Source organism: Burkholderia sp. MSh2, from assembly GCF_000731655.1.
Classification (GTDB): Bacteria; Pseudomonadota; Gammaproteobacteria; order Burkholderiales; family Burkholderiaceae; genus Burkholderia; species Burkholderia paludis.
Map to the genome: position 1 here is coordinate 56856 of NZ_JPGM01000009.1, position 56981 is coordinate 113836.

Here is a 56981-nt window from a genome sequence, read left to right on the forward strand (position 1 = left end):
ACGCCGCGTTTCGCCAACGAAGTCAGCTTCAATGCACTGCACGGCCAGTGCGAGGCGCTCGAGCGGCAGTGGGCCGCGTCGGTCGGCACGCGCTTCGCCGATCGCGCGAAGGAGCTGATGGCGCGCGACCTCGCGCGCTTCAAGTCGATGACGTCGCTCGCGGACGCGCTGCACCTGACGGAGCGCACGTTGCGCCGGCGGCTCGACAAGGACGGCCTCACGTTCCAGGCGCTGCTCGACGACGTGCGCCGCGACGAGGCGGCGCGGCTGCTCGACGATCCCGCGCTGACGGTCGCGGCGATCGCGGAACGTCTCGGCTACAGCGAACCGCGCAGCTTTCGCCACGCGTATCGGCGCTGGACCGGGCGCACGCCGCGCGCGGGCGCGGCCTCCGGCGCGTAACGCGCGATCGGCGCCCGTTCAGTCAGCAGGACGAACGGCGGCACGCCGGTTTCATGCGCGGCATCAGGGCTTCCGGCACAGGTAATTCATGACCATCTCCTGAATGGAATCGCGCTCGACATGGTTGTAGTCATCCGGATCGCCGCGAGAAACGTAGTGCTGGCCCGGCTGCGTTCCGGTCATGCGGGTCCTGCCCATCGCCCAGGTCTTGTCTTCGCAGAGGAACGACCAGTCGGAGACGATCTGCCGCACCGGAAACGGCGCCGAGTAACGATGCGGCTCCGCATAGACGATCCTGACCGTAATCCACGCATTGACCGGATGGCGCTCGACGGAAGCGGGATCGACGTAGAGCCGGATCGCCGGGCCGGCGCCGAGCGTGACCCAGCTCGCGGCCCATGCGCCGTGTGCGACGAGCGCGAGCGCCGCGCCCGCGATCCAGCCTTTCTTCATGTTCGTTCCTCGCATCCTGCCCGGTCCATTCCGGCGGCCCGATTCTACGTTCTCCGTTCATGCGCGGCACACGCCCCGATCCGGATCGCCGCCCGGCACCCGCCCGCGCCGGCCGACGACGCATCGGGAAATCCGCGCCCCGGAATGCATATCGAATGGAATCGACTCGCGTAGAATGCGCGCAATCATCAAGCCGGGCGGGGCCGAACGTCGATGCCACTCGCACCGGCACGGCACGAACAAGACCCGTGGCATCCGCCGACGCAGCCTCCATGAGCCAACCGATCCTGTACCTCCTCGCCGGCAACGGCAGCGCAGCCGACTGGTGGGACGATGCATTGCCCCACTTCCGCCACCACCGGCCCGTACCGCTGGAACTGCCGGGCTTCGGCGACAACCCCGCGCCACCCTGCGAGGACCTCGCCGCGTATGCGCAAGCGCTGCTGGACGCGACCGAGCCGGGCCACGCGATCATGGCGGTCGGCGTGAACGCGCTGCTGGTGCTGCATGCGTTGCAGCGCCGCCCCGGCCACTTCGGCCGCAGCGTGCTGCTCGCGCCGGTGGGCGCGTTTCTGTGGGAACGGCGGCTGCCGAAGCTGATGGCGCCGAAGCCGCTGCGCAAGACGATCCACTGGCTGCTCGGGCACTACCCGGCGCTGTTCGCGCGCAAGTTCTCGAACCTGACCTGGACGCGCGCGCAGTATCGGCGCATGGGCGCCGGCTATGCGCGCTGCCGCGCGTTCCTGCCGCACTGGGATCTCGTGCGCGCCGATACCGCGCTGCCGCTGCTCGAATGGATCACCGATCGCATCGAGCTCGTGTGGGGCGACCAGGACAACGTGCTCGGCGTGCGCCAGGCCGCCGCGTGGTCGGCGATCCTCGCGCGCGCCGACCTCACCGTCACGCTGCAGCCCGGCTGGGGACACTATCCGTGGATCGATACGCCCGCGGCCTTCGTGCAGTGGCTCGAAGCGGGCGACACGGGTTTCGTCGCGCACACGAAGGGCGGGCGCCTCGCGCTGGCTGCGATGGCCGGGCTGCCCGTGCCGCCCGCGCTGTCGCTGACCCGCGCCGACGATCCGCGCCTGCCCGGCTTTCTCGCGAGCCAGCCGGACGCGATGTGGGCGATCCGTTCGTCGAGCCATGGCGAGGACCAGGCCGATGCGGCCAACGCCGGCCTGCACACCACGTTCCTGCGCGAGCCCGCGTCGCAGGCCGCCGCGCGCGTGGCCGAGCTGCTCGACGGCGGCCTCGAGGAAGCGGTCGTGCAGCGCTTCGTCACGCCGGTGCTGTCCGGCATCGCGTTCGTGCGGCATCTCGCGGTCGAGGTCGAATGGGTGGAGGGCCACCTCGAGGCGCTCGCCGACGGGCAGACGAGCCCGTCGCGCGCGATCCTGTCGCGGCTCGGCGCGCCCTGGCAGCGCGGCGCGTTCCCGACCGCGCACGGCCTCACCGCGCGGCAGCTGTGGGCGTTCCTGCAACGCGTGCTGCGCGCGTTCCACTACGTGCCGGGCGACGTCGAATGGGCATGGGACGGCACGCGGCTGTGGCTGCTGCAGTACCGCCCGATCAGCAGCTACGGCTGGCATCGACACCTGACCGCCGCGAACATCGCCGAGATCCTGCCGCCGCAACCGAGCCGGCTGGTCGAGTATGCGCAACGGCGCGCCGCCGGCAGCATCCCGGCCGTCATGGCGCGCTGGGATGCGCGCGTCCTGTGCGACAACGAACCGTTCACCGCGCTCTATGACGGCGCGTCGTACATCAACAACGACCTGTTCCTCGCCCGCCTGGCCGACTGGGGCGTATCGGCCGCCAGCTACAGCGGCGAGATCGGCGGGGCGACGCCGCCGCTGCGCTGGCGTCCGCTGCGGCTGCTGCGCGCGCTGCCGGTGTTCTGGCGCATGCTGCGCGCCGCGCGCGGCCACCTGCCGACGCTCGAACGCGGCCTGCGGCGCTTCGACCGGGAACTCGCGACGCTTGTCGAGCAACGCGCCGACGGCCGGCAACTGGCCGACTGGTTCACGCGCTTCTACGTGTTCGTCGTGCAGGGCAACCTGTGCATCGCGTCATCGCTGGCGAGCAGCGGCGGCGCGCTGTGGGGGCGACCGCCGACCGCGTACGGGCAGCTCGACGACAGCCCGCACCGCCTGCCGTGGGAAACCGATCCGGGCACCGCACGGCCCGCGCCCGCCGACCTGCCGCTGCAGCCGTTTCCCGACTGGCCGCTGCCGGTCCGCGCGCTCCATGCGCTCGGCGCGCCCGGCATGCGCGGCTGGTATCTGCAGGTGCGCGAGTGGTATCGCGACAACCTGATGCGCGTGTTCTTCCGCCTGCACCATGCGATGCCGGCCGCCGACCGCGACGTGTGGTTCGCGCCTCATCCCGATCCGCGCGCGCGCAACGGCAGCTTCTGGCAGGACGGCGGCGAAGGCACCGACGAGGCGGCCGGCTTCATGATCTATCCGGGCCACACGCAGGGCGTGCTCGGCCGCGACATCCTGCTGGAAGATTCGCTCGACCCGGGCCGCCACGCGCAGTACCAGGCCGCGCGCGCCGTGATCGCGCGCATGGGCGGCCGGCTGTCGCACGGCGCGACGCTGCTGCGCGAGTTGCGCAAGCCATCGGCCGTGCTGCCGCGGGTCGATGCGGAATGGCTCGGACGCGAGGTGCGGCTCAGCGACGGCCGGCTGACGCTGGTCGAATGAGCATGGCGGCGGCGCCGCCGCCGCCGCCGCCGCGTGCCGGCGTCGATACTCAGCGCAACGGCGTGCGAACCTGGCCGTCGACCTTCAACGTGCGCCGGTCGTTCGTCGCCTCGTATTCGACCGTCTGCGCGGGCGTGACGGCGCCGTACGAACGGCCGTTCACATAAACCGCGCCGTCCCGCAATTCGACCCGGTCGCCGTTGACCGTCGCGGTGGCCCGTTCGCCCCGCAATACCGCCCCCGAGCACCCGGCCGTCGAAAAACTCCGGACCGACGTGCCCGGCATCGCGGCGACGCCGTCCTGATCCGCTACCTGCGCCGCACCGCAGGGCGGCGCCGCCATGCCGCCGGCGGCATGGAGCGATCCGGCACTGATGCCGCATCCGGCAAGCAACACGATCGTCATCGGCTTCAGAGGGGGCATGGCGAACTCCGTTGTCCGCGGCGGCGGATCGATGTCCGGCCGACACCCGCGCCTGGATCGCGGGCCGTCCGGATGCGCCCAGTATGCGTCCGTTGCGCGGCGCACCGCCATCCGCGCCAATACCACCCGCGCCCGTTGCCCGGGCGCCTCGTCCGACCCTTTTACCGGCCGCCGGCACTGCTCTCCCTCACGACCGGATCGCGTGGAAATTCGCCTTGAACAAGTTGCGATCCGCAACTACGATGGATTGCGACACGCAACCTTTCCGGACCCGACATGGATCTCATAGACGCTCCCGCCAAGCCTCGCGACGCGACCATCCTCGAGCTTCGCGACTTCTCCCGCAAGCTGGTTCGCGAGCTTGGCTTCATGCGCGCCACGCTGGCCGACAGCGACTGGGCGCCGTCGGCCGTTCACGCGATCCTCGAGATCGGCCTGGCGCCCGGCATCAACGCCCGTGATCTGGGCCACATCCTGCGGCTGGACAAATCGAACACGAGCCGGCAGCTCGCGCGGCTCGAGGCGGCCGGCGTCGTGGAGCGGCGCGTGTCGAGCGACGATGCGCGCGCGGCCGCGCTGTACCTGACTGCCGACGGGAAAAAACTCCAGAAGCGCATCGACCGGTTCGCGACGGACCAGGTGTCGAATGCGCTGCGCCGCATGGTACCCGCCGACCAGCAGGCACTGCTGCGTTCGCTGGCGCTGTATGCCGATGCGCTCGCGCAGGACAACGCCGCCCGGGCGCCTGCCGCGGCGCCCGACGCGCCGTCGATCCATGAGGGCTACCAACCGGGCTGCATCGGCGACATCGTGAGCCTCCACGCGCGCTTTTATTCGGAGAACTGGGGATTCGGCGCGTTCTTCGAAAAGCGCGTGGCCACCGAGCTGGCCGAGTTCGCGGGCGCGCTGCCGGCGGACGGCAAGGCGCTCTGGCTCTGCCGCGACGACGGGCGCACGCTCGCGTCGCTCGCGATCGACGGAGACAGCGCGACCGGCGTCGCGCACCTGCGCTGGTTCATCGTGAACGATGCGTTGCGCGGCTCGGGCGTCGGCCGGCGGCTCATGACGGAAGCCATGCGCTTCGTCGATGCGCTGCGGTTTCGCGAAACCTGCCTGTGGACGTTCAAGGGGCTCGATTCGGCGCGCCATCTGTACGAAGCGTTCGGCTTCACGCTGACCCGCGAATCCGCCGGCACGCAGTGGGGCACCGAGGTGGTCGAACAGCGCTTCAGCCGGCCGGGGCCGACAGGCGGCTGACGTGCGGCGAACCGTCCGCGCCGCCCCTGCCCCGAGGGTCCTTCGACCCGGCACGCCCACCCTGCCCGCCAGGATGCCCGGCATGTTCGAACGTCTCGCGACCCTCGCGCTCCGCGCGGCCGTCGTCGCATCGGCCGCTGCCGTCATGCCGGCGGACGCCGCGCCCGGCGCCGACCCGATCGACCGGAACATGACGCTGTGCCTGGACGCCCCGGAGCACGCGTCGACGGCGGGCCAGGACGCCTGCATCGACGACGCCGGCCGCGCATGGGATGCGCGGCTCAACGCCGGCTATCGCACGCTGCAGGCGTCGCTGCCCGCCGCCGATCGCCCGGCGCTGCTGCACGCGCAACGCGCGTGGCTCGCGCGCCGCGACGCCGACCTGAAGCTGATCGGCGCCGTCTACGCGACCACGCGCGGCACGATGTATGCGCCGATGAACGCGAACGACGTGATGCAACTGACGCGACAACGCGCGCTGACGTTGCAGCGCTTCGCGTCCGATCGCACCCTGCACGGCTTCGACCTGAACGGGCGACTGCCGCCGGCGGCCGACGCGAAACCCCAGCGCATCGCAGCCGTTCCGCAACGCGGCGCGCGTTTCGAGCGCACGCATTGCGCGGCGCTCGCCGACCTCGATGCGAGGGGCCGCTGTGCCGCGCAGGCCACGCCGCTGTACCGGCAGGATATCGACGACATGACCGGCATGATCGAGCGTCGCCTGCCGCGCGCGGCACGCGCGACCATGCAGGTGTCGTCGCAGGCGTGGCTGGCGTTCGCCGCCGCCCAGCCGCCGCTGATCGCCGCCCTCTACCCGGCTGCCGATCCCGCCCGCACGCAGCCGCAGGTCGCGATCGAAATGCGCGACGAAGCCGCCGCGCGCCTGCGGCAGCTCGTCTTCGCCGCGGACAGGATCGGCGCCGACTGAAACGGCGGCACGGCGCGCGCCGCTCACCCGCCCGGGATGCGATGCACGCGGCAGGCCGTCGAATATTCTCATCACTTCCAGCGAATTCCGGCCGATCAACCCGCGTCGGGCACACGGCCTGCCCGTCGCCGGCATTCACGACGGTCGCCTGCGCGGGCCCCCGACTTCCTAGGGAAAATCCGGAGACATCCTTACAGCGATTTACCTGATGATTCACGAAAGCGTCATGCCGCAACGATCCCGCCTCGCGCCATGCTTTCAATTCGCACCGCCGAACCGATGCCGCGACGCGGCCGGTGCAAGGAGCGCGAGGATCGAAACGCGAAGCGCGCAGTCGCCGGCACGACGTCAGGTGTTCAATACTTTCAACAACCCGGTCGAGAGTAATCGTGAGAATCCGTGGCCCGCTGGTGCGGTGGAGACGAGGCGATGCGCGACATCCGCGCGCCGCGGCCTCGTCCACCGTCGACCATGACGGCTGGCAAAGTCCTCGCCTGCATCTGTCGGTCTACACCATCCTGTCCCGCCGTTCCGTTCGCCGCCACAACGCGGTTGCCGCGCGCGCATCCGTCGCGATCCGCACCGACGACGTCGCCTCGCTGCTGCCTTAGCGCCGCGCCGTCGGTCCGTCCATCCGTTCGACCCGCCGATCGTGTCGCCCGACCGGCGACAGCGCCCGCTCGCGCTTCGTTGCCGTATGAGCCGGCCCGGGATCGAACGGACTCCTGATCGTCGTGCACACCCGCGCCCGCTACGGGCGCCGGTCGCGCACGCGTGTTTCCCGATGAACCGTCGCGCTCCGACCCGCGCATCGCGGATCGACGCGCACCGATATGGAAGACTCCGTCATGCGTATCCGAACGTTTCGCCGCACCCTTGCAACCGCCGCCCTGCTGACGGCCGCGGCCGCCGGCACGTCCGCCCGGGCGGCCGGCGAACTGAACATCTACAACTGGTCCGACTACATCGCGCCGGACACGATCCCGAACTTCCAGAAGCAGACGGGCCTGCACGTCCGCTACGACAACTACGACAGCGACGACACGCTGCAGGCGAAACTGCTGTCGGGGAATTCCGGCTACGACATCGTCGTGCCGACGTCGAACTACATGGCCAAGCAGATCCAGGCGAACGTCTACCAGCCGCTCGACAAGTCGAAGCTGCCGAACCTGTCGAATCTCGATCCGCTGCTGATGAAGCGGGTCGCCGACGCCGATCCGGACAACCGCTACGGCGTGCCCTGGGCGTACGGCACCGACGGCATCGGCTACAACGTGCAGGCCGTGAAGAAGGCGCTCGGCGACCAGGCGCCGGTCGACAGCTGGGCGCTGGTGTTCGATCCCGCCAACATGGCGAAGCTGAAGGGCTGCGGCGTGTCGTTCCTCGACCAGGCCGTCGACGTGTTCGCCGCGACGCTGCAGTACATGGGCAAGGACCCGAACAGCACGAACCCGGCCGACTACCGCGCCGCTTACGAGGTCCTGAAGAAGGTGCGCCCGTACATCACGCAGTTCAATTCGTCGGGCTACATCAACGATCTCGCGAACAACGACCTGTGCGTGTCGTTCGGCTATTCGGGCGACGTCGGCATCGCGCACCGCCGCGCCGCCGAGGCGAAACGCCCGTACGAGATCCGCTTCGCGAATCCGAAGGAAGGCGGCCTGCTGTGGTTCGACATGATGGTGATCCCGAAGGACGCGCCGAACCGCGACGCCGCGCTGAAGTGGATCAACTACCTGCAGGACCCGAAGGTCAACGCGGGCATCACCAACGCGGTGTTCTATCCGACCGCGAACAAGGCCGCGCGCCAGTACGTGAAACCCGCGATCGCGCGCGACCCGTCGGTGTATCCGTCTGACGAGGTGCTGAGCAGGATGACGCTGCTCAAGCCGATGCCGCCCGAGATCCGTCGCTTGCAGAACCGGCTGTGGGCGCAGTTGAAGACGGGGCGCTGAACGGGGCGCGGCGCAGCTGACACGTGCCGCCGGCGGCCGGTCCGCGCTGGCGGCGCGGCTGCCGCGGAACGTGCAGGAGTACGCGCCACGACGCCGACGACGGCACGCACACCCGCCTCGCGACGGCGCCGGCCGTATCGTCCGCGCGAACTATCGCGGCGCTTGTGCGAACGCGTCCGTCACGAACCGGATCACGTCGTCGAGCGACGACGTGCACACGGCGCCCGCTGCAAGCTCGCGAAACGCACCGTCCGGCCCGAAGCAGACGAGCGGCTTGCCCCAGCGCCGCGCGAGCGAAATCTCCTCGGCGGTGCCCGGCCCGCCCGGCAGCGCAACGATCAGGTCGCTGCTGAGCACGTTCACGTAATTGCGGTTGATCGTGTGCGGATCCGCGTCCGGCTCGCGGCGCGGCAGCGGCGTGAGGATCGGGATGTCGACGAACGGATGCGGATAACCGTCGAGCGGCACGAAGCCCGCGAGCGGATCGCCCCGCGTCGGCAGGATGCCGATCGAGCGGCCGGCCCGCCCGGGCACGCCGGCGAACGCGCGCGCGACCGCCAGCATCACGCCCTGGCCGCCGCCCGTCAGCAGGTTGAACCCGGCCTGCGCGAGCCAGGCGCCGAGCGGCCCGGAATACGCGAGCCACGGCTCCTTCCCCGAACCCATCACGCCGATCGTCCTGTTCTTCTGCTGCATCGTGGCTTCCAGTGAAGTCGTGGGTTGCGCGCGCTCGCCGCGCTCATTCGAGCTCGACGCCCTTGAGTTCCGGGATCAGGAACAGCGTCGCGACCATGTCGAGCACGTAGAGGCCGGCCAGCAGCGCAATGGCCGTCTGGAACGAGTAGTGCGCGGCGAGCGCGCCGACCGCGACCGGGCCGAAGCCGCCGACCGCGCGGCCGATATTCCACAGCACGTTCTGCGCGGTCGCCCGCGCGGCCGTCGGATAGCCTTCGGACATCAGCGTGCCGTAGCCGCCGACCATCCCGTTGACGAACATGCCCATCAACGCGCCGGCCCACAGCATCGCCGTCGGGTCCGACAGCCGCGCATACGCGATGACCGTCGCGACCGAGCCGAGCTGGTACAGCAGGAACGTCGGCTTGCGCCCGATGCGGTCCGCCAGTTGCCCGAACACCCAGACGCCGATCATCATCCCGACGACCGTCGCCGCCGTCCACAGCCCCGACTTCGTCAGCGAGAAGCCCATCTGTTTCGACAGGAAGGTCGGCAGCCAGATCATGATCCCGTAGTAGCCGAAGTTCTGGACCGAACACAGGATCACGATGCCGATGCTCATGCGCGCGGTGCGGCCGTCCGCGACGAGCAGGCGAAACGCGTTCGCCTCCGGCCGCGTCGCGCGCTGCACGAACGCTTCCGGCTCGTGCAGCCTGTTGCGCATGCCCCACGCGAGCAGCGCGGGCAGCACGCCGACCACGAACATGCCGCGCCAGCCGACGTGGAGCAGCAGGAACGGCGTCAGCAGCGCGGCCAGCAGCACGCCGGCCTGCCAGCCGAGCGCGACGTAGCACGACACGCGTGCGCGCTTGCTCGCCGGCCATGCTTCCGCCGCGAGCGCCATGCCGATCCCGAATTCGCCGCCCAGGCCGACGCCCGCGATGGTGCGATAGGCGAGCAGATCCCAGAAGCCGCGCGCGAACGCGCACAGCCCGGTGAAGATCGCGAACAGCAGGATCGTCCAGGTCAGCACGCGCACGCGCCCGTAACGATCGGCCAGCGCGCCGAACAGGATGCCGCCCGCGACGGCGCCGATCAGCGTCCAGGTGACCAGCGCGCCGCCCTGCCCGGGCGTCAGTTGCAGCGCCGCCGTGATCGCCGGCAGCATGAAGCCGAGGATCAGCAGGTCGAAGCCGTCCATCGCATAGCCGATCGCCGATCCGGCCAGCGCTTTCCACGCGTACGCGCCGACCTGTTCCACGCGCGGGGCCGACGGGCCGCCGAGCGTCGAAGATTTCATGTTTGCTGCCATGGTGTCCTGCCACGAAGGTCCGGCGACATTCTACGGCCTGCGCCCGCCGACGAAGGGCGGGCGGACCTGCCGGCGGCGGCGGCGCGCCGCGCGCGCGTCGCTCCCCTTGCGGAACGCGACGCGGGAATCCGGGAACAACGAGCGGGGGAAACGGCGAGCCGGTGTCGGCGGGGCAAAGCCGGCGATGTCGCGCTCAGGCCGGACACCGGATGAAAGACGGCTGTCCGGCCCGCGTGCGCGAACCGGACGGCGCCGGGCGGTCAGACGACCCGGCCGGCTTCAGCCCTGATCGTCGCCGGGCCACCAGGTCTTGGCCTCGCGGTCGACGACGAGCGTGTCGAGATCCTTGCCGTCGAGCCATTTCGGCCGCGGGCCGCGACCCGACCACGAGCGGCCGGTCGTCGGGTCGTAATACTTGGCGGGCGCCTTGCGCTTGCGCTGGACGATATAGCCGAGTGCGCTCAGCACTTCCTGCTGCGTGATTCCCAGAAGCTCGACCTGTTCCTTGAATGCCGCGAGCGCGGCCTGCTTCTCCTTCTGCTTCGCATCAGACAGCTTGATGTTCAGGTCCCGAAGTTGTGCTTCGAGTTCCCGCAGGGCCTGGGTCATGTATTCATCCTCTTTGGGCATGTTTCCGCAAAAAACCTCCGATGGCGGAACCTACCATGAAGTTCCGCCACTCGGCGCTGTCAGATCCATGATTCGTTGGTTCGGGCCGGCATGGCTTGCGCGACGCGCACGATACGACGTCGCGCGTCACTCGATGACCGGCTGCGCCTGGCCGGCAATGCGCAATTCGCCTCGCTCATAGGGACGGCGGGCGGCTGCGGCAAGCCGGCGCCGCACCATGGCACTGGTGCGGCACGGCGCGAATGATAGCAGTGCCGGGCGTCATGCCGAAAAAAGGGGCCGGCCGGCGGCGCGGCGGGCCCGCCCGCCTACCGGTCGAAATCGCGGGCATGCCACGCGATCCGGTCGAACAGCGCACGCAGCTTTGCGCCACGCGCCGCGTTCAGCGCGGCGGCTTGCGCGACGCGGCCGGCGAGATGCGCGCGGAAGTCCGGATGCGCGTCGCGGTTCTGCGACGCCGGGCCGCTCCGGATGCAGTTGGTCAGGATGGCCTTCAGGCGGTCGAACTCGTCGCGGGCCAGGTTCGGATGACGGTTGACGACCACGCCGGCCAGTTGCTGGCGCACGCCGCGCCGCATCACGCGGGTCTTGCGCAACTGCAGCGCGAAACCTTCCTCGAGCGCGATCGCGGCCACCCTGACCTGCAGACGCTCGACCTCGCGCGCCAGCGCGCCGCCGCCCGAGAAGGCGAGATCGTCGGCATAGCGCGTGTAGGTGGCGTCGAGCGAACGCGCGAGCGCGGCGAGCCGCATGTCGAAGCGGAAGGCGCTCAGGTTCGCCAACGCCGGCGAGGTCGGCGCCCCCTGCGGCAGATGCCGTTCGCGATAGCGCTGGCGGCCGATCCAGTCGAACCGGTCGCGCAGGTCGGGCGCGAGCAGACGCGCGGACGGCACGCGATTGGTACACAGCCCGGTGAGCGTGCGCGCGACTTCGGCCGGATACCCGAGCGTGACGAACAGCGCGTGAATGCGCGCGGCGCGTACCGATACGAAGAAATCCGCGAGATCGAAGCGGACGACGACATCGCGATCCGCGTGCGGCGCCGCGAACGACACGATCCCGCGCCCCCTGCGGAAACCATGCGCCGCATCGTGCGGCGCGATGCGATCGAGCAGGCCGTGCAGGACGCGACGCTGCGCTTCGCGCAGCCGCCCCTTCGGGATCTCGACCAGGCGGCACCCGCCGCTGCGCTTGTCGTGCGCCACGTACGTGTAGTGATGCAGCGGCGCGGCGGCGCCGCGCGCGTCGACGCGCCAGTGGTCGGACAGCCAGTCGAGTTCCGGCACGCTCACCCCGAGCCAGCCGGCAAGATCGCCGGGCGTCGCCCAGTGCGGCACGTCGCAGCCGGCGAGCGGCGCCGGCAATGGCCGCTGGACCGGCGGCCGCCGCACGATGCGGATCGCGGCGGGCCGATCGTGGCCGTACCACGCCAGCACGAATGCCGGCGCCTCGGCCAGGTCCGCCGCGAGCGCATCGATCTCGACGTCGGCCCACTGCGCGCCGAAGCGCACGAGCGCCGCATCCGCGAATTCATGGGCCCACGGCGGCGCGGCGCCGAGCACCGCCGCCATCCGCGACAGGATGCCGGCGCGCTCGGGGGCGCCCGCCAGCATCGCTTCGGCAATCGTGCGGGTGGTGTCGCGCAGGGTGGCGTACATGGAAAGGAATGGGCGGGACGATGAGCCAACGTGACCGGTACTGCGAGGGGTGACGTTGCGCGACGCGCAACGGGGCCCCTTGCGATGCATCGGGGTGTCGATCTCATCCACGGGGTAGCCCCGTAGTCCTGGAACATCGGCTGCCTGTTCCGGGCGTGTGCTTGACCCACCGGCCCGCGCTGCGACTTTACTGGCCGGACGCGCGGCGTGTCAAACCGGCGCGCGACCCGGCGCGGCCGGGTCGCGCGGCACGGCCTGCCCGCGCCGGGAAAACAGTTCGCGGTACGCGATCGGCGCGACGCCGACGCCGGCCATGTTGTTCAGCATCGTGGCCCAGGTCGCGTTGTCGACGCTCACCGGAAACGATCGCACGCGATTGGCGAGCAGCCAGTAGGTGCGCGTCATCCCGTCGCTCATCGCGACGGCGTACCCGCTGCCCTCGAGCCAGTAGCCGACCGGCGGCAGCGTCACGGGTTCCTGGCGGCCGGCCCGGAACGCGGCGGCGGCCGACGCGTACTTGCCGTCGAGCGGCATCGCGCGGCGCGGCACGCAGTCCTGCGAATTCAGTTGCGGGAAGCGCGGGCTCGTGCCGAGCCACAGGCCGTAGAACGTTTCCGCGTCGAGGTGCACGACGTAACGTTCCGTTTCGACGGGCGCCGCCGCCAGGTAGCAGTCGGCCTGGCCCGGAACGGCGACGCGCCATACCGCGCGCTTCGCGTCCAGGTCGACCAGATCGCTCGCCTGCGGACGCGGCCGGACGGGGGACGGTCGCCCTGCGTCGCGCAGGTCGCGCGCGCGATCGAGTCCGATACGAAGACGTGTCAGCATGGGCCCTCTCTTTCTCTCGTGATCTTGTTCGAATGAGTCGGGATGCGGGCCCCTGCCGTGCGGCGCACGGGCGGTCGAACGGCGCCGCCCCGGCACGGGGATCCGGTGTCCCGACACTCCCGATGCACTCGGGAACCCGCGCAGTGTAGCGCCTTTCCGAACCGGGACGGGCAACGCGCGCGGCCCGCGATCGCCGCGCCCGGGCAACAGGAGACCCGGGCCAGCGGGCGGGCGGCGCGACGCCCGCCGCGTTCAGCGATCCAGCAGCCGCCCCAGCCGCATCATCGTGACGTTCACGCCGAGATGGCGCATCGACGGTTGCACGATCACGCAGTTGTCGTACGGCGTGACGATCGTGTCGTCGCCGTCGCGCGCGATCTCGGTGCCGGCCTGCCCGATCACCTCCAGCCCCGTGAACGGTTGCGCGAACCGGAAATCCATCGACCGCGCGACGACCGGCTGCGTGATCTCGACGAACTTCTGCCGCACCGGCGCGGGTTGCGTGAGGAAGGCCGCGACGTCGTCGCGCGCGACGACACCGGCATGCAGCAGGAAGCGCGCGGCGCTGTCGAGCGCGACGTCGCGCGCGCTCGCGGCGAAGTGCTGGCCCGTCTCGATCAGCAGCGCGTTCTTCGCGCTCGCCGGATCGCCGAAGCCGCCGTAGTCGCGCAGCCGCGTGCCGTTTGCATGGCCGCGATCGATGATCACGTGCTCCGGCGTGCCGATCGCGGCGGCCAGCGCGATCGCCTTCTCGTGCGGCCCCGTCATCATCAGCGGGGCGGACGCCTCGTGCATCGAATGGATGTCGAGCAGCAGGTCGACCGTATCGAGCAGCGGACGCATCGCGCGCGCCCGCGCAAGCTCGCGGCTGTCGCGCGCGCCGTCGAGCGCGGCCGGCGTCCACACGCGATTCATGTCCTCGTCGAGATAGCGCGTCGCATCGGCGTTCGCCGCGCTGAAATGCTCGTACGCGCCGACGTTGCCGAACCCGAGCGACAGGCGGCCCGCGACCGGGCGCAGGCCGGCGGCCAGCAGCGTGTCCACGGCGATCGCGCCGCTGACTTCGTTGCCGTGCGTCAGCGCGAGGATCATCACGTGCTTGCCGGGCCGGCCGCTGTCGAACGAGTGCAGATAATCGACGCCGGTATTGCCCGCGCGCCAGCGCGCGATGTCGGGGAAGGCCACTTCGATCGGGTAGGCCGGCAATGCGGCGCGGATGGCTTCAAGCGTGGTCATGTCGGAATCGCTCAGCAGGGTTCGGGAAACGCGCAACCGGACAACGCCGGTCGCGCGACAATCGGGTGCGGGGCCGGCGCGTCACGCGCGGGTTGCCCGTGTCGACGGCGTGGCGTCGGCGGCCGCGCCGCGCATCCGGCGGCCGAGCGAGATCACCGACGTGATGCCCAGCACGGCCGTCGCCATCACGTAGAAACTCGGCGCGAGCTTGTTGTGCGTCGCGTCGATCAGCCAGGTCACGATCAGCGGCGCGAAGCCGCCGAACAGCGTCACCGAGAAGTTGTACGACAGCGCGAGGCCGGTGCCGCGCGTGCTCGTCGGGAAGATGTCGGCGAGCAGCGCCGGCAGCGGCGCGAGGCTCACCGCGATCAGCAGGCCGACCAGCGCCTGCACCGCAAGCAGCGTCCCGACCGTCGGGTAACGGTTCAGCAGGACGAACAGCGGCCAGGTCGTCACGCCCACCAGGATCAGCGCGATCAGCATCACGCGGATGCGGCCGAAGCGATCCGACAGGTGCCCGACGACGGGCGCCGCGACCATCAGCATCGCGCCCGTGACGACCGCGCCGAGATACGACGACGTGGCCGGGATATGCAGCTGCTTGACCGCGTAGGTCGGCATGTACAGCTTGTGCACGTAGTTGAAGGCGGTGGCCGTCGCGACGACGCCCGCGCCGAGCAGCAGGTTCGCGCGATCGCGGGCGAACACGTCGCGCAGCGGCGATTTCGCGCGGCCCTGCTCGCCGAGCCGGCGGAAATCGGCCGGTTCGTCGATGTTGCGGCGAATGTAGAGCCCGACCGGGCCGATCAGCAGCCCGACCGAGAATGCGACGCGCCAGCCCCACGCATGCAGCTGGTCGGTCGTCAGCAGCAGGCTCAGCAGCGCGGACACGCCGGCCGCGAGCACCGTCGCGAGCCCCTGCGTCGACATCTGCCAGCTCGCGAAGAAGCCGCGGCGCTTCGCATCGGCCTGCTCGACCATGAACGCGGTCGCCGCGCCGAATTCGCCGCCGGTCGAGAAGCCCTGCAGCATGCGCGCGACGATGATCAGGAGCGGCGACGCGAGGCCGATCTGCGCATAGGTCGGCGCGAACGCGATCATCGCGGTGCCGAGCATCATCAGCCCGATCGACATCGTCAGCGACGCCTTGCGGCCCGCGCGGTCCGCATAGCTGCCGAGCACGATCGAGCCGAGCGGGCGCGTCACGAACGAGATGCCGAACGTGCCGACCGACAGCAGCAGCGAGGTCGCCGCGTCGTGCGTGGGGAAAAACAGCTGGCCGATCTGGATCGCGAAATAGCCGTAGATCAGCAGATCGTAGAACTCCAGCGCGTTGCCGATGCTCGCGGCGCAGATCTCGCGCCACGGATTGTGCGGCGCCGGCGTCGCGGCGTGCGTATTGCGGGTCATCCCTTGTGCTCCTCCGGTGATGCTGGCCGTCAGGATTTTGAAAGACGGCGCGCGGCGTGGCCGGCGGCCGTTCGGGCCAGTCAAGCGCGGAGTGTAGGCAACGCGGGGCGGGCGTTCGTGCCGTTTCGGCACGCAATCGTGCCGATCGGCGCGCGGGCGCCACATGCGCCGCCCGGCCGGGTCAGCCGTCCTCGCCGTCGCGCGACGGCGCGTTGCGCCAGATCGCGTCCAGCACCGGGTGCGGGTCGTTCCGGCGGCGGTACAGCGCGATGTCGAAGCCGATCTGCCAGTCGGCGCCGCCGACGATCGCAAGCTCGCCCCGCCGCACGTCGTCGGCGACGAGCCGCTGCGGCAGCCACGCGAGGCCGAGCCCGCGACGCGCCATCGCCAGGATCGCCTCGTACGAGTCGGCCTGGTACACGGGCCGCAGCGTCGGACGGTTCGGCATTTCGGCAAGATGGCGCGCCAGCACCGCGCGCAGCGTCAGCGTGCGCGCGAATGCGAGCCACGGCACCGGCGCCTGCCCGGCCGGCAGCCGGTAGCGCACGCTGCCGCGCGCATCGAACGCGCTGACCGGCACCAGCACCTCGCGCGCGACGGACAGCCAGTCGAAGCGGTCGCGATCGATCAGCAGCCGCGTGTGCGGGCTCGAATAGACGATCAGCATGTCGGCGTCGCCGGCGGTGAGCTGCAGGATCGCCTCCTCCGCGCTGCCGGTCGACACGGTTGCCGTGAAGAAGCCCGCGCGGGCGACCGTCTCGTCATACCAGTCGGGGAAGAACGTGGCCGACAGCGTGCGGCCGGTCGCGATCCGGAGGTTGTTCTCCAGCACCGGCGCCGCTTCCTGAAGCTGGGTGCGCGCGCCGTGCAGGATGTCGAGCGCGTTCGACGCGGCATCGAGGAACACGGTGCCGGCCGCGGTCAGCTCAAGCGGCTTGGTGCGCGCGATCAGCCGCGTGCCGACCCACTCCTCGAGCGAACGGATGCGGCGGCCGAACGCCGGATGCGTGACGAAGCGGTTCTCCGCCGCGCGCGTGAAGCTGCGCGTGCGCGCGAGTTCGACGAAGTCTTCGAGCCATTTCAGTTGCATGGCTGGGCTCCTGGGTGGGCGATGAAGTGCGGTAAGGCGCGCGCGAACCGCCGCCGCGGCGCGGCGGCCGGCATGGACGGACGCGGTTCGTGCGGGACGGGCCGCGCGGGGCGCCCGATCCTACCGCACCTGCGGCGCGTCGCGCAGCACGATGCGCAGCGCGGTATCGAACGGCGTCGCGTAATCGATCCCGGCCGCCCGCACGCGCGATGCGTCCAGATGGCAATCGTACGGACGCGGCGTCGCATCGGCCGGCGTGTCGATCGGCGTGAGCGACGCCGCGATGCCGAGCGCGGCCGCGATCCGCCGCGCGATGTCGTATTTCGTCATCGGCTCCTCGCCGGACCAGTGCCGGATGCCGGTAACGGACGCCCCCGCGAGATGCCGCAGCGTCAGGTCGCGGATCACCTGCGCGACGTCCGGCGTGTAGGTCGGGTAGCGGATCGCCCATGCGTCCATGCCGACCGGGTCGGCGCCCGGGCGCGCGGAAGCGGCGATCGCCGGGACGAGGCTCGTGACGGCCGATTCGCTCCAGTCGACGACCGGGCCGTACAGCAATGGCAGGCGCAGCACGCACGACAGCGGCGACGCGGCGAGCAGCGCCGCCTCGCCTTCCAGCTTGGTGCGGCCGTAGATGTTCAGCGGATTCGGCGCGGCGTCCTCCCGGTACGGCGCCGCCTTGCCGTCGAAGACGTAGTCGGTGGAGATGCCGAGCGTCCACGCACCGTGGCGCGCGGCAAGCGCAGCGATGCGCGCGGGCGCGACGACGTTGATCGCGCGGGCGCCGGCGGGGTCGCGCTCGCAAACGTCCGGGCGGCGTTCGGCCGCGCAGACGATCACGGCGGCCGGGCGGCGGGTGGCGAACAGCTGCTCGAGGGCCGGCTGGTCGAGGACGTCGAGTACGGCGAGGTTGTCCGGCGGCAACGCAAGACGCCGTGCGCCCGCGCCTTGCGGGTTCCGGACGGTCGCGACGAGGGTCAGCGACGCCTCGCGGGCCAGGGACGCGGCAACCGCGCGGCCCAGCAGGCCGGAGGCGCCGATCAGCAGGATGTTCGGGTGCGACACGATAGCCAACCTTGAAAGGGAACGGGACTCTCCGGAGCCTATCGCATCTTTCCTGCGCGGCCCACCGTCGCGGGCCGCGCCGCGGCCGGCTACTTCCGCGCCGAAATGGCGTACATGCGGCCGGCGGCCCTGTCGTGATCCACGACGAAGCCGATCCGCTGCAACGCGGCGACCTGAGTCGCGGGCGACAGGCGCAGCTTCCGGTAGCTGCTCTTGTGAAGCACCCAGCCCGCGTCTTCGCGGACATGGATCAGGTCGGTGACCACGACGCCGTCGGGTTCGTAGTCGAGCACGCACGTCATGATGCGCGTGTCGTCGGCCCGAACGGGTATGAAACGCTCCAGCCCCGCCAGCTCCCGCGAGAGGTCGCGAAACGTCAGGACCAGGCGCCCGCCCGGCTTCAGCGCATCGTAGGCGTCGCGGTACAGCGCCAGGACATCCTCGTGCCGCTCCAGATGCGTCAGCGTATCGCCCATGCAGACGATCGCACCGGCCGAGCCGCGCTCGACCAGCGCGGGCAGGTCGCGCAGATCGGACAGGACGGGTTCGACGCGATCGCCCGGCGCGGCCGCGGCCAGTTCCGCGAGCAGATCCCGGCTGGTGTCGACGGCGATCACGCGCTCGTAGCCGAGCGTCAGGAGCGCGACCGACTGATATCCCGGCCCGCACCCCAGGTCGACGGCGATGCCCGCCGGTTCCGCGCCCAGGCCCAGCGCCGCCAGCAGCGCCGCCTGCTCGGCCGCCTTGTCGGCCAGGGTCGCCCCCTGCATCCACGAATAATGGGCGGCCAGCAGGCCGTCGTAGTGGCGCGTCACCGGGTTCACGGTACGGCCTTCGGCGTTGTCGTCAATTGAATGGTTCATCCTGAACTCGCGTTGTCCCCGGAAGGTACGTCGTGTATTCCTGCACGGGACGGTCGATGCCCCGTCCGCCGTTCGAAGCCTGCCCGCGCGCCACGCCGCGGGTCGACCGATGCCGGCCGACGGACGTCTCCCGTCGCGGCCCGCGATCGCCGATCAGGGAATGTAGCCCGGATCGGCATTGCAATGGCGCAAAGCCGCTTTGCGCCGTCCGGCATTTCGCCGGAACGCGTTGCTCGCGAGAATGCGGCGGTTGCCGGCCATTCGTCGCCGCGTCGGCGGCCCACGCCCATGACCTCTCTCCCCCCTCGACGGCCACGCGTCACGTCGCGTGGCTCGATCCCACGCTCGTCTTCCGGATGGCCGTATGCGCCGGCGGCGCCGTCGCCGACAACGACTACAACCGGCCGCTGCTGCCCGAGATCGCGCACGCCTTCGGCGCGCAGGCGCTGACGCTTGCGGTCGGCTTCGTCGCCAGCGCAACGCAGATCGGCGATGCGATCGGCCTGTTCTGCATCGCCCCGCTCGGCGACCGGTTCGAGCGCAAGCGCCTGACGCTCGCGCCTTACGTCGGCCTCGGCTTGCACGCGCTGTACTCCGGCGCGCATTCCCTATAATATCCAATCGACCGACCGACGGTCAATTCAATCCGCACCCGTCGCCCGCACCGCTCACGCCTGCCGACTTCCCGATGAATGCCTGCCCGTATCGCCCGACCCGCCGCCCGTCTCCGTCGAGGCGCGCATGAAGAACCGGCGGCGCTATCTGCTCGCCCTGCTGGTCGCGGGCTTCATGACGATCTTCGATCTCTTCGTGGTGAACGTCGCCATCGTCAATATCGAACGCACGCTGCATGCGAGCTACCTCCAGCTCACGCTGATCATCGTGGCCTACGAGTTGTCGTTCGGCATTTTCCTGATCCCGGGCGGACGGCTCGGCGACCTGTGGGGGCGCCGCGGCGCGTACCGGATCGGCATGCTGCTGTTCACGCTCGCATCGGTCGCCTGCGGGCTGGCGGTCGACGCCGGCATGCTGATCGCTGCCCGCTTCCTGCAGGGCATGTCCGCCGCGCTCCTGTTTCCGCAGGTCTACGCCAGCATCCGCGCGGATCTCGACGGCGCGGAAGCACGCAAGGCCTACGGCTACCTCGGCATGGCGCTCGGGCTCGCGGCCGTCGCGGGCCAGGTACTGGGCGGCCTGCTGATCTCGATCGACTTCCTCGACCTGCAATGGCGCACCATCTTCTTCGTCAACGTCCCGGTCGGCGTCGCGGCGCTGTGCCTGTCCGGCCCGCTGAACGCCGCCCGGGTCCGGCCGGCGCAATCGCTGGACTGGCTCGGCATTGCACTGTCGAGCGTCGGGATTTCCGTGTCGCTGCTCCCGCTGCTGATGATCTCGGCATGGGGCTGGGGGATCCGGAGCAGTGCGCTGCTGCTGGCGGGCGGGCTCGTCCTGTACTGCTTCGCCCGTCACGAGCGCCGCTACGCGCGCAGCGGCCGCGCGCCGCTGGTGGACATGGCGCTGCTGCGCGACCGGCCGTTCCTGAAGGGATCGCTGCTGGTGATGTGCCTCTATGCGACCGCGGGCTCGTTCACGCTCGTGTTCTCGATTCTGCTGCAGTCCGGCCTGCGCATGAGCCCGCTGCAGGCCGGCATGACCTACGTCGCCACCAGCATCGGCTTTTCGCTGTCCTCCGTGCTGATGCCGAAGCTGATCGGCCGCCACGGCGCCCGGCTCGTCTTTCTCGGCGCGGCGCTGTATGCGGCGAGCTTCGTCCTGTTGACGATCGTGGTGCTGCATGCGCCGATCCGCACGCGCCCGGGCCTGCTCGTGCCCGCCCTGTTCGCGCTGGGGCTCACGCAAGGCATGGTCATGACGCCGCTCCTGAACATCGTGATGGCCAACGTGCGCGACGCGTTCGCGGGCATGGCGGCCGGCGTGCTCGCCACGTTGCAGCAGGTGGGCGCCGCGTTCGGCGTGACCGCGGTGAGCACGATCATGCAGGTCGCGCTCGGGACGCTGTCGGGCCACGGGCCGTTTCTCCCGCTTCGGAACGCGTTCGCCTGCAGCATGCTGTTCAATGTCGCGGCGGCCGCGCTCGCCGGCGTCCTGCTGCGCTCGCTGCCGGCGCAGGCGCAGCGCGCCTGAGGCAGCGGCCCGGCGAGGCCGGGCGGGTGCGCCGCAGCGGCGCGCGGGCGGCCGGCGGCGCGGGTTTTCATGCACAATGCGTCACCGGCGCGACGGCGACGCCATGGGCGCGAACCGGCTCATGACCTAGACTGCTACCTTTTTCAGGCACGCTTCCGAACTGCAAGATGAGAAACAAGACCCCCCCGCGCCAGCACGGACCGCACAAGACGCCGCGTACCAAGCCAGCCGAGGTCCGCCTGGACGAACTGATGGCGGCTGCGGAGAAGCTGTTCCTGGAGCAAGGCGTCGAGGCCACGACGATCAACGAGATCGTCGAGCTGGCCCAGGTCGCCAAGGGCACGTTCTACCACTACTTCACGTCCAAGAACGAGCTGCTGGAAGCCATGGGGCAGCGCTACACCGCGCAGTTCCTCGCGCGTCTGAAGCTTGCCGTCGACGCGTGCGCCGACGACGACTGGCTGGACAAGCTGCGCACCTGGATCCGCACCAGCATCGAGGCCTACGTCGACACGTATCGCACGCACGACATCGTCTATACCAACCATCATCATCACGACCGCAACAATCCCGAGAAGAACGCGATCCTCGACCAGTTGCAGGCCATTCTCGAAGGCGGCACGCACGCGCAGACATGGACGCTCGCGCAGCCGCGCATCACCGCGCTGCTGATCTATGCGGGCGTGCACGGCGCCACCGACGAAGCGATCGTGGGCCGGACGACCGATCGCGCCGGATTCGCCCGCGACGTCATCGCGGTCTGCCTGCGCATGGTCGGCGTGACGGACGACAGCCCGCCGCCCGCACCGCGCCGCCGCGCGCGCCAGCCGGCCGGCCGCGCCTGAGCGCCCGCGCCGTTCGTTGACGCGCCCCCGGGCGCGGGCGGCCCCGCAGCCGCCCCGTCGCCCGCGACCGGCCGTTACCGGCCCGCCGGCACACGCGCCGCTGCCCGCCGTGCGACGGGAAAGTACAGCAACACGCACGCGATCGACACGCACACCGCGCCCGCGCACGCCATGGCCAGCCCGAAGCCGCCGGCCATCGCCGACCGGTAGAGCCCGGCGAGCCCCGCCTGCGGCGCGGACAACACGTGGTCCAGCACCGCGCGCCGCGCGAGCCCCGCGGGATCGGGCGCGCCCGCCGCCGCCGCCGACGCGGTCAGTTCGCGCACCGCGCGCACGCTCATCACGCTGCCCAGCAGCGCGATCCCCAGCGTCATGCCGGTCTGCCGCAGCGCGTTCATCGTGGCCGACGCCATGCCCGAGGACTCCGCGGGCGCCAGCCCCATGACCGTCATGCCGGTCGCGGGCACCGCGAGCCCCATCCCGAGGCCCAGGACGGCCAGCACCATCCCGATCGCGGCGGCGGGCGTCCAGGGCGTGAAGGACGCCATCGCGCACATCGCCATCCCGACCAGCCCGTAGCCCGCCGCCATCAGCCACTTCAGCGACACGCGGGCGGCCAGCCGTCCGAACGACAGCGACGTCGCGGCCATCACGACGAACTGCGGCATGAGCTGCCATCCGGCAAGCGCCGGCGTGCTGCCGCGCGCCTGCTGGAGATAGAGCGACAGGAAGAACAGGCTGCCGTACGCCGAGAAGCCGAGCGCGAACGACGCCACGTTCGCCAGCGCGAGCGCGCGATCGCGAAACAGATGCACCGGAAACAGCGGGCGGCGCACCCGCGTTTCGACCCAGACGAACGCGACGAAGCCGGCCAGCGCGATGCTCAGCGGCACCATCACCTTGCCGGGCGACGCGCCGTGTTCGCCGATCTCGATCAGGCCGTAGCTGAGCATGCCCAGCCACACCATGCTGAGCGCCTGCCCCGCCGGATCGAACGCCGCATGGTCCGGGTGCTTGCGCTCCGGGATCCCCCACGCGCCGAGCAAGGCCGCGACGATCCCGAGGGGGACGTTCACGAGAAACACGCACTCCCAGCCGACGTGCTCGACCAGCAGCCCGCCGAGCAGCGGCCCCGCAATCAGCGCGAGCGCATTGAACGCCGACCATCCGCCGATGGCGCGGGCGCGCCGGCGCGGGTCCGGAAACGCGTGCGTGAGGATCGGCATCGCGCCCGGGATCAGCAGCGCGCCGGCAACACCCTGGATCGCACGCCCCCACAGCAGCGTGTCGAGGCCGCTTGCCGCCGCGCAGGCGATCGATCCGGCCACGAACAGCAGCACGCTGCCGAGCCATACCCGCTTGTGTCCGTAGCGATCGCCGAGCGGGCCCGCCGACAGCATCACGGCCGACAGCGCGATCGCATAGACGTTGACGACCCATTGCAGCCCCGCCAGATCGGCATGCAACGCCGACTGCAGGGTCGGCAGCGCGACGTTCACGATGCTGATGTCGAGAGAGGCGAGAAACGTTCCCAGATAGGCCGCGGCCACCAGGGCATGAAGACGATATCGGTACATGTCGGTCCCGGTCGGAAAAGGTGCTGCGTTCAACCTTCGTTCATCACATGCCGCGCCACCGACCGACCATCGGTCAATGACGCGGCACAAAAAAAGCGGCGCGTCATTCGCCGCAGGCCATCGCGCGCACCAGCGCATCGACGCTCGGCGCATGCGCCAGCACGTCGACCGCTGCCGCGATCTCCCTCTGCCCCTTCCGGAACCCGGCGCACGCCGATTGCGTGCAGCAGGTCCGGAACTTGTCGAGCAACTCCGCGGCTTCCAGCGGATGCTCCGGCCAGCCCTTCCCGTACGCGGCGTCGACGGTGAAGGGCGCGCCGTGCGGCCCCGCGACGATCACGCGGCATTGGTCGAAGCGCTCGAAATCCGGCCGCTCCACCAGCTCGATGCGCTGCGCGAGCGCGACGACCGCCGCGTCGCGCGCGGCATCCGCATCGAATTCGCGGGGCGTCGCCCGCCCGCGCAGCAGCGCGTTGGCGGCGACGTAGCGTGCGCTGAACTGCGCGTCGATCTGCGCCGTGGCCGACGGCGCGTAAGGCGCGCCGCACACCATGCGCATCGTGGGCGAAGCCTCGATGCGGATCGTGCAGGCGTCGAGCGGCAGCCGCAGCACGGCCTCCCTCGCGGCCAGCAGCGTCTCGGTCAACGCGAGCAGGATGCTGCAGTGGGGGTAGGCCTTGAAGCAGGTTTCGCCGCGCCCGAGGAAGCGGATTCCCAGGTCCGCGTCGAGCAACGACAGATCGGGCTCGCCCGGCGCATAGAGGTTGAAGAAACCGTTTTCGCCGGCGAGTATCCGGCGCGGCCCGGTCACGCCGGCCTGCGCCAGCATGACCGCCTCGATCGCGTGGCGCGCGACGAACCCCTGCCCGAAGCGCACGGCCAGCACCTTGTCCTGGTAATGCTGGAACGTGCCGATGCCGAAATCGAACGCGAGCCCCAGCGCGTCGACGTAGCGTTCGGCCGGCAGCCGCAGCAGCCGCGCCGCGATGACCGCGCCCGAGAACAGGCCGAGCACGTTGGAGTCGAACCCGCGATAGAAGAAGCCGTTGGCCTGCGCGGCGCGATTGATGCGCAGGCCGATATCCTGGCCCACCGCCAGCGCCGCCAGCATCTCCCGCCCGCTGGCGCCGGTCAGCTCCGCCATGGCGAACGCCACCGGCAGGTCGGACGAACCCGGGTGCCAGCCCGGCGACACGACGTCGCAATAATCCAGCGCGCGCGCACGCACCGCGTTGACGAAGGCGGCCTGGCCGGCGGCCAGCCGCAGGTCGGAGCCGAGCACGCTCGCCTCCCGGCAGCCGCTGTAGCGCTGCGCGAACGTAATGGCCTGCGGCACGCCGGCCGCATCGTAGCCGGCGGCCACGCAGGCCAGATGATCCAGAAGGCGCAGGCGCTGGAACGCGATCGCGTCCGGCGGGACATCCGCGGCCGCGATCGACGAAGCGGCGCTCGCGAGCGCGTGGACAGGGTCGGCATGAATCATGTCGGAATCCTCTCTATGACAGGTGAATGGATGGCGGGGCAGCGTCGCCGTACGGGCCGTCGACGACGACATGCAGTTGCCCCTCGGAGCAAGGTTCGATGCGGGCCCGCACGCCGTAGACCTGCGCCAGCAGCGCGGGCGTGATGACGTCCCGCGGCGCACCGGACGCCAGGACGCGCCCCGCGTGCAGCACGGCGACGTGGTCGGCGAATCGCAGCGTGTGGTTCAGGTCGTGACTGGCCATCAGCACGCACAGCCCGTGCTCGTGTGCGAGCGAGCGCAGCAGCGCCAGCAGCTCGAACTGGCGCTGCAGATCGAGCGCGCTGGTGGGTTCGTCCAGCAGCAGGATGCGCGGCGCGCGAATCAGCGCCTGGGCGATCGACACCAGTTGGCGCTGCCCGCCGCTGAGCGTGCGCAGCTCGCAGCCCGCCAGCGCGTCGATCCGCAGCCGGCGCAGCAGCGCGGCCACCGCGTCCAGCTCGTCCGCGGCGATGCGCCAGCCGCCCTGCTGCCGGCACGCGACCAGCATGACCTCGAGCACCCGCAACGCGGCGCCGGCGAAGATGTCCTGCGGAACGAACGCCGGGCGGTTCGGATGCCGGGGCGGCCAGCTCGCCACCGGGCGGCCGTCGACTTCGATCGCGCCGCGACCGTCGAGCGCGCCCGCGATGCGCCTCAGCAGCGTGGATTTGCCCGCGGCGTTGGCGCCGAGCAGCACGGTCAGGCTGCCGGCGGGCAACGGGCCGAGGTCGACCTGCTCGAGCACGGTGCGCCCGTCAAGCGTCGCGTCGACCTTCTCGATGCGCAGCAACGCCATCACCGCCTCCCGTTGCGCACGATCAGCGCGAAGAACAGCGGCACGCCCACCAGCGACGTGACGATGCCGATCGGCACCGTCTGCCCGGCCAGCACCACCTTGCTGGCCACCGACGCCGCCGACAGCAGCGCGGCCCCGCACAGTGCGGCGGCCGGCAGCAGGAAGCGCTGGTCCTCGCCCACCAGCATGCGCGCGACGTGCGGCCCGATCAGGCCGACGAAGCCGATGGCGCCGACGAACGCGACGCAGACGGACGCCAGGAAACTGCTCAGTACGATGGTCCGCAAGCGCAGCCGCGCGACCGGAATGCCCAGCGCGCCGGCGCGGGCGTCGCCGAGGCGCAGCGCCGTCAGCGCCCAGGCGTTGCGCATGAAGGCGACGAAGGTCAGCAGCAGCGCGCCGGCCATGATGGCGACCCGGATGCCGTCGGTACGGGCGAGGCTGCCCATGCTCCAGAACACGACGGCCGCGAGCGCCTGGTCCGGCGCCACGTACTGCAGCCCCTGGAGCAGCGCCGTGAACGCAAACACCAGCGTGGTCCCCAGCAGGACGATCAGCTCGCTGCTCATGCCGCGCCAGCGCGTCACGCGATCGATCAGCAAGACCGCGCCCATGGCCACCGCGAACGCATTGACCGGGATTGCATACGGGACCCACGCGGCCGGCAGCACGCTGACGCCCAGCACCAGCCCGAGCGCCGCGCCGAAGCTGGCCGCCGCCGACACCCCGAGCGTAAACGGGCTCGCCAGCGGATTGTTCAGCACGGTCTGCATCTGCACGCCGGCGACGGACAGGCTCGCGCCGACCACCAGCGCCGTCAGCGCCGCCGGCATGCGGATGTCGCGCACCACCACCCGCACGGCGTCACCGGCATCCGCGCGCCAGAGCGACGCAAGCACGTCGAGCGCCGGGTAATGCGCCGGCCCCACCGCCAGATCGGCGGCGCAGCACAGCAGCGCCAGCAGGGCCAGCAGCACGAGCCGCAGCAGGCGGCGGCGCACCAGGCCCGCGTACAGCTGCCGCACACCGGGCGCGGGCCGGGCCGCGTCCGGGTCGCTTGCCGGCCGGCTGCCGTCGGGATTCGCGGGAACCGCTTGCGTGTGCGCCATGTCACCACCGGTACGAAAGCGTTGCGTTGACGACCCGGTCCTGTCCGATGAAGCAGTACATTTCCGACGTGCAACTCGCCACGTAGGAGCGGTTGGCCAGATTGCTCACGTTGAGCGAGAGCGTCGCGTCGCGCCCGATCAGGCGGCCGAGATCGTAGCTGGCGGCCAGGTCGAACAGCGTGGCCGACGGGACGCTGAACGTATTGCGCGGATTGCCCCAGGTCGCGCCGAGATGGCGCACGCCGCCGCCGATGCGCAGCCCGGCGAGCGTGCCGCGGAAACCGTAGTCAAGCCACGCGCTGGCGGAATGGCGCGGGGTCCCCGCGGGCGTCTTGCCTTGATAGAGCGAATCCCTGACCAGGCTGCTGTCGAGATAGGTATAGCCGGCGATCAGGTTCAGGTCGCGCGTCAGCCGGGTGACCGCCTGCAGGTCCACCCCGCGCGCCCGCAGTTCGCCCGCCTGCGTCCAGTAGCCGAGGTGCAGCGTGTCGCTCGACCTGACGTTCGTCTGGTTGATCTGGAACAGCGCGACGGTCAGCAGCGTCGCGCTGCCCGGCGGGTGGTACTTCACGCCCACTTCCACCTGCTTCGCCTCCACCGGCACGAAGGCGTTGCCCTTGTAGTCGACGCCCAGTTGCGGATCGAACGACGTCGCGTAACTCGCGTAGGGCGCCACGCCGTTCCCGAACACGTAGCCGAGCCCGACGCGCCCCGTCCACCGGCTGTTTTCCTGCCTGCCCGACTTCCAGACCGGCGAGTAGCTGCGCGACGTATCGTCGGTGCGCGAGCGGTCGTACCGGCCGCCGAGCGTCAGCCGCCAGCCGCCGTATGCGATCTGGTCCTGCGCGTAGACGCCGATGCGCTGGAAATCCTGCCGCACGTTGTACGGCCAGTTGAGCTGGCTGTCGCTGAAATCCGGCGTCGCGTGCGGCCGATAGTGGACCGGATCGTACGGATCGAACGGTACCGGCGCCATCCGGTAGGAATCGCTGGTCAACCGCCCCTTCGCGTAATCGACGCCCATCAGCAACCGATGGGCGAGCGCGCCCGTGCGCACCGTGCCCGCCACGTTGTTGTCGAACTGGAACGTATGCGAGCTGGCCGGCGCGAGGCCGTAGGTGCCCTCCAGCCACAGATGCCCGCCCCGGTCCCGATACCCGTAGATCGACGTGCGCCGGATGTCCGAGTTGACGTACATGTAGCGCAGGTTGCTGTTGAACTGCCAGCCGTCGCCCAGCCGGTACGTCAGCAGCGAGCTGACCGAGTCCTGCTTGCGCGACGACCCCTCGAAATCCATGTCGGTGTAGTTCCGGTTGCGCGGCACCTGCGGGTAGCGGCTGCCGTTCAACCCGAGCGCGGTCGCGGGCAGGCTGTTGTAGTCCGGCATCTCCGGCTCGCGCACGTGCGTCGCCAGCACGGTCCACGACAACCGGTCGTTCGGGCGCCAGGTCAGCGCGGGCGCGAGATAGACACGCTTGTGGCGCACGTCCTCCACCTGCCCGCCGTCGCTCAGGCCGGTGCCGGTGAAGCGGTACAGGAGCGTGCGCCCGGCGTTCAGCGGGCCCGTGCTGTCGACGCCGATCTGCCGGTGCCCGTAGCTGCCCGCCTGCAGCACGATCTCGTGCTCGGCGTCGCGCTGCGGCCGGCGGCTGACCTGATCGATCACGCCGCCGCCGGTACCCTGCCCGTACAGCGCGGAGGCCGGCCCGCGCAGCACTTCGATGCGCTCCAGCGTGTAGGGGTCGATCTGCGGCGTCCAGGTCGACGTGTTGCTGATGACACGCAGCCCGTCCAGGTAGTAGTCCGCATCGATTCCGCGGATGCGCGTGAGGTCGAGGTGCGTTCCGAAGCCGCCGTAGCTTTCGCTGTTGACGCCGGCGGCGTAACGCAGCGCCTGGCTTGCGCTGCCCGGCTGCTGCTCGTCCATCAGCCGGCGCGTCACCACGGACACCGATTGCGGCGTGTCCAGCACGGACGTCGGCGCCTTGCCGCCGATGCTGGACGTTTCCGCCACGTAGCCCCGCTCGGGCCCGCTGCCGTCCGTCACGCGCTGCCCCGTCACGGCGACGGCCGGCAGGGTGGCGGCCTCCTCCTTGTCCCGGATCGGCGCGGCCGCCGCGCCGGTTCCCGCCTCCGCGTCGGCCTGCGCCCAGGCGCCGGTCACGCCGGTGCAGGAAGCCAGCGCCAGCGACAGCGCGAAACCGTGGTGCGAGAGGGCCCGGCGGCCGGGCCGGGCGCGTCCGCCCGGCGGACAGGATCGGATTCGGAAATGACGTTGCATGGGTTCGGGTGTGGTGTCGAATCAAAGGATCGTTCGTGACGGACGGCGACGCAGCCGGGCATCGATGCCGCCTGCCGGCGCGCCGCCTCAACGGGACGCGCCGGGCTGCGCCCCCCTTCGCACGACCGCGGAAGCGAAGGAGACGGCCGGAATTTTCATCGACCGACCGCCGGTCGATGTGAATGATAACCATTTTTATTTACGGCGCAAGAGGCAACCGTGCATTTTTCGGAACGAGAGAAAGTCATTTGACCGACCGACGGTCAATGTGTGATGATTCGCCCCGCTTCACGCGCACCCATGCGCGGCGAGGCCGGGCCGGCGCATCGACCGGCCGCGTCCCGCATGCGATGCGCGTCCACCGGAGGCTGCCGGACGACCGTGGCATCGCGCGCCGGCCCATTGTCGGGAGACGAGAACTTGACTCACCCTTCCCCGCCGCGCCGCACGCTGCTGCACGGCCTGCTTGCGTCGGCGCTGCTGGTGTCCGTTCCCGCGGCACACGCCGCCGCCGGACGTACCGTCATCGAGGACATCGCCGTGCGCACCATCGCCATGCGGCGCCCGGTGCGCCGCCTGCTGCTGGGCGACGGCGCACTGGCGTACGTGTTGCCGTTGCTGCGTCCGAACGCGCCGTTCCAGGATGTCGTCGGCTGGGGCGAAAACTTCCGCAACGCCGATCTCGACGGCTACCGTGCGTATCTGCGGCGCTTTCCGGAAATAGGCAGCATTCCTGCATTTCCGGGCGGCACGCCGGAGACGCTGAGTGCGGAGCAGGCGATCGCACTCGCGCCCGATGCGGTGCTGCTGAACCTGAGCTCGCGCGCGGCCGCCGCATCGTCGGGGCTGGAAACGCACCTGGCGCGCGCAGGGATTCCCGTCATCTACCTGGATTTCCGCACGCCGCTGTCGGCCAGCACGGCGCGCAGCGTCGAAATCGTCGGCGAACTGCTGGGATGCGAGGCGCGCGCACACGAATTCCTCGCGTTTCGCGACACGCAGATACGGCGGGTGACGGAGCCGGTTCGAACGATCGCATCCCGGCCGCTCGTCATGCTCGAGCGAGCGGCCGGCCTGTACGGCGATTGCTGCCTCAGCTACGGCCACGGCAACTTCGGCGCACTCGTCGACGCCGCCGGCGGCGAGAACCTCGGCGACCGGTTCCTGCAACGGCGCTTCGGCGCGCTGCATCCGGAACAGGTCGTCGCGTCCGGGCCGGACGTCGTGATCGTCACCGGGGCCAACTGGTCGCGCTATTCGCCCGCGGGAGACTGGGTCAAGCTCGGGCCGGGCGCGAACCTCGCCGAGAGCCGCAACCGTCTCCGGCGGCTCATGACACGCCCCGGCTACCGCACCTTGCGCGCGGTCGCCGCCGGGCGCGTGTACGCGATCTGGCATGCGTTCTACGACAACCCGTACGACTTCGTCGCGCTGCAATGCCTGGCCCGCTGGCTGCATCCGGAACGGTTCGCGGATCTCGACCCCGACGCCACGTTTCGCGAGCTGCACGAGCGGTTTCTGCCGGTGCCCTATCAACCCGGCTACTGGGTCGGCCTGGGCGCGGCGTAGTGCGCCATGCCCGCCGATACGAAAAAGGCCCGGCGCACTTTCATGCGCCGGGCCCCCGAGGCCGGACGGAAACGTCGCCGGCGTTACTTGCGGTCGAGCGAATACCGTCCCGGCCCCGTCAGCGCGAGCAACAGCAGTCCGCCGATGATGCTCACGTTCTTGTAGAAGTTGATCATCGCCATGTACTGCTCCATCCCTTGCAGCGCCCAGTAGCGATGGCCGATCAGCGCGGTCGCGAGCGTATAGGCGGCGAACACCACGGCGAGCGGGCGCGTGTAGAAGCCGACCGCGATCAGCAGGCCGCCGGCCAGCTCGACCGCCACCGCGATCACGGCGGCCAGCTCGGGCGCCGGGTTCCCCGTCGACGCCATGTACGCGACCGTGCCCGAGAAGCCGTTCAGCTTCTGCCAGCCGAACAGCACGAACAGGATCATCATCAGCACGCGAGCGGCCAGCAGCAGCTCGTCCTTCTTCGATTCCAGCGAAATGTAACGCATCGCAATCACCCTTGAATTGACGGTTTGGTGCATTCGCGGCCGATGCGCGCCGCATCGGCGCGCCAGGTCGGCAGCGAATCACGCGTCGCGCAATCGGACAGCAGGCCACATGGCCCGCCGCCGAAGAATCCATCCGTTCGCGCCTTCCCCTGCGCGCTCCGGATCGGTTCTGGCGAAGCACGGGTGCAGTCTACTGTCTCACCAGAAATCATCAATCCGTCAAAACATGATTGGCTGTCTCGCCAAAGTGGACAATTGGAGGCGACGAGTCCGGCAGGCAACGGCCGGCGGACCCTGCAAATTCCCCGGTTCCGTGTTTCAAGAAAATGAAATGCGCCGATTCTTTCGCGTAACCCGATTGAATCGGATTTACGATCGCCAATTGACGCAAATCGGCCGAGACATTGCATCGCTGCCGCCATTGCACAACCGGTTCGATATGCGAGTCGCGCAAGACCCGCTTCATTTCCGCAATTCGACCGGTATTGCAATGCGCGGCGTAATTGACTTCAGGTGAAGACACCCGGCCCGGATTCTGGCCCGAAAACAGGTATTGGAAAACGAAAGCGCTCGACGGGCAGGCACATGATGTCGAACGCAGCGGATATCGCCAGGCGCACAAGGGTTCCGGCGCAATGCCAGCCTGCCGGTGCGCGCTGCGCGCATTCACCGGCCGTCGCGGTCCCGAACGCTATCGAGCAGTACGGGCGGGAGATTCCCCCCATTTCCGCCCCCGGAAAATCTCCGATAGCGGCGGCGATCCCTGAATGGATTCAAAGGGGGCAGCGTGTTTACGGCAAAAAATCGCAAATCTTTAGCGTGTGTTGATTCACCGCGCTTCCGGCTACATTTTTCATAATAGCCATTACAAAAAATTACCAATTAATACCGGATTGATTATACGATAGCGCACGTTCTTACGTTTTCCCGACATTCCCGTGTACCCGGAACAAGTCGCAGCGGAGGCGGCACGCAGGCGAATCGCCGCGAGGCCGCCCGGATCGCCTCGACGGCCGCGCGCCACGGGATCGCATTTCAACCGGAGATCACCCATGGCAACGAATTCGGCTGTGAACACCAGCGCGACCGCAAACAGCCTGATGCAACAGGCGGCGCAATCGATCATCAACGGCTCGACCGGCAATTCGTCGATGGACGTCGGCACGCTCGTCAAGACGCTGGTGAACGCGAAGACGGCCGGCCGGGTCGCGGCGCTTGCGTCGTCGCAGGCCACCAGCTCGACGCAGATTTCCGCGTTCGGCGCACTGTCGTCGGCGCTGGGCGCGCTCGAGGCGAGCCTCACGTCGCTGAAGAACGGCGGCCTGCAGTCGACGTTCAACGCGACCGCAAGCGGCAAGGGCCTGACCGCCACGGCCGGCGTGGGCGCGGTCGCCGGCACCTACACGGTCGGCGTCACGCAGATCGCGACCTCGCAGGCCCTGGCTTCGTCGGGCTTCGACGGGAGCAAGGCGCTCGGCACCGGCACGCTGACGCTGTCGCTCGGCAACCAGTCCTTCAAGGTCGAGATCGGCAGCAACAACAACACGCTGTCGGGCATCGCGGCCGCGATCAACAACGCGTCGGACAACGCCGGGATCAGCGCGACGGTCATCAACGGCACCGACGGCGCCCACCTCGTGCTCGCCTCGACGAAGACGGGCTCGGCGAACGCGATCAACGTCGCGGTGGGCAACCTGTCCGGCGACAACGGGCTGTCGAGCCTCGGCGTCACGTCCAAGGCCGACACGTCCGGCGGCGCGTCGACGATCGAATCGGCCAACAGCGCGGCCGCATGGCGGCAGAGCACCGCCGCCCAGGACGCGAAGTTCACGCTCAACGGCATCGCATCGACCAGCGCGAGCAACGCGGTGTCGGGCGTGCTGAACGGCGTCACGCTGAACCTGTCGGCGGCCGCGGTCAGCGCCACCGATACGCAGACGCTGACGGTCAGCACCGATGCGAAGGCGCAGGCGTCGACCATCACGAATTTCGTGAACCTGTACAACACCGTCGTGAAGACGATGAGCACGCTGACGAGCTACACCGAAGGGGCCAGCTCGCAGGGCGCGCTGATCGGCGATTCGACGCTGAACACGATCCGCAACGCGCTCGCATCGACCGTCTCGGTCGGCGTCGCCAACGACGGCGGCAACGGTCACACGAACCTGATGTCGATCGGCATCTCGCTCGAGAAGGACGGCACGCTGAAGATCGACACCGCGAAGCTCGACAACGCGCTGGCCACCAACCAGTCGGGGGTCGCGCGCCTGTTCAACACGACGAACGGGATCGGCACGCGCATGGCCGAGCAGATCGCGCCGTTCACGAAGAAGGACGGGATGATCGATGTGCGCACGAAGGCGCTGAACGCCGACCTGAAGCGCGTCACGCAGCAGCAGGCGGATCTGGCCGACTACTCGTCGCAGCTGACCAAGCAATACCAGGCGCAATTCACGGCGCTCAATACGCTGATGGCCAAGATGAACTCGAACACGCAGTACCTGACGCGTCTGTTCGGCGGCGCCAACAGCAGCGGCACGCTGGCGAACAAGTAACACGAACGGGCCGCGCGATCCACGCATCGGCGGCCCCGCTCGGCGAATCGGCCGCCGCGCGCGGCATCCCGTCCGGCGCCGCCGGTCATGCCCGGCGGCACGCAGGCGCCCGCCGGGTTCGCAGCCCCCGTTCGCGCCAGCGCGGCAGGCTCTCCGCCTGCGGTTCGCCCGCCCTCGGGCGTGCCGTCCCGTCAGCCGAGCCCTTCCACACGATCGGCGAACAAATCGATCGCACGCGACACCTGACGCCCGAAATAGCTTGGCCGCTCGCGCTCGTAGGCGCGCAGCAGCGACGTGCATTCGCGCTCGGCCCAGCGCCACACGGGGCCCTGCTTCGCGAAGGCCGGATGGTCGTGCAATTCGGCCGGCACCGCGTGCTCGTCGTCCCAGCCCCAGAAGTACGCCCGGTACGCGCGGGCGAACGGCACCCCCAGATTGCTCGCGACGGTCTCGTCGTGACGCAGCGTAAAATCCACGATCTCCTTGCGCGTGAGGCCGCCAACCTCGTGACGCGCCTCGATCCAGCAGTGGTATCGCGCCAGGTGCGACAGATGGCGCGCCGTGCGACGCCGCTCGCGCGTCGTGCACAGCGCGTACAGGTTGCCCTCGCCGAAATCCAGCACTTCGCCCCCCGCGTACGGCCGGTAAGGCTTGCCGGTCAGCAGCGTCAGCACCTGCGCGCCGACGATCGCGTAGTCGGCGCACCGCATGTAGCCGCTGCGCGTCGTCGCGTCCGACACGCTCCGGTGAACGGCCTCGTCGATCACGGCGTGCAGCATGGCATCAACCGGCGTCGCCAGGATCGGCTGCGGGCTTGTCGTCGTCACTTGTTGCATGGGAAGCGGATGCGGAGTCAACGGTTCGTCGGTAAAAAACGCTGGGCGGCATAATATTACGAATCGTTACAAGAAACGACGGGGGGGATTGATCAGATTTGTGTGCTTTTGTCGTGCTGCGTACACATGCGCCGAATGGCCGGCAGCGGCGAATCGGAAGGGCATCGCACGACGGCCTTGCACGCACGGATCACGAGCGGCAGGCGGGGATGGGGAGCGTGGAGGGAAGGTGCTGCGTGTCGGCGGAGCGCCGGGTGTGCCGGGTGTGCCGGGTGTGCCGGGTGTACCGGGTGTACCGGGTGTACCGGGTGTACCGGGTGTACCGGGTGTACCGGGTGTACCGGGTGTACCGGGTGTACCGGGTGTACCGGGTGTACCGGGTGTACCGGGTGTACCGGGTGTACCGGGTGTACCGGGTGTACCGGGTGTACCGGGTGTACCGGGTGTGCCGGATGTGCCGGATGTGCCGGATGTGCCGGATGTGCCGGATGTGCCGGATGTGCCGGATGTGCCGGATGTGCCGGAACCGGCCTCCCGGCTGACCGCCCGTCAGGCCGTCAGCCGGACCCGACAGCGCGGTTGAAACAGGCAGCCGGCCGCCGCGCGCCGCGAGATCCCCGCGGCACGCGGCGAGCGTGACTTACCGTGCGGCAATGCGCCGGCGGAAATGCTCGGTGCCGGCCACGATCTTGTCGAGCACCGCATCGAGCGCCCAGAAGCGCTCGCGCACGTCGTAGTCGATCGCGCGGCAACGGATCGATGCGAAGGTGCCGATCCGCTGGTGATAGAGCTTCGCGAGCGCCGGGTACCCGAGCGCCTCCGACACCGCCGAAACGACCAGGAACGTCGAGAGTTCCTCGGCCAGCGCCGGATTCGTATGTGCGTGCGTGCGCAACCACCGGTAAAGATCCGGATGGAAGTTCGTGAACACGCCGTTGAAGCCGGCGGAACCCGCCTTCATCGCATCCCACGCAATCGCGGCGTTCGCGTTCAGGATCTTCAGCGGCGAGCCGTCGGCCAGCGCGACCCGCCGCTTCACCGTTTCCAGGTCGCAGCTCACGTCCTTGAGCATCACGAACCGGCCCGTGTCGATGCACGCACGCAGTTCGTCGTCTGACAGGAGCCGCCGGTACGGCGCCGGGCACTCGTACAGCCCGAGCGGCAGATCCGACGGCAGGCGCGCGAGCAGCCGGTGCAGATGGTCGAGCAACGCCGCACTGCCCCGCCGCTGCGGATCGAGGCGATTGGTCACGAGCACGACGGCCTGCGCGCCGGATTCGGCCGCCGCGCACAGCTCCGCGACCTGCGCATCGAGATCGTCGCTGACGTGCCCGGACGCAACGACGGGCACGCGTCCGGCCACCCGCCCGACCACGAAACGCGCGAGCGCCGCGCGCTCGGCCAGGCTCAGGAACTGCATCTCGCTCGATTGCGCGACCGCGAACAGCGCATCCGCGCCGTGCGCCAGATACCATTCGACGAGGCGTTCGAGCCCTGCGTAGTCGATCGCGCCGGCGTCGTCGAACGGCGTCAGCATGACCGGGACGATCCCCTCGATGGTCACGTCCGATTGCTGCGGGTGTTGCATCTGTTTCTCCTTCCTTCAGTGAATGCGGGGGGCGGGCCAGGCGCTCAGGCCGGCAATGGCCCGGGCGCGCCGTTCGCGGCCTGCTCGGGAATCGGCTTGCGCACCAGCAGCAGGTAGGCCATCGCGCCCGCGAACGCGATCGCCGCGGCCGTCAGCAGCGCCGGCACGAACGACCACGTCTGCGCAATGAGGCCCGTCAGGATCGGCGCGAGCGCGCCGCCGATGAAGCCGCCGAAATTCTGGATCGCGCCGAGCGACGCGACACGGCTCGGCGGCGCGGCCGCCGTCGCGAGCGCCCACGAGCAGGCCGATGCCGCGTTGGCAAGAAAGATCACGACCGAAATGCATGCGAGCGCAACCGTGTTGCTCTGCACGAGCGCGGCCGGGATCGTGAACGCAACCATGCCGAGCATCGCGACCACCACCGCATTGCGCCGGCTCACGACCGGCGAACGGCTGCGGCGCGTGACCAGATCCGACAGCCAGCCCGCCACCAGCGAGCCGACGAACCCGCACAGGAACGGCACCGACGCGGCAAAGCCGGTGCGGATCAGGCTCATGTGCCGCTCCATCGTCAGGTAGCCCGGCAGCCAGGTCAGGTACACCCAGTTCAGGTACACCGAGCCGAAATAGCCGATCAGCATCCCCCAGGTCGACCCGTGCGAGAACAGGCTGCGCCATTCGCCGAAGGTCAGCTTCGGCGCCGCGACCGCGGCGGGTGCGTCGGCGTCGAGATAGCTGCGCTCGGCCGCGGTCAGTTGCGCGCGCACCGGGTCGCGATACAGCGCAAACCAGACGAGCGCGACGACGAGCCCGGCCGCGCCGGTGACGATGAACGCCCAGCGCCAGTCGAACGACGCGACGAGGATCGACAGCAGCAACGGCGCGAGCGCGGTGCCGAGCGGCGATGCGGCATTGAAGATGCCGGTCGGCGTGCCGCGTGCGCGCAGCGGAAACCAGTTGCTCACCACGCGCGCGGCCGACGGGAACTGCGGCGCCTCGCCGATGCCGAGCACGATGCGCGCGACGATGAACCAGCCGAACGTCGACACGATGCCGCCCGCCGCCTGCGCGAACGACCACACGATCAGCCCGGCCCCGAGCAGCCGGCGCGGGCCGACCCGGTCGACCAGCCCGCCGACCGGGAACTGGCACAGCGCATAGCTCCACGAAAACGCCGACAGCAGCAGCCCCGTCTGCGCGAGCGACAGGCCGAGATCGCCCCGGATCGCCGCGCTTGCCACGGCCAGCGTGCCGCGATCGAGATAGTTGACGATGCCGCTCGCCATCAGCAGCGCGAGCGCGATGCGTTGCCCGCGCCGGATGCGCGGCGGTGCGTGCGGAACGGTTGCGTTGTCGTTCATTGCGTATGTCTCCATGTCACTGGTGTCGGCCGGTTCCGGCCAGTCCGTCTCGTGCGGAATTCAGGCATTCAGGCATTCAGGCGCGCCACGTCCTCGCGCGTCGGGATCGAGGTCTGCGCGCCGTGGCGCGTCACGCTGATCGCGGCCGCGCGCTGGCCGAAGCCGATCGCGTCGTCCATCGACGCGCCGCCCGCGCGCGCCGCCGCGAACCCGCCGACGAACGTGTCGCCGGCCGCGGTCGTATCGACGGCAACCACCGCCATCGCATGCAGCCGGCCGTTGCCCGCGCTGCCGCGCCAGCAGACGCCGCGCGCGCCAAGCGTGACCAGCACGTTGCCGACGCCCCGCGCGCGCAGCGCATCGGCGGCGCGCACGGCCGACGCGTCGTCGCCGACGGCGACGCCGGTCAGCGATTCGGCTTCGGTTTCGTTGACGACGAGGTAGTCGACCCGCGCCAGCAACGCATCGTGCAGCGGCTGCGCGGGCGCGGGATTCAGCAGCACCGGCGTGCGGTGCGCGCACGCACGGGCGACGGCGTGCGCCACGGCGGCGACCGGCACCTCGAGCTGGCATACGAGCAGCGCGGCGCCGGCGATCGCTTCGCGGGCCGCATCGATCCGGCCGGTATCGACGCACGCGTTCGCGCCGGGCACGACGACGATGCTGTTCGCCCCGCCGCCGTCGACCGTGATCGCGGCGACCCCGGTCGCCGTGCCGGCGACGCGATGCAGGTGCGTCACGTCGATGCGCTCGGCCGCCAGCGCGTCGTGCAGGCGCGCGCCGAACGCGTCGTCGCCGACGCAGCCGATCATCGCGACCGACGCACCCAGGCGCGCGGCCGCGACCGCCTGGTTCGCCCCCTTGCCGCCGTGAACGGTCTGGAAATCCGTGCCGAGCAACGTCTCGCCCGGCACCGGCAGGCGCGGCGCGCGTGTGACGAGGTCGATGTTCACGCTGCCGACGACAGCGATTCGCGGTGGATGAAAGTGCGTCATGAACGAATGTAACCGCTTACATCAACGACGAACAAAATAGCCGAACCGGCCTTCAACGCTGAAAATTTCACGATATGGATAGAATGGATGTCCGGCATCATGTGGAACGACGTCAAGATAGCGCTTACATTCTCACAAGGGCGAACGGGAATGCAAGTGTCGCCACCACGAATCGAGGGTAAACAATGACGCAATTGATCACGCGCGGCGGCGCCGCCGCCCCGCCGGGAGACGGCCGATGAGCACGCCTCCGTCCCGCGGCGGCGCGACCCGGACGCGCCGCGGCAGCGGCCGCTCGGTGCTCGGCGACGTCGCCAGGCTCGCCGGCGTGTCGACCGCGACCGTCTCGCGCGTCTACAACGATCCCGGCAAGGTGTCGGCCGACGTGCAGCAGCGCGTGCGCGACGCGGCGCGCGCACTGAACTGGATTCCGAATGCGGCCGGCCGCGCGCTCGCATCCACCCGCACCCACATCACGGGCGCGATCATCCCGACGCTCGACGACCAGGTGTTCGCGTCGCAGGTCGCGGGCATGCAGGCGGTCATGGCCGGGCACGGCGTCACGCTGTTCCTCGGCTGCTCGAACTACGATCCCGCGCAGGCGCTGGCGCAGGTGCGCGCGATGCTGTCGCGCGGCGTGGAAGCCGTGTCGCTGGTCGGCGAGGCGTATCCGCCGGAACTGTTCGAACTGCTCGCGCTGCATCGCGTGCCGTATGTCGTCACCTACGCGTATCGCGACGACAGCCCGCACTGCTGCGTCGGCTTCGACAACCGCGCGGCGTTCGCGCAGCTCACCACCCATCTGCTGGACCTCGGCCACCGCGATTTCGCGATCGTCATGCAGCCGTCGGCCGACAACGACCGCGTGCAGGCCCGCCTGCGCGGCATCCACGACACGCTTGCCGCGCGCGGGCTCGCGGTGCGCCCCGTGCATCAGCACGAGGGCCCGGCCACCATCGCCTTCGGGCGGGCCAGCCTGCGCGCGATCGCCGGCAGCGACGCGGCGACGCGGCCGACGGCCGTGATCTGCGGCAACGACACGCTCGCGCTCGGCGTGTTGCTCGAGGCGCAGGCGCTCGGCATCGACGTGCCCGCGCAACTGTCGGTCACCGGGTTCGACGACATCGCGCTCGCGCGCGAGATCCAGCCGCCGCTAACGACGATGTGGGTCGACACCGACGCGATCGGGCGCCAGGCCGCGCACGCGCTGCTCGATGCGCTCGAGCACGGCGCCACTGGGGCCGGCCATGCCGTCCTGCCCGAATTGCGGACGCGGGCATCGGCCGCAGCGCCCGCGCGGCCGCTGCCGAAGACACGCGCGGTCGCCAGGAAATGACGGCGCGCGGCGCCCCGCCCGCTCACGGCATCAGGTCGACCGGCAGCGTCTTGTCGAGCGTGTCGTGCCACGCACGGATCGTCTTCGGCACGGTCCGCTTCCACGCGGGCACGTTCGAGTAATAGCGCATCCGTACGTTGCTCTGCGCATCGAACACGAGCAGCCCGATCCACAGCCCGGTGCCGCGGCGCATCACGATCGCCGCATTCGTGGTCGCGATGCCGCGCACCCAGTACGACGTCACGCGTGCGCCGAGCCCGTCGAGATCCTTCTCGTCGGCGCCGTAATTGACCGTATCGACGAGCGCCTGGTAATCGGCGCCCAGCAGCCGGTGCGCGGCCGCATTCTGCTGCGCGTCGGCGAGCACGTCCAGGCTCACGAGATCCGCGGGCGGCTTCGCCTGCGCCTGCGACGCCGTCACGTAGTCGCCCAGGTAGACGACGCCCGCGCCCGCGCCGCAATCGGCGTCGTCGCCCTGCTGCACGACCTGCACGCGGGCGCCCGTGCGGCTGAAATCGAGCCGGCATCGATCGTGCCGGAACGTGCCGTGGTTGCCGTGCAGTTCGATATCGCCGCCCAGCTCGCCGACATTCGCGCCGTTGTTGGCGCTCAGTTCGAAATGAAGATGCGGCGCCGTACCGGTCAACGTCAGCACGCCGCCGAACGACGGATTGCCGCTGTCGCGGTACCACGTCTGCTGCCAGCGGTCGGCGGCCAGCGGCGTGCCGTTCAGGCTCGCGAGCCGTTCGCGGTAGCGGTCGTCCAGGCACAGCGCATCGTCGCCGCAGCGGTCGCGCTGCTTGAGCCACTTCAGCTGCGCGGCCTTCGACGCGGCCGTGTCGCCGCCTTTCGCGAGCGCCTGCCGCCACGCCGCCGCCAGTTCGCCGTCGAGCTTCGACAGCCCGGCATCCGCGCAGATCGCCTTCTCCGCCGGCGAAGCCGCCTTCGCGCAGTCGAAGCCGGCCGCATGCGCGGCGAGCGGCAACAACGTCAGCATCAGCAGCGCGGATGCCGCGACGGATCGCCGTGGCGGGCGGCGCACATCGCATGCAGGCATCGCGGCTTGCCCGCCGGGATTCGATCGGTTCGGAAGAGTCATGTCTGGATCGTCGCTGGGTGGCGCGCCCGTCAACGCAGCCTGCGGCCGCATTCCACGGGGCAACGCCCGGCCCGGCACGGGGCCCGTGCCGGGGCTCGCCGAAGCCTAACCCGAATGCGCGACGCCGATCAATCGATCGGTGGATGCCGGCGCGGCCGTGGCGTCGGTCGCGCGGCATTGCGCGATGCCGTCGCGCAGCGCGGCCTCCGTCGCCGCATCGAGGATCCCGATGAACACCATGACGCCGCCGCCGTCGTGCGCGCCCGGCCCTTCGTCCTCCGGCGACGAGAAGCGGATGCGCCGCGCGGCGACCTGGCACACGCGCGTGGCCGGCGTGCCGTGCGCATCGGCCACGCGCACGATGCCCTTCGCACGCAGGATCGTGCGCGGCAGCGCCTTCAGCCACGCGCGCAACCGCACCTTGTCGAGCACGTCCGGCGCGGCGACGGTCACGCTCGCGAAGGCCGGCATCGCATCGTGCCCGATCGGCCGGTGCGGACGCGCGATGGCCGGCACGCGGCGGCCCTCCGGCACGGCCGCGTCGAACAACAGCGCCAGCGGGATCTCGCCATGCCGCGCCGCGACCACGATATCGGTCGGCGCACCCGCGCGCACCGCGTCGAGCGCCGCATCGCGCCGCGCCGGCGCCAGCAGGTCGAGCTTGGTCACGACGATCGCGCCCGCGCCGTCGAGCTGGCGCTGCGCCATTGCGCCGACGAGCGGATCGGCGAGCGTGTCGCGCCACGCGAGCGCATCGGCGACGACGAGCACCGACGTCAGCCGGAACGCGCCGTTCAGCAATCCGATCTGCGCGATCTTCGCCGGGTCGGCCACGCCGCTCGCTTCGACGAGCAGCAGCTCGGGCCTGATTTCGCGCGTCGCGATGCGCGTCAGTGCATCGACGAGCGCGCCGCCGATCGTGCAGCAGATGCAGCCGTTGTCGAGTTCGATCACGTCGTCGCCGCGCGCGCGCACGAGGCGTGCGTCGATGTTCACCGCGCCGAAATCGTTGACCAGCACCGCGATGCGCCGGCCATGCGGCGCCTGCAGGATCGCGTTGACGACGGTCGTCTTGCCCGCGCCGAGATAGCCGCCGACCACCGCGAGGTCGATCGGCGCGCGCGCGGCCGCGGCGGGCTCGACGATGCCGGCGGTCGCGCTCATCGCGGCGACCGGAACACGCGCCCGCCGAGCACGGTGCCCCACACGGCCAGTTCCTTCAGGCGTGCCGGCGCGCACCGCGACGGATCGTCGTCGAGCACCGCGAAATCCGCGAACTTGCCGACCTCGATGCTGCCGACGAGATGATCCATCCGCAACGTGTACGCCGCGCCCAGCGTGATCGCGTGCAGCGCGTCGTCCACGCCGAGCCGCTCGCCCTCGCCGAGCACGCGCCCGGACGCCGTCTCGCGCTGCACCGCGCACCACGCGGTAAACAGCGGGTTCAGCGGCGTGATCGGCGCATCCGAATGCAGCGCGAACGGAATGCCGAGCCGCCGCGCGGAGCCGGCCGCGTCCATCCGGTTCGCGCGATCGGGGCCGATGGTCTGGCTGTAGTGCGCATCGCCCCAGTAGTACAGGTGATTCGCGAAGAAGTTCACGCACATCCCGAGCGCGCGAATGCGTGCGAGCTGTGCGGCGTCCGCCATCTGGCAATGCTGCAGCGTATGGCGATGATCGGGGCGCGGATGGCGCGCGAGCAGCGTCGTCATCGCGTCGAGCACGACGTCGGTCGCTTCGTCGCCGTTGGTATGCACGTGCAGTTGCAGCCCCGCGCGATGAAACGGCTCGAACACGTCGACGAGCTGCGCGGGCGGAATCAGCCACAGCCCGTTCGGCTGCCCGCCCGCGTAGCCGGGCCAGCGCACGCGCGCGGTAAAACCCTGGATCGAGCCGTCGACGATGAACTTCACGGGCCCGAAATGCAGCTTGTCGGTATTGCGCCCGATCTCCGCGAGCACGCTGTCGGCCGAGCGCGCCGGGTTACGCTGCGGCGCGAACGCCGGCACGATCCGCACCGGGTAATCCGGATCGGCGGTCACTTCGTGCAGCGTCCGGTTGCCGTCGGCCGACAGGTCGTTGACGAGATCGGTAGCCGTCGTCACGCCCGCGAGCTGCGCGACGCGCCCGAAGTTCCGGATCGCATGCGGCTTCTCGCTGGCCGAAATCGCCAGCTTGCCGCCGATCGCCTGATAGACCGGCAACATCGCCGCGAACTCCTGCAGCTCGCCGGTCGGGCGGCCGTCCGCATCGCGCGACACGCCGTCGACGTCGGTGTCCTCGTCGATGCCCGCCCGCGCGAGCATCGCGCCGTTCACGTTCATCAGGTGCACGCTCGCATGCAGGATCGCGATCGGCCGGCGCGCCGACACGCGGTCGAGCTCGCGCACGCTCAGCCGCGCCGTACCGAAGAAGATCGGATCGAAGCCCCATGCGAGCAGCGGCCCGTCGTCGGTCATCGCGCGCTCGGCGCCGGCGAGCCGCTCGAGCACCGCATCGAGCGAGCGCAGGCCCGGCCACAGCGTGCCGTCGGGGCCGCGCCGGTCGTAGTAGCCGACGTACACGGCGTCCCACATCGCGCCTTCCATCAGGTGGCAGTGCCCTTCGACGAGCCCCGGCATCAGCACCTTGTCGCGCAGCGTCGTATCGGTCGTGCAGGCGCCGAACCGCGCGGGCCACGCGGCCGCGTCGGCGGCCTCGCCGACCGCGAGGATGCGGCCGTCGCGCACGGCCACGTGCGTGGCCGACGGCTGCGCGGGATTCATCGTCAGGATGCGGCGCGCCGTGAAAACCGTCACGGGGGCGCCCGGGGAAGCGGATGCTGGCATGGGAAGCTGCTCTCCTTGCGGCGGATCGCCGATGCGTCAGGATACGGCGTATTGCTTCACGGGACGACCGTGCAGCATGGCATGCACGGCCGCGACGACGAGCACGTTGACGACCAGGCACACGAGGCCGAGGTTGACGCCGCCGAAGCCCACATGGAACACGTAGAAGACCATCGCGAGCGCCTGGCCGCAGATCATCCCGGCGCCCACCGCGACGGGCCGCACCCGGCGTCCCGCGAGCAGGATCAGCACGCCCGGCAGGAACTGCGTGACGCCGTAGTACGTGGTGTTGATCAGCGTGAGCATCAGGTTCGGCGTGAGCAGCGTGGTCGCGATCGACAGCAGCAGGTAGCCGACGATCACGTATTTCGCCGCGCGCTTCTGGCGCGACTCGGGCAGGTTCGGCATCAGGTTGCGCGTGACGATGGGTCCGATCGCGAGGCAGATGCCGGCCAGCACGAGCAGCCCCGACAGCGCGGCGCCCGCCGCGACGAGGCCGATCAGCCAGCCGGGCAGCAGATGCATGACGGCGGCGAAGAACGCGTCGTTCGGCGACGCGAGCGTGAGGTGCGCGGTGATCGCGTAGTACGACGCGATCACGAGGAACGGATACATCAGCATGTAGAGCGGCATCGCCACCTGCGTACGCCGGATCGCGTCGGGCCCGCGCGCGGTGAAGAAATTCTGCGCGGCGAACGGCATCAGGTAGAAGCCGAGCGACTGGAACAGCATCGTGCTCATCGAGAAGCGCAGTTGCGCGCCGCTCATCGTGTTGCTGACCTGGCGGCTCGCGGCGTCGAACACCGGGTGCACGCCGCCCGCCTGCCACGCGACGGCCACGCCGGTCACGACGATCGCGAGCACCATCAGGATGTCCTTCAGGATGGCGATATACGCCGACGCGCGCACGCCGGAGATCGCGATATAGGTGAACGCGAGCGCCGCGCACACGAGGATCAGGTACAGCGGCTGGACCTGCCAGCCGAGCCCCTTGAGCGCCGCGACGAGCCCGGTGAACTGCAGTTGCCCCCACGGGATCAGGAACAGGATCGACGCGCACGCCACGGCAAGCTCGAGCCCGCGGCTGCGGTAGTGGCCCTTGAACAGGTCGGGCAGCGTGATCGCGTTGTGCCGCTTGCCGGCCTCCCAGATCTTCGGGCCGACGAAATAGCCGATCGGGTAGGCGAGCAGGATGTAGCCGAGAAACCAGACGCCGTAGGTCGGCCCTTTCGCGTAGATGCCGCCGGGAAAGCCGACCATCGTGCCGATGCTGTAGATCTCGCCCGCGGTCAGGAAGAACACGAGCGCCGTGCCGAACTGGCGCGACGCGACGAAGAAGTCGTGCACGCTCTGCTTGCCGCGGCCGCGGCCGGACCGGACGGCGAGATAGAGCGACAGCGCGATCAGCGCGACGAAGACGATCGTTGACATGCGCACCTCGGCCAAAGGACGGAAAGCGTGGGGTTCGCCGGAAAGCCCGTGCGGCCGGCGCGCCGCGGGACAGCGGATGCGCGCGCTATGCGGCGCCGCCCGCGCGGCGATCGAACAGCATCCAGCATGCGAACAGGCAGCCGGAGGTCAGCACGAACCACGCGAAGATCCACATGAAGACGAACGGCACGCCCAGCACGTAGCGATCCTGCGCGGCGACCCAGGGCAGCACGCCCATCACGCCGAGATACGGAATACCGATGCCGATCAGGTACCTGAGCATGCGTGTCTCCTCGAAAGCCGGTTCGTGCGGAAGGGCGGTACGCGGGGGCGGCGGATATCGCCTGAACGGCATCCGGCGTCGAATCCAGTATTCGAAGACAAAAAGGCGCGGGATAGTGCCAGACGCGGGCAATCGCTTGGGCCAGTGGTCTGCCGCCCGGTCGGTGCGGAAACGATCGAAGAGGCGCGCCTTGACCCGATGGCGCGAGCGCCGTGTGCGCGTGATCGACAGCCCTGCCGGGCGCGGTCGGGAACCACGCGGGCCATTCCGTGACGTCAGGCGCGCCGCGCTGCGTACGCTCCGGCACGTCGTTCGCAATTCGCATTGCGCTCGCGCCGGATTCGCGCCGACAGGCTGGGGAAGCGCTGCGGACTGCGGGCGGCACGCGCCAGGCCCCGATCCCCGAGCGCGCGCAATGCGGCCGTTGCCGTCGTCGAACCGATGGAACGGCAATCTCCGCGCACGATGCGGAGACCCCCCCGCCGATTCACCGCACGACTCGTCATTCTCCACACATCCTGCGGAGAATGACGCCCTGTTCACCGCGCCCCCGCCCGCTACCGCGCCCGACCCGCCCTGCCCTTCGCCGCCGGCGCGGCGTTCCCGAGCCGCTCGGCGAGAAACCCGATGAACGTGCGCAGCGTGACGAACCCTTCCCGATGCTGCGGAAACACCGCATTGAGGGTGATCGGCGACGGCGCATACGCGTCGAGCACCGGCACGAGCGCGCCGCTGTCGAGCGCCGCGCCGACGATGAAGTGCGGCAGCAGCGCGATGCCGAGCCCCGCGATCGCCGCGTCGCGCACGACTTCGCCGTTGTTCGCGACGAGCGGCCCCTGCACGTCGAACGTGCGCGCGGCGCCATCGACGCGGAACTCCCAGCCGACGCGCCGCTCGCGCCCGTACAGCACGCACGTGTGGCCGGCCAGATCGGCCGGCGTCGCCGGCGTGCCGTGCCGCTTCAGGTACGCGGGGCTCGCGCACGCGATCATCTGCCACGCACCCAGCGGGCGCGCGATCAGCGTCGAATCCTCCAGCGAGCCGATCCGCAGCACGAGATCGAAACCCTCGCCGATCAGGTCGACGCGCCGGTCGGTCAGGTCGAGGTTCAGCCGCACGGCCGGATGCGCGACCAGGAATTCGGCGATCAGCGGCGACACATGGGTGATCCCGAACGACAACGGCGCGCTGATCTTCAGCGACCCGTGCAGCTCGGTGCTGCGCACCGACATCGCCTGCTCGGCGTCGGCGATCTCCGCGAGGATCCGCTGGGCCCGCACATAAAACTCCTGCCCCGATTCGGTCACCGCGAGATTGCGCGTATTGCGGTGCAGAAGCCGCACGCCGAGCGACGCCTCCAGCGCCATCGTGCGCCGGCTGACGAACTGCTTGGACAGCATCAGCTGATCGGCCGCCGCCGTGAAGCTGCCCGCGTCGACGGTCGCAACGAAGATCCGCAAGTCGTTGAGTTCCATATTGTCCACTCCATAGCGACAGTCATTATCTCTACGGCGATTTATTTGTCAAATCGATTGACCTAAGATTCATCTCAACGAACGGCCGGGCCCACTTCCGAGGTCCGGCGACTTCAAGGACAGAAATCATGATCGAAATCCGTGCAGCAAACCAACGTGGCCGTGCGGAGCATGGCTGGCTCAGCTCCCGTCATACGTTTTCGTTCGCGAATTACTACGATCCGAAGCAGGTCGGCTTCTCCGACCTGCTCGTGATCAACGACGACCGCGTCGCACCGGCCCGCGGCTTCGGCACGCACCCGCACCGCGACATGGAGATCCTGTCGTACGTGCTCGACGGCGCGCTGGAACACAAGGACTCGATGGGTACCGGTTCGGTGATCGTGCCGGGCGACGTGCAGCTGATGAGCGCGGGCACCGGCGTGCGCCACAGCGAGTTCAACCACTCGCCGGAAATACCGGTCCACTTCCTGCAGATCTGGGTCGGGCCGGCCGAGAAGGGCGCCGAGCCGCGTTATCAGCAGACGAATGTCGCGGCCGGCGACAAGCGCGGCAAGCTCACGCTGGTCGTGTCGCCCAACGGCGACGCCGGTTCGCTGAAGATCCGGCAGGACACGCGGATTTACGCGGGCCTGTTCGACGGCGCTGAGCGCGCCACGCTGGACCTGGCGCCGGACCGCTTTGCCTACGTGCACGTTGCACGCGGCAGCCTGACGGTCAACGGCAAGACGCTCGGCGAGGGCGACGGCGCACGCATCCGCGGCGAACGAACGCTGACGTTCGCCGACGGCGACGACGCCGAAGTGCTGGTGTTCGACCTGCGCCCGGTCGAAGTCACGGCCGAATGGGCATGACGCCCGTTCGGGAAACCGGGCCCCGCTGAAGCGGGGCCCTTTTAATCGGAGATTCGCAACATGGCCAAGGTACTCGTTCTCTACTACTCGTCCTACGGGCACGTCGAAACGATGGCGCAACACATCGCGGAAGGCGCACGGTCGGTGCCCGGCGTCGAGGTCACGCTCAAGCGCGTGCCGGAAACGATTCCCGTCGACCAGGCAAAGGCGATCGGCGTGAAGGTCGACCAGGCTGCGCCGGTCGCCACGGTGGACGAACTCGCCGACTACGATGCGATCATCTTCGGCACGCCGACCCGCTTCGGCAACATGGCCGGCCAGATGCGCACGTTCCTCGACCAGACCGGCGGCCTGTGGATGAAGGGCGCGCTCGTCGGCAAGATCGGCAGCGTGTTCGCGTCGACCGGCACGCAGCACGGCGGCCAGGAAACGACGATCACGTCGTTCCACACGACGCTGCTGCACCACGGGATGGTGATCGTGGGGGTGCCGTACGCCTGCAGCGGGCTCGTCAACATGAACGAAATCACCGGCGGCACGCCGTACGGCGCGACGACGCTCGCGGGCGCGGACGGCAGCCGCCAGCCGAGCGCGAACGAACTCGATATCGCGCGTTACCAGGGCAAGCACGTCGCGACGCTGGCGAGCAAGCTCGCGTCGTAACACGCCGCACTACCCCGCCATGTGACGTCACGTCACGCAAGCGCAAACGCAAACGGCGCCGGTCGATCCGGCGCCGTTTGCGCGTTGTGCGGCTTTCCGGCCGTTACTGGCCCGACGCCGGCGCGGCGGGCGCCGCCTTCGTCGCGGGCGCCTTCTGCGCGGCGTTCTGCGGATAGTTGCTCTGGTCGTTGGTCAGCCGGTAGCCGCTGCCCGTGCCGATCGACTTCAGGTCCGATGCGTGCCGCGCCCGGGCCGCCTTGCGGGCGGCCTTCTTCTGCGCCTTGTCGAGCTGCTTCTGCGTCGGCGCTGACGCCGGGTCCTGCGCGTACGCCGCCGGCGCGGCGGTCAACAGCAGACCGCACGACGCCATGACTGCCACTGCTACCGAAACCACGCGAGACTGCTTCATGGCCGGATCTCCTTGTCGATTGTTGGTTGTGGGTAAGACACCGGCGCGCACGCGACGGCCTGCGACAACGGCGCCGATGCAACGTTAGCCGATCGCCGCGAGATTGTCCGTGTGCGTTGCCGAATTCTCCCGATAACGGCGCCGATACGTGCGCGCCGCCGGCGCCGCCGTTTCGGCACCGCGTCCGCGCCATCCGGGAAACCGATAACGCCCGGGCGCCCCGCCCGGCCGGTGCTCAAACGCGGCGCGACAACGGTAGCACGCCAGCGGAATCGATACGACGAAGGCCGCCGGCACGCCGTTCAACCCCATTCCGCGCCCGTCGAACGCGCCGGCTTCCACGCCGACCCGGCACGCGCACGGTGCCTGCCCTGCCCGGCGCGGCGGCGTTCACGAAGGTAATGGCGATGCCGCACCGGGGCGTAAAGGCGTGGGCGCTCACGCACGGGTAGCAGGTAGCAGGTAGCAGGTAGCAGGTAGCAGGTAGCAGGTAGCAGGTAGCAGGCAGCAGGCAGCAGGCAGCAGGCAGCAGGCAGCAGGTAGCAGGTAGCAGGCAGCAGGCAGCAGGCAGCAAGCAATCCGCATCAAACGCCCACCCCGCCGCCCGCATGCAACAAAGGCGAGCCTCCGCCCGCCTTCCGATGATGCGCGGCCGCGCTGCGCCCGCCCCGGGCCACAACGCGGCCGCGAACCCGCCGCGTTACTTCAGCCGCGTCGCGATTTCATTGCCCATCGCCTTCATCGCGGCCTTCGTCGGCGCATCGCCGGCCAGCACGTTCAGCAGACCGAAATCGTGAATCGTGCCGTCGTAGCGCGTGGTCGTCGCGTCCACGCCGGCCGCGTCGAGCTTGCGGCCGTACGCTTCGCCTTCGTCACGCAGCACGTCGAACTGCGCGACCTGGATCAGCGCGGGCGGCAGGCCCGTCAACTGCGCGGTGCTCGCGCGCAGCGGCGACGCGTAGATCTCGTTGCGTTGCGCGTCGTTCTTCGTGTAGGCGTCCCAGAACCACTTCATCATCGGCCGCGTCAGGAAGTGGCCCTGCTGATACGTGTTGTAAGAACCCGTGTCGAAGTTGTGGTCCGTCACCGGCCACAGCAGCCCCTGGAAGCGGATCGCGGGTCCGCCCTTGTCCTTCGCCATCAGCGCCACGACGGCCGCCATGTTCCCGCCGACACTGTTGCCCACCACCGCGAGGCGGCTGCCGTCGACGCCGATCTCCGCGCCGTGCGCGGCCACCCACTTCGTCGCCGCATAGGCCTGGTTGATCGCGACCGGGTAATGCGCTTCCGGCGACGGCGTGTAGTTCACGAACACCGCGACGGCGCCCGACTGCACGACGAGATCGCGCACCAGGCGCTCGTGCGTCGGGAAATCGCCGAGAATCCAGCCGCCGCCGTGGAAGAACATGAACACCGGCAGCGTGCCCGTCGCGCCCTGCGGGCGCACGATCGTGACCGGCACCGACAGGCCGTCCTGCTCGATCGCGCGATTCGACACGTCGATGCCGGACAGATCCACCTTCGCGCCGTTCTGCGCGTCGACCAGCACCTGGCGCGCCTTCGCGGGGCTCAGCGTTTCGAGGCCCGGGCCCTTCTGGCCGTTCAGCGCGGCGAGGAACCCGCTCGTCGTCGCATCGGGCCGGACGGTGTCGGCGCCGGCGGCGAACGCGGCAGGGGCGGAGGACAGGGCGGCTGCGACGGCGGCAGCGATCAGCAGCGGCTTGACGATCTTCATGATGGTATTCCTTGGCTCAACAGGTGAATGACGATGGATGTTTCGCAGTACGTGACATCAGGCGAGCGTCAGCGTGACGTCGATGTTGCCGCGCGTCGCGTTCGAGTACGGACAGACGACGTGCGCACGGTCGATCAGCGTTTGCGCGGTGTCGCGATCGAGGCCCGGCAGCGAGATCTTCAGTTCGACCTCGATGCCGAAGCCGTTCGGGATCGCGCCGATACCGACGCTGCCTTCGATCGCGGCGTCCGCGGGCATCGCGATCTTGTCGCGGGCCGCGACGAACTTCATCGCGCCGATGAAGCACGCGCTGTAGCCGGCGGCGAACAGTTGCTCGGGGTTCGCGCCCGCACCGCCCGCGCCGCCCAGCTCGCGCGGCGTGGTCAGCTTCAGGTCGAGGTTGCTCTCGGGCACCGTCGCACGGCCGTCGCGGCCGCCGGTGGCTTTTGCATGGGCGCGGTACAGCACTTTTTCGATCGACATGACAGACTCCTTTTCAATCAGTGAGTGAAACAGCCTTCCAACCCGGGGCCGCTTGCCGGTGGCGCTGCCGCCGGCATCGCGCTTGCTTATCTACTCATAGATAGATAAACAGCCCCAAAAAAATGCAGGGGATCGATCCACCTGCTCCAATCGTCTATCTATCTGCAGATAGACAACCAAACCCGAAAAAAGGCGGCGAACCGCCCGACCGCTTGCGCTGCCTGTCAGGGCCGCGTTTTCCAGACGGCCTCGACATCCTCGAGACGCGCCCGCGTATGGAACAGCCGGCTGGCCAGCACGCTGCCCTGGAACGCCGCGTACAACGTGCGCGCGGCCGTCTCGGGCTTGCCGCTGAACTGCAGCGTGCCTTCCTTCGCGCCCTGCGCCAGCAATTCCGCGAGCCAGCTTTCGTTGGCCTTGAAGAACGCCTGCACCGCCTGCCGCACGTTCTCCGGCAGCGATTCGATGTCGGCCGCCAGCATCCCGCACAGGCAGATGCGGTCGCCGTCGCCGAGCGTCCGGCCGAACAGCTTCGTGTACAGGCTCAGCTTCACGTCGGCCGGCAACGCCGGATCGATCGCCCGCATGGCCGCGACGACTTCGTCGCTGTAGACCGCCACCGCTTCCAGCACGAGATCGTCCTTCGACGGGAAGTAGTAGTGGATGCTCGACGTCTTCACGCCCACCAAGTCGGACAGGTCTCGATAGCTGAAGCCGTTGTAACCGCGCAGCATCATCAGCGTGATCGCGTGGTCGAGAATCTGTTCGCGGACGGTCGGTTTCGGTTCCATGGATCGAACTTTATCTACTCATAGATAGACAATCAAGGACTTTCTTCAGAGTGCGACGCATGATCCGCCTCTACGCGCGGAAGCGGCCCGTGTGCCGCCCGTGAGGTCACCACCGCGAATTCCGCTCGCATCCACAACATTCGTCGAGCAGGTTTGCGACAGCCATCCGCCGTCACAACGCAAATCGAGTGATCGCGGATTGACCGGGGCAGACGGCTCCCGGCTCCGGGCGCCCGTCGCCCCGCCGTCGAGGAGTACCTGCCCCAGGCGCCATGACAGACAAGCTGCCGGGTCGGGAAAAACTCCGTGCGACCTGGCCATCGCTTCCTGCCATACCAAAGTAGATCAGCAGGCTACCGTCGACCGGAACCAGTGCCACCCTACGAGGTCGCCATGCCGGCCTGTCACGCGCCCGGCTTAGTCGCAATGACGTTTCCGACACTATCCAGGTAATGAGTGCCTGTATCGGTTTGGCCGTCGATCGGGTGCGATACCGTCGCGCCTTGCGCCGGAACGGCGCCCGGCGCGCTTGCTGCGCCACCGACCGACGCTCCTGGAAGGTTCCCCTGGGGCACGGCGGCGCCTTGTCTTTGCGCCGCCGCCACCGCAGCAGCCGCATCGACGATACCCGCACCAGCCGGACGGGCGCGACAGGACAGCGACGCTCCTGCCGCCCCGGATCGGGCCGTCTGCTTCAGGATGTCCGCGATTCTTGCCGGCGAGAGGGCCGGGTTGACGGTCAGCATCAGCGAGACGACCCCGGCAACCTGGGGGGCCGCATAGCTGGCGCCGCTCCCCGCGTTATACGCGTCGCTTCGGGGAACGCTGGTACCCGTATTCGTGGTCGACCATACGTTGGCGCCGGGCGCGCTCAGCGTGATGTTCGGGCCGAAATTGCTGTCCCACGCACGACGGCCGGTGTTGTCGGTCGACCCGACGGCAATGACCCCTCGACAGTTGGCCGGTCGGTCCCGGGCGGACCGGACACCATCGTTCCCGGCGGCGACGACGATCGTCGAGCCGGCCGCGACGACATCGTCGATCGCATGCTGGAGTGCGTCGCCGCATGGGCCGTTGCCGCCGAGGCTCAAGTTGATCACTTTGGCAGGGTAGGGATTCGCAGGTACGTTCGGAACGGCTATTCCGGCCGCCCACCGAAGTCCGTCGATGAGGTCGCTGGTCGGTCCGCCGCATTTGCCGAGCACTCGAACCGGCAGGATCTTGCCATACCAATTCGCGCCGACGATCCCGATGCCGTTGTTCGCGCTCGCTCCGATCAGGCCCGCCACCCTCGTGCCGTGCCAGGAACTCGTGTGCGGGTCGCACTTGCGGAACGGGCCTGTCGGATCGTTGGACTCGTCTTTCGTGACCCAGTCGCCGGGATCGGTTGCGTCCGGCCCGCGCCCGTGACCGTTGTTGCCGGTGATCGTGCTGGTGAGAAAGTCGTACCCGGGGAGCAGGTTGCCGACGAGATCGGCGTGCGGAACATATCCGGTGTCCAGCACGGCGGTCACGACACTCGGCGCCCCCGTCGTAATGTCCCAGGCGCCGGGTAAATCGATGCCGGCCGCCCCGCTCATGAAATTCCATTGCCTTGCAAACTCCGGGTCCGTCGGTATCGCCCGCACGGTCATAGCGTCGTCTAGCTCCACGCCGGCCACGTCCGGGTCCGCCGCGAACGCCGATGCGAGCGGCGCAAGACGGTCCGCGGAAACGACGTCGTCGACGGCAATGAGCGCTGTCGACGCGAACAGCATTCGTGCCACGCGTGGCGCCGGACTGGCTCTCGTCGCGGCATAGACCTGCTTGCTCACGCTCTTGCCGGTCGTCCTCGACATCACCCGGGCGATCACGGCGTCGAAGCGACGGGCCGGATCGAGTGTGGCCATCGCCCGGGCGCCGGGGCCCATTCCCGTGGTGGGCAGCAGCGTCACGATCAGGCCGGTCGCGCGTCGATCCACATCCGCCGTGGCAGTCGCCGGAGTCGTCCGGTCCTGGGCATCGCAGCGGGTATCGTCGGCAGGCGGTGTCGGTGGATTCGCAGGAGCGACAGGGGTCGGGCTCCCCCCACTATCTGCCGGCTTCGTCGGTACGACAGCCGGCGGCTTGCCGTCTCCTCCGTCGCCTCCCCCACACCCCGCGATCGGGCCGACGGTCGCGACCAGGAAACAGGCGTATGCCACCTGCAAAGAAAACTTCATAGAGACCCCGTGTTGTGTTGGCAGGCCCACGTGCCCCCCGGCCGTAGAGCAAAGCCGGAATGTCGGCTCGAGGTGCCGTTGCACGAAGCGCCCGGCACTTGGGGTGACCACTCTATCGACGACCCGGCCCGATTAATGTCGTCACTTCGTCGACGTTCGTAACGAATTCTTCAATTCCTGCTCGATAAAAGCGACAATCCTCGCTCAAATGTCAACTGATTAGGCATGCTTAATTTTATGATTTTCTTGTCGGAGAATCCCGTTGAATCCCCGGCCCCGGTCATCTACTTGAACCGGCGGGCAGGCACAAGACCGTGCTTGCGCCTCATCCCGGGCCGGCCGTGACGGAAGGATCGTGCTCGATGAAGGGCGCATCGTCGAGGAAGGTTCGCACCGGCAGTTGCTGAAGGGCGGCAGCATCCATGCGGCGCTGTGGGCGCACCCGCGCGGCGGGCGGGTTCCCCCGCGAAACCAGGGAAGCTGCGCAGCAAGCCAGCGGCGCGATCCGCGCCGCCCGGGCCGCCATGGCAAGATGGCGCACGTCGATCGGCGGCGTCACCGACCGCGATCGCATGCCCGGCGGCTGCACGCCGCCGCCCGGTTTCATATCGACCGACACGGATCAAGGAATACGCCATGACCACGCGACCGGATATCGCCACTGCGCTGGATGCGCCCGATTCCGTACTCGACGACGTCGAGCAACGCTTCGTGAGCCGGATCCGCGAGCACGGATGGTTCCGCACCGAAGTGTTCGCGGAAGCGGACAATCCGGGCTTCTCGTTCACGACCGGGTTCTGGGTGAACCACGGCTTTCCGGAGATCATCGTGTTCTCGTTGCCGGCGCGCATCGTCCACGACGTGCTGTGGGACGTCTACCGGATGATCGCGGCGGATACACCGCCGCCGGTCGGTGAAGTCACGGCGGCTGTCTACGGCAACGCGAACGCGCTCCTGATGCCGGTGGCGAAGGCGCACTACGCCGCGCACCTCGGCTGGAGCCGCTGGTTCTACGGCAACGACGAGTTCCCGTGCGTCCAGTTGCTGTGGCCCGACCGCAACGGGGTGTTTCCCGGGCAACCGGGTGCGGACGATGCGTTGAACGCGGCGCAGCCGCGTCTGTACGCGCCCAGGGGCGATCGGCATTGAAGCATGCCGCGCGGTGCCGGGCAGCCTCGGCAACCGGCGACGCTCGCACCGGGCAGCCAGCGTCATGCCGTTGCGCGCGCACCGATCCCCGTGCGGCCTCATAACGATCCGACAATTTATTGGTTCCCTTGACGATACGCGATCCGTATCGTTCACCGATTCGCCAGACTCATCGACCAACAGGGGAACCCGATAATGAAACCAATCCGGTCATTCGCACTGCTCGCGCTGCCGGCCGCGCTCTTCGCCGCCGGCGCACATGCACAAAGCAGCGTCACGCTGTACGGCATCGCCGATGCGGGCATCGCATACGTGCACAACGCGCAGAACGCGAACGGCAGCAACGCGTCGAGCCTCGTCAAGTTCAGCAGCGGCAACCTGTCGGGCAGCCGCTGGGGGCTGCGCGGCACCGAGGATCTCGGCGGCGGCCTGTCCGCGCTGTTCCAGCTCGAAAACGGCTTCAACATCGGCACGGGCGCGCTCGGCCAGGGCGGCCGCGAATTCGGCCGCAAGGCCGTCGTCGGCCTCGCGAGCAGCACGTACGGCACCGTCACGCTCGGCCGCCAGTACGATCCGGTCGTCGACCTCGTGCAGGGCCTTACGCAGGACAACTACTTCGGCGGCGTGTTCGCGACGCCGGGCGACCTCGACAACTACGACAACAGCCTGCGCGTCAGCAACTCGGTGAAATACACGAGCCCGCTGATCTCCGGCTTCCAGTTCGAAGGCCTGTACGGCTTCGGCGGCGTCGCGGGCGCCACCGGCAGCGGCCGCACGTACAGCTTCGGCGCAAGTTACGCGAACGGCCCGCTGTCGCTCGGCGCCGGCTTCTTCTACGCGAACGGCGGCTCCTCGGTCACGAATGGCGTGCGCACCTGGTCGAGCAGCTCGGACACGCTGTTCAACACCGTGATCAACCAGGGCTTCTCGAGCGCGAAGTCGATCCAGATCGTGCGCGTGGCCGGCCAGTACGTCGCCGGGCCGGCCACCTTCGGCCTCGCGTATTCGAACACGCAGTACGGCGCGGACACGCTGTCGGCCTTCACCCAGAACGCGAAGTTCAACAACGGCTCGGCGTTCTTCAACTGGCAGTTCTCGCCGGCGCTGCGCGCGGGCGTGGGCTACAACTACACGTCGCTGACGGGCCCGGCTTCCGCGCACTACAACCAGGTCAACCTCGGCGCGGATTACGCGCTGTCGAAGCGCACCGACCTGTACGCCCTGTTCGGCTACCAGAAGGCGAGCGGCAACACGCTCAACGCGAACGGCGCGCTCGTGAAGGCCGACGCGTCGGTCGGCTCGTACGGCGTGAACTCCGGCACCGACACGCAGGAACTCGCGATCGTCGGCATCCGCCACAAGTTCTGATCGCGTCGTCGCGCGACGACGACAACCGGCAGGCGCGCACCTCGGTGCGCGCCTGTCGCGTTTACACTGTCGGCGTTCCCGTTCCGCACAACACAAGGAGACCCGAATGCTGACCGTATGGGGGCGCCGCAACGCGTTCAACGTCCAGAAGGTGATGTGGCTCGTCGACGAGCTCGCGCTCGCGCATCGGCACGTGCCGGCCGGCGGGTCGTTCGGCGAGCTCGACACGCCGGGTTTTCTCGCGATGAACCCGCACGGGCGCGTGCCCGTGATCGACGACGGCGGCACGGTCGTCTGGGAATCTCACAGCATCCTGCGCTA

At 69.4% G+C, this 56981-nt stretch carries 52 protein-coding genes and 1 pseudogene (2 of these 53 cut by a window edge); 17 read left to right on the forward strand and 36 right to left on the reverse strand.

Features of this window, described 5'->3' with window-relative positions; translation table 11 throughout:
- Positions 1-402, forward strand: partial view of an AraC family transcriptional regulator gene (locus GQ57_RS07590; protein ID WP_034197534.1) — the final stretch only. The gene continues 693 nt to the left of window position 1, outside the view; only the last 402 of its 1095 coding nucleotides appear in the window; its start codon lies off the left edge, out of view; its stop codon occupies positions 400-402.
- Positions 403-465: 63 nt separating this feature from the next.
- Here GQ57_RS07590 and GQ57_RS07595 read toward each other — a convergent pair whose 3' ends face one another.
- Positions 466-855, reverse strand: a complete 390-nt coding sequence (locus GQ57_RS07595) for a surface-adhesin E family protein (RefSeq protein ID WP_034197535.1) — start codon at positions 853-855, stop codon at positions 466-468.
- A 272-nt stretch (positions 856-1127) separates the two neighbouring features.
- Between GQ57_RS07595 and GQ57_RS07600 the strand changes: the two genes are divergently transcribed.
- A complete protein-coding gene (locus GQ57_RS07600; protein WP_034197536.1) occupies positions 1128-3563 on the forward strand; it encodes a PEP-utilizing enzyme in 2436 nt (811 codons plus the stop codon).
- A 49-nt stretch (positions 3564-3612) separates the two neighbouring features.
- On the opposite strand, the gene GQ57_RS07605 is transcribed toward GQ57_RS07600, so the two are convergent.
- Positions 3613-3987: a hypothetical protein gene (locus GQ57_RS07605; RefSeq protein ID WP_034197537.1), complete on the reverse strand. Its 375-nt coding sequence runs from the start codon at positions 3985-3987 to the stop codon at positions 3613-3615.
- A gap of 276 nt (positions 3988-4263) precedes the next feature.
- Here GQ57_RS07605 and GQ57_RS07610 point away from each other — a divergent pair, with 276 nt between their 5' ends.
- The 4 genes from GQ57_RS07610 to GQ57_RS07620 all read left to right on the forward strand — a co-directional run bounded on the left by GQ57_RS07610 (position 4264) and on the right by GQ57_RS07620 (position 8127).
- A complete protein-coding gene (locus GQ57_RS07610; protein WP_034197538.1) occupies positions 4264-5244 on the forward strand; it encodes a bifunctional helix-turn-helix transcriptional regulator/GNAT family N-acetyltransferase in 981 nt (326 codons plus the stop codon).
- Between the two features lie 82 nt (positions 5245-5326).
- Positions 5327-6172 (forward strand): lysozyme inhibitor LprI family protein, encoded by an 846-nt coding sequence (locus GQ57_RS38125; RefSeq protein ID WP_160257508.1) that lies wholly within the window; start codon positions 5327-5329, stop codon positions 6170-6172.
- Between the two features lie 389 nt (positions 6173-6561).
- Positions 6562-6783, forward strand: coding sequence for a hypothetical protein (locus GQ57_RS39035; protein ID WP_081896613.1), 222 nt, complete (start codon positions 6562-6564; stop codon positions 6781-6783).
- Positions 6784-7020: 237 nt separating this feature from the next.
- Positions 7021-8127 (forward strand): polyamine ABC transporter substrate-binding protein, encoded by a 1107-nt coding sequence (locus GQ57_RS07620; protein ID WP_031398119.1) that lies wholly within the window; start codon positions 7021-7023, stop codon positions 8125-8127.
- Positions 8128-8277: 150 nt separating this feature from the next.
- Here the strand turns inward: GQ57_RS07620 and GQ57_RS07625 are convergent, their stop codons facing one another.
- From GQ57_RS07625 to GQ57_RS07670, 10 genes are all read right to left on the reverse strand, one after another.
- Complete coding sequence (locus tag GQ57_RS07625; protein ID WP_034197539.1) at positions 8278-8823, reverse strand: DNA-binding protein; 546 nt, start codon at positions 8821-8823, stop codon at positions 8278-8280.
- Positions 8824-8866: 43 nt separating this feature from the next.
- Positions 8867-10114 (reverse strand): MFS transporter, encoded by a 1248-nt coding sequence (locus GQ57_RS07630; protein ID WP_031398117.1) that lies wholly within the window; start codon positions 10112-10114, stop codon positions 8867-8869.
- Between the two features lie 279 nt (positions 10115-10393).
- Positions 10394-10723, reverse strand: coding sequence for an H-NS histone family protein (locus GQ57_RS07635; protein ID WP_031398116.1), 330 nt, complete (start codon positions 10721-10723; stop codon positions 10394-10396).
- A gap of 329 nt (positions 10724-11052) precedes the next feature.
- Positions 11053-12402, reverse strand: coding sequence for a reverse transcriptase family protein (locus tag GQ57_RS07640; protein WP_034197540.1), 1350 nt, complete (start codon positions 12400-12402; stop codon positions 11053-11055).
- A gap of 210 nt (positions 12403-12612) precedes the next feature.
- The gene (locus GQ57_RS07645; RefSeq protein ID WP_052001150.1) at positions 12613-13230 is read right to left on the reverse strand and encodes a plasmid fertility inhibition factor family protein; all 618 of its coding nucleotides are present in this window, start codon (positions 13228-13230) and stop codon (positions 12613-12615) included.
- A gap of 252 nt (positions 13231-13482) precedes the next feature.
- Positions 13483-14466, reverse strand: coding sequence for a succinylglutamate desuccinylase/aspartoacylase domain-containing protein (locus GQ57_RS07650; protein ID WP_034197541.1), 984 nt, complete (start codon positions 14464-14466; stop codon positions 13483-13485).
- An 81-nt stretch (positions 14467-14547) separates the two neighbouring features.
- Positions 14548-15876, reverse strand: coding sequence for an MFS transporter (locus GQ57_RS07655; RefSeq protein ID WP_031398112.1), 1329 nt, complete (start codon positions 15874-15876; stop codon positions 14548-14550).
- A gap of 181 nt (positions 15877-16057) precedes the next feature.
- The gene (locus GQ57_RS07660) at positions 16058-16966 is read right to left on the reverse strand and encodes a LysR family transcriptional regulator (RefSeq protein WP_031398111.1); all 909 of its coding nucleotides are present in this window, start codon (positions 16964-16966) and stop codon (positions 16058-16060) included.
- 120 nt (positions 16967-17086) lie between these two features.
- Complete coding sequence (locus GQ57_RS07665; RefSeq protein ID WP_034197542.1) at positions 17087-18031, reverse strand: dTDP-4-dehydrorhamnose reductase family protein; 945 nt, start codon at positions 18029-18031, stop codon at positions 17087-17089.
- Positions 18032-18120: 89 nt separating this feature from the next.
- Positions 18121-18894 carry a class I SAM-dependent methyltransferase gene (locus GQ57_RS07670; RefSeq protein WP_052001152.1) on the reverse strand — a complete coding sequence of 258 codons (774 nt, stop codon included), beginning with the start codon at positions 18892-18894 and terminating at the stop codon, positions 18121-18123.
- Between the two features lie 56 nt (positions 18895-18950).
- Between GQ57_RS07670 and GQ57_RS41435 the strand changes: the two genes are divergently transcribed.
- The 3 genes from GQ57_RS41435 to GQ57_RS07685 all read left to right on the forward strand — a co-directional run bounded on the left by GQ57_RS41435 (position 18951) and on the right by GQ57_RS07685 (position 21884).
- A complete protein-coding gene (locus GQ57_RS41435; RefSeq protein WP_152601684.1) occupies positions 18951-19508 on the forward strand; it encodes a hypothetical protein in 558 nt (185 codons plus the stop codon).
- Positions 19509-19635: 127 nt separating this feature from the next.
- Entirely contained in the window at positions 19636-21039 is a 1404-nt protein-coding gene (locus GQ57_RS07680; protein WP_034197543.1) for an MFS transporter, read from the forward strand.
- 167 nt (positions 21040-21206) lie between these two features.
- Positions 21207-21884: a TetR/AcrR family transcriptional regulator gene (locus GQ57_RS07685; RefSeq protein ID WP_052001156.1), complete on the forward strand. Its 678-nt coding sequence runs from the start codon at positions 21207-21209 to the stop codon at positions 21882-21884.
- A 74-nt stretch (positions 21885-21958) separates the two neighbouring features.
- Here GQ57_RS07685 and GQ57_RS07690 read toward each other — a convergent pair whose 3' ends face one another.
- The 5 genes from GQ57_RS07690 to GQ57_RS07710 form a co-directional block, all read right to left on the reverse strand.
- Positions 21959-23461, reverse strand: coding sequence for a DHA2 family efflux MFS transporter permease subunit (locus GQ57_RS07690; protein WP_034197545.1), 1503 nt, complete (start codon positions 23459-23461; stop codon positions 21959-21961).
- Between the two features lie 103 nt (positions 23462-23564).
- On the reverse strand, positions 23565-25016 hold the full coding sequence (locus tag GQ57_RS07695) for an MmgE/PrpD family protein (RefSeq protein ID WP_235215037.1): 1452 nt from the start codon (positions 25014-25016) through the stop codon (positions 23565-23567).
- Positions 24958-25761 carry an ABC transporter ATP-binding protein gene (locus tag GQ57_RS07700; protein ID WP_052001158.1) on the reverse strand — a complete coding sequence of 268 codons (804 nt, stop codon included), beginning with the start codon at positions 25759-25761 and terminating at the stop codon, positions 24958-24960. The genes GQ57_RS07695 and GQ57_RS07700 overlap by 59 nt, the downstream gene beginning before the upstream one ends.
- On the reverse strand, positions 25761-26870 hold the full coding sequence (locus GQ57_RS07705; RefSeq protein ID WP_081896614.1) for a FecCD family ABC transporter permease: 1110 nt from the start codon (positions 26868-26870) through the stop codon (positions 25761-25763). The genes GQ57_RS07700 and GQ57_RS07705 overlap by 1 nt, the downstream gene beginning before the upstream one ends.
- A gap of 1 nt (position 26871) precedes the next feature.
- Complete coding sequence (locus GQ57_RS07710) at positions 26872-29034, reverse strand: TonB-dependent siderophore receptor (RefSeq protein WP_235215038.1); 2163 nt, start codon at positions 29032-29034, stop codon at positions 26872-26874.
- Between the two features lie 537 nt (positions 29035-29571).
- Here GQ57_RS07710 and GQ57_RS07715 point away from each other — a divergent pair.
- Positions 29572-30720, forward strand: a complete 1149-nt coding sequence (locus GQ57_RS07715; RefSeq protein ID WP_052001160.1) for an ABC transporter substrate-binding protein — start codon at positions 29572-29574, stop codon at positions 30718-30720.
- An 83-nt stretch (positions 30721-30803) separates the two neighbouring features.
- Here GQ57_RS07715 and GQ57_RS07720 read toward each other — a convergent pair whose 3' ends face one another.
- The gene (locus tag GQ57_RS07720) at positions 30804-31217 is read right to left on the reverse strand and encodes a DoxX family protein (RefSeq protein ID WP_031398099.1); all 414 of its coding nucleotides are present in this window, start codon (positions 31215-31217) and stop codon (positions 30804-30806) included.
- A 211-nt stretch (positions 31218-31428) separates the two neighbouring features.
- Complete coding sequence (locus GQ57_RS41440; protein WP_152603214.1) at positions 31429-31887, reverse strand: hypothetical protein; 459 nt, start codon at positions 31885-31887, stop codon at positions 31429-31431.
- A gap of 382 nt (positions 31888-32269) precedes the next feature.
- On the opposite strand from GQ57_RS41440, the gene fliD reads away from it, so the two are divergent.
- Positions 32270-33772 carry a flagellar filament capping protein FliD gene (fliD, locus tag GQ57_RS07725; RefSeq protein ID WP_031398098.1) on the forward strand — a complete coding sequence of 501 codons (1503 nt, stop codon included), beginning with the start codon at positions 32270-32272 and terminating at the stop codon, positions 33770-33772.
- 191 nt (positions 33773-33963) lie between these two features.
- Here the strand turns inward: fliD and GQ57_RS07730 are convergent, their stop codons facing one another.
- The 4 genes from GQ57_RS07730 to rbsK all read right to left on the reverse strand — a co-directional run bounded on the left by GQ57_RS07730 (position 33964) and on the right by rbsK (position 38555).
- Positions 33964-34608, reverse strand: a complete 645-nt coding sequence (locus GQ57_RS07730; protein ID WP_031398097.1) for a hypothetical protein — start codon at positions 34606-34608, stop codon at positions 33964-33966.
- Positions 34609-35248: 640 nt separating this feature from the next.
- Positions 35249-36196, reverse strand: coding sequence for a dihydrodipicolinate synthase family protein (locus GQ57_RS07740; protein ID WP_034197548.1), 948 nt, complete (start codon positions 36194-36196; stop codon positions 35249-35251).
- Between the two features lie 44 nt (positions 36197-36240).
- Positions 36241-37560, reverse strand: a complete 1320-nt coding sequence (locus tag GQ57_RS07745; RefSeq protein ID WP_031398095.1) for an MFS transporter — start codon at positions 37558-37560, stop codon at positions 36241-36243.
- A gap of 68 nt (positions 37561-37628) precedes the next feature.
- Entirely contained in the window at positions 37629-38555 is a 927-nt protein-coding gene (gene rbsK, locus GQ57_RS07750; RefSeq protein ID WP_034197549.1) for a ribokinase, read from the reverse strand.
- A gap of 238 nt (positions 38556-38793) precedes the next feature.
- Here rbsK and GQ57_RS07755 point away from each other — a divergent pair, with 238 nt between their 5' ends.
- On the forward strand, positions 38794-39891 hold the full coding sequence (locus GQ57_RS07755; RefSeq protein ID WP_031398093.1) for a LacI family DNA-binding transcriptional regulator: 1098 nt from the start codon (positions 38794-38796) through the stop codon (positions 39889-39891).
- 22 nt (positions 39892-39913) lie between these two features.
- Here the strand turns inward: GQ57_RS07755 and GQ57_RS07760 are convergent, their stop codons facing one another.
- From GQ57_RS07760 to GQ57_RS07785, 7 genes and pseudogenes are all read right to left on the reverse strand, one after another.
- A complete protein-coding gene (locus GQ57_RS07760; protein WP_034197550.1) occupies positions 39914-40948 on the reverse strand; it encodes a lysozyme inhibitor LprI family protein in 1035 nt (344 codons plus the stop codon).
- A 147-nt stretch (positions 40949-41095) separates the two neighbouring features.
- On the reverse strand, positions 41096-42154 hold the full coding sequence (locus GQ57_RS07765; RefSeq protein ID WP_052001161.1) for a CobW family GTP-binding protein: 1059 nt from the start codon (positions 42152-42154) through the stop codon (positions 41096-41098).
- Positions 42151-43818, reverse strand: a complete 1668-nt coding sequence (locus GQ57_RS07770; RefSeq protein ID WP_034197551.1) for an amidohydrolase — start codon at positions 43816-43818, stop codon at positions 42151-42153. Before GQ57_RS07770 ends, GQ57_RS07765 begins: the two co-directional genes overlap by 4 nt.
- Before the next feature lie 36 nt (positions 43819-43854).
- The gene (locus GQ57_RS07775; RefSeq protein WP_034197593.1) at positions 43855-45249 is read right to left on the reverse strand and encodes a sodium:solute symporter family protein; all 1395 of its coding nucleotides are present in this window, start codon (positions 45247-45249) and stop codon (positions 43855-43857) included.
- A gap of 85 nt (positions 45250-45334) precedes the next feature.
- Complete coding sequence (locus tag GQ57_RS07780) at positions 45335-45532, reverse strand: DUF3311 domain-containing protein (protein WP_031398088.1); 198 nt, start codon at positions 45530-45532, stop codon at positions 45335-45337.
- Positions 45533-45737: 205 nt separating this feature from the next.
- Positions 45738-45976, reverse strand: a pseudogene (locus GQ57_RS43625) (DUF4172 domain-containing protein); the annotation flags it as partial.
- Positions 45977-46089: 113 nt separating this feature from the next.
- Positions 46090-47007 carry a LysR family transcriptional regulator gene (locus tag GQ57_RS07785; RefSeq protein WP_031398087.1) on the reverse strand — a complete coding sequence of 306 codons (918 nt, stop codon included), beginning with the start codon at positions 47005-47007 and terminating at the stop codon, positions 46090-46092.
- A gap of 128 nt (positions 47008-47135) precedes the next feature.
- Here GQ57_RS07785 and GQ57_RS07790 point away from each other — a divergent pair, with 128 nt between their 5' ends.
- Both GQ57_RS07790 and wrbA read left to right on the forward strand, forming a co-directional pair.
- On the forward strand, positions 47136-47861 hold the full coding sequence (locus tag GQ57_RS07790) for a pirin family protein (RefSeq protein ID WP_031398086.1): 726 nt from the start codon (positions 47136-47138) through the stop codon (positions 47859-47861).
- A 60-nt stretch (positions 47862-47921) separates the two neighbouring features.
- On the forward strand, positions 47922-48524 hold the full coding sequence (wrbA, locus tag GQ57_RS07795) for an NAD(P)H:quinone oxidoreductase (RefSeq protein ID WP_031398085.1): 603 nt from the start codon (positions 47922-47924) through the stop codon (positions 48522-48524).
- 103 nt (positions 48525-48627) lie between these two features.
- Here the strand turns inward: wrbA and GQ57_RS07800 are convergent, their stop codons facing one another.
- The 6 genes from GQ57_RS07800 to GQ57_RS07830 all read right to left on the reverse strand — a co-directional run bounded on the left by GQ57_RS07800 (position 48628) and on the right by GQ57_RS07830 (position 54762).
- Entirely contained in the window at positions 48628-48933 is a 306-nt protein-coding gene (locus GQ57_RS07800) for a hypothetical protein (protein ID WP_031398084.1), read from the reverse strand.
- Between the two features lie 700 nt (positions 48934-49633).
- On the reverse strand, positions 49634-50668 hold the full coding sequence (locus GQ57_RS07810) for an alpha/beta hydrolase (protein WP_034197553.1): 1035 nt from the start codon (positions 50666-50668) through the stop codon (positions 49634-49636).
- Between the two features lie 57 nt (positions 50669-50725).
- Positions 50726-51151, reverse strand: a complete 426-nt coding sequence (locus tag GQ57_RS07815; RefSeq protein WP_031398081.1) for an organic hydroperoxide resistance protein — start codon at positions 51149-51151, stop codon at positions 50726-50728.
- A 224-nt stretch (positions 51152-51375) separates the two neighbouring features.
- Entirely contained in the window at positions 51376-51942 is a 567-nt protein-coding gene (locus GQ57_RS07820; protein WP_034197554.1) for a TetR/AcrR family transcriptional regulator, read from the reverse strand.
- A gap of 404 nt (positions 51943-52346) precedes the next feature.
- Entirely contained in the window at positions 52347-54143 is a 1797-nt protein-coding gene (locus GQ57_RS07825; protein ID WP_081896618.1) for a S8 family peptidase, read from the reverse strand.
- A gap of 325 nt (positions 54144-54468) precedes the next feature.
- Positions 54469-54762, reverse strand: coding sequence for a hypothetical protein (locus GQ57_RS07830; RefSeq protein WP_160257509.1), 294 nt, complete (start codon positions 54760-54762; stop codon positions 54469-54471).
- Positions 54763-54779: 17 nt separating this feature from the next.
- On the opposite strand from GQ57_RS07830, the gene GQ57_RS07835 reads away from it, so the two are divergent.
- The 3 genes from GQ57_RS07835 to GQ57_RS07845 all read left to right on the forward strand — a co-directional run.
- Positions 54780-55292 carry a DUF4262 domain-containing protein gene (locus GQ57_RS07835; protein ID WP_052001162.1) on the forward strand — a complete coding sequence of 171 codons (513 nt, stop codon included), beginning with the start codon at positions 54780-54782 and terminating at the stop codon, positions 55290-55292.
- Positions 55293-55487: 195 nt separating this feature from the next.
- On the forward strand, positions 55488-56660 hold the full coding sequence (locus tag GQ57_RS07840) for a porin (RefSeq protein WP_031398076.1): 1173 nt from the start codon (positions 55488-55490) through the stop codon (positions 56658-56660).
- Positions 56661-56766: 106 nt separating this feature from the next.
- Positions 56767-56981: the start of a glutathione S-transferase family protein gene (locus tag GQ57_RS07845; protein ID WP_031398075.1), read on the forward strand. The gene runs 430 nt beyond the window's last position; 215 of the gene's 645 nt are visible here — the first part of the coding sequence; the start codon lies at positions 56767-56769; its stop codon lies off the right edge, out of view.

Coding starts and splice junctions, on each gene's coding strand:
- GQ57_RS07595 (WP_034197535.1), bottom strand. CDS start 855: ATGAAGAAAGGCTGGATCGCGGGCGCGGCGCTCGCGCTCGTCGCACAC.
- GQ57_RS07600 (WP_034197536.1), top strand. CDS start 1,128: ATGAGCCAACCGATCCTGTACCTCCTCGCCGGCAACGGCAGCGCAGCC.
- GQ57_RS07605 (WP_034197537.1), bottom strand. CDS start 3,987: ATGCCCCCTCTGAAGCCGATGACGATCGTGTTGCTTGCCGGATGCGGC.
- GQ57_RS07610 (WP_034197538.1), top strand. CDS start 4,264: ATGGATCTCATAGACGCTCCCGCCAAGCCTCGCGACGCGACCATCCTC.
- GQ57_RS38125 (WP_160257508.1), top strand. CDS start 5,327: ATGTTCGAACGTCTCGCGACCCTCGCGCTCCGCGCGGCCGTCGTCGCA.
- GQ57_RS07620 (WP_031398119.1), top strand. CDS start 7,021: ATGCGTATCCGAACGTTTCGCCGCACCCTTGCAACCGCCGCCCTGCTG.
- GQ57_RS07625 (WP_034197539.1), bottom strand. CDS start 8,823: ATGCAGCAGAAGAACAGGACGATCGGCGTGATGGGTTCGGGGAAGGAG.
- GQ57_RS07630 (WP_031398117.1), bottom strand. CDS start 10,114: ATGGCAGCAAACATGAAATCTTCGACGCTCGGCGGCCCGTCGGCCCCG.
- GQ57_RS07635 (WP_031398116.1), bottom strand. CDS start 10,723: ATGACCCAGGCCCTGCGGGAACTCGAAGCACAACTTCGGGACCTGAAC.
- GQ57_RS07640 (WP_034197540.1), bottom strand. CDS start 12,402: ATGTACGCCACCCTGCGCGACACCACCCGCACGATTGCCGAAGCGATG.
- GQ57_RS07645 (WP_052001150.1), bottom strand. CDS start 13,230: ATGCTGACACGTCTTCGTATCGGACTCGATCGCGCGCGCGACCTGCGC.
- GQ57_RS07650 (WP_034197541.1), bottom strand. CDS start 14,466: ATGACCACGCTTGAAGCCATCCGCGCCGCATTGCCGGCCTACCCGATC.
- GQ57_RS07655 (WP_031398112.1), bottom strand. CDS start 15,876: ATGACCCGCAATACGCACGCCGCGACGCCGGCGCCGCACAATCCGTGG.
- GQ57_RS07660 (WP_031398111.1), bottom strand. CDS start 16,966: ATGCAACTGAAATGGCTCGAAGACTTCGTCGAACTCGCGCGCACGCGC.
- GQ57_RS07670 (WP_052001152.1), bottom strand. CDS start 18,894: ATGAACCATTCAATTGACGACAACGCCGAAGGCCGTACCGTGAACCCG.
- GQ57_RS41435 (WP_152601684.1), top strand. CDS start 18,951: ATGCCCCGTCCGCCGTTCGAAGCCTGCCCGCGCGCCACGCCGCGGGTC.
- GQ57_RS07680 (WP_034197543.1), top strand. CDS start 19,636: ATGAAGAACCGGCGGCGCTATCTGCTCGCCCTGCTGGTCGCGGGCTTC.
- GQ57_RS07685 (WP_052001156.1), top strand. CDS start 21,207: ATGAGAAACAAGACCCCCCCGCGCCAGCACGGACCGCACAAGACGCCG.
- GQ57_RS07690 (WP_034197545.1), bottom strand. CDS start 23,461: ATGTACCGATATCGTCTTCATGCCCTGGTGGCCGCGGCCTATCTGGGA.
- GQ57_RS07695 (WP_235215037.1), bottom strand. CDS start 25,016: ATGTCGTCGTCGACGGCCCGTACGGCGACGCTGCCCCGCCATCCATTC.
- GQ57_RS07700 (WP_052001158.1), bottom strand. CDS start 25,761: ATGGCGTTGCTGCGCATCGAGAAGGTCGACGCGACGCTTGACGGGCGC.
- GQ57_RS07705 (WP_081896614.1), bottom strand. CDS start 26,870: ATGGCGCACACGCAAGCGGTTCCCGCGAATCCCGACGGCAGCCGGCCG.
- GQ57_RS07720 (WP_031398099.1), bottom strand. CDS start 31,217: ATGCGTTACATTTCGCTGGAATCGAAGAAGGACGAGCTGCTGCTGGCC.
- fliD (WP_031398098.1), top strand. CDS start 32,270: ATGGCAACGAATTCGGCTGTGAACACCAGCGCGACCGCAAACAGCCTG.
- GQ57_RS07730 (WP_031398097.1), bottom strand. CDS start 34,608: ATGCAACAAGTGACGACGACAAGCCCGCAGCCGATCCTGGCGACGCCG.
- GQ57_RS07740 (WP_034197548.1), bottom strand. CDS start 36,196: ATGCAACACCCGCAGCAATCGGACGTGACCATCGAGGGGATCGTCCCG.
- GQ57_RS07745 (WP_031398095.1), bottom strand. CDS start 37,560: ATGAACGACAACGCAACCGTTCCGCACGCACCGCCGCGCATCCGGCGC.
- rbsK (WP_034197549.1), bottom strand. CDS start 38,555: ATGACGCACTTTCATCCACCGCGAATCGCTGTCGTCGGCAGCGTGAAC.
- GQ57_RS07755 (WP_031398093.1), top strand. CDS start 38,794: ATGAGCACGCCTCCGTCCCGCGGCGGCGCGACCCGGACGCGCCGCGGC.
- GQ57_RS07760 (WP_034197550.1), bottom strand. CDS start 40,948: ATGCCTGCATGCGATGTGCGCCGCCCGCCACGGCGATCCGTCGCGGCA.
- GQ57_RS07765 (WP_052001161.1), bottom strand. CDS start 42,154: ATGAGCGCGACCGCCGGCATCGTCGAGCCCGCCGCGGCCGCGCGCGCG.
- GQ57_RS07770 (WP_034197551.1), bottom strand. CDS start 43,818: ATGCCAGCATCCGCTTCCCCGGGCGCCCCCGTGACGGTTTTCACGGCG.
- GQ57_RS07775 (WP_034197593.1), bottom strand. CDS start 45,249: ATGTCAACGATCGTCTTCGTCGCGCTGATCGCGCTGTCGCTCTATCTC.
- GQ57_RS07780 (WP_031398088.1), bottom strand. CDS start 45,532: ATGCTCAGGTACCTGATCGGCATCGGTATTCCGTATCTCGGCGTGATG.
- GQ57_RS07785 (WP_031398087.1), bottom strand. CDS start 47,007: ATGGAACTCAACGACTTGCGGATCTTCGTTGCGACCGTCGACGCGGGC.
- GQ57_RS07790 (WP_031398086.1), top strand. CDS start 47,136: ATGATCGAAATCCGTGCAGCAAACCAACGTGGCCGTGCGGAGCATGGC.
- wrbA (WP_031398085.1), top strand. CDS start 47,922: ATGGCCAAGGTACTCGTTCTCTACTACTCGTCCTACGGGCACGTCGAA.
- GQ57_RS07800 (WP_031398084.1), bottom strand. CDS start 48,933: ATGAAGCAGTCTCGCGTGGTTTCGGTAGCAGTGGCAGTCATGGCGTCG.
- GQ57_RS07810 (WP_034197553.1), bottom strand. CDS start 50,668: ATGAAGATCGTCAAGCCGCTGCTGATCGCTGCCGCCGTCGCAGCCGCC.
- GQ57_RS07815 (WP_031398081.1), bottom strand. CDS start 51,151: ATGTCGATCGAAAAAGTGCTGTACCGCGCCCATGCAAAAGCCACCGGC.
- GQ57_RS07820 (WP_034197554.1), bottom strand. CDS start 51,942: ATGGAACCGAAACCGACCGTCCGCGAACAGATTCTCGACCACGCGATC.
- GQ57_RS07825 (WP_081896618.1), bottom strand. CDS start 54,143: ATGAAGTTTTCTTTGCAGGTGGCATACGCCTGTTTCCTGGTCGCGACC.
- GQ57_RS07835 (WP_052001162.1), top strand. CDS start 54,780: ATGACCACGCGACCGGATATCGCCACTGCGCTGGATGCGCCCGATTCC.
- GQ57_RS07840 (WP_031398076.1), top strand. CDS start 55,488: ATGAAACCAATCCGGTCATTCGCACTGCTCGCGCTGCCGGCCGCGCTC.